This is a genomic window from Burkholderia sp. 4NA327C6, from assembly GCF_005502655.1.
GTDB classification, from domain to species: domain Bacteria; phylum Pseudomonadota; class Gammaproteobacteria; order Burkholderiales; family Burkholderiaceae; genus Burkholderia; species Burkholderia contaminans.
The window spans coordinates 1-55,051 of the sequence record NZ_SCNZ01000017.1 but is presented as its reverse complement, the minus strand read 5'-3'; the positions used below and the strand labels follow the sequence as shown (position 1 = coordinate 55,051).

General features: G+C 66.5%; 55 protein-coding genes and 1 tRNA gene (1 of these 56 cut by a window edge). 28 read left to right on the top strand and 28 right to left on the bottom strand.

What is annotated here, in order from left to right:
- From apbC to FFS49_RS18800, 5 genes are all read left to right on the top strand, one after another.
- A protein-coding gene (gene apbC / locus FFS49_RS18820; RefSeq protein ID WP_071334833.1) for an iron-sulfur cluster carrier protein ApbC crosses the window boundary here: on the top strand, window positions 1-92 show its 3' portion. It extends 1,000 nt beyond the left edge of the window; the window shows 92 of its 1,092 coding nt (coding positions 1,001-1,092); its start codon lies beyond the left edge, outside the window; it ends in the stop codon at window positions 90-92.
- Between the two features lie 133 nt (window positions 93-225).
- Window positions 226-762 (top strand): superoxide dismutase [Cu-Zn], encoded by a 537-nt coding sequence (gene sodC / locus FFS49_RS18815; protein WP_039368592.1) that lies wholly within the window; start codon window positions 226-228, stop codon window positions 760-762.
- Between the two features lie 112 nt (window positions 763-874).
- The gene (gene dcd / locus FFS49_RS18810; RefSeq protein ID WP_006398615.1) at window positions 875-1,444 is read left to right on the top strand and encodes a dCTP deaminase; all 570 of its coding nucleotides are present in this window, start codon (window positions 875-877) and stop codon (window positions 1,442-1,444) included.
- A gap of 81 nt (window positions 1,445-1,525) precedes the next feature.
- Window positions 1,526-3,805: an arginine/lysine/ornithine decarboxylase gene (locus FFS49_RS18805; RefSeq protein WP_039368586.1), complete on the top strand. Its 2,280-nt coding sequence runs from the start codon at window positions 1,526-1,528 to the stop codon at window positions 3,803-3,805.
- Complete coding sequence (locus FFS49_RS18800) at window positions 3,805-4,644, top strand: lysozyme inhibitor LprI family protein (protein ID WP_105816191.1); 840 nt, start codon at window positions 3,805-3,807, stop codon at window positions 4,642-4,644. The genes FFS49_RS18805 and FFS49_RS18800 overlap by 1 nt, the downstream gene beginning before the upstream one ends.
- Window positions 4,645-4,731: 87 nt before the next feature.
- On the opposite strand, the gene FFS49_RS18795 is transcribed toward FFS49_RS18800, so the two are convergent.
- The 3 genes from FFS49_RS18795 to FFS49_RS18785 all read right to left on the bottom strand — a co-directional run bounded on the left by FFS49_RS18795 (window position 4,732) and on the right by FFS49_RS18785 (window position 7,868).
- On the bottom strand, window positions 4,732-5,415 hold the full coding sequence (locus FFS49_RS18795; protein WP_105816190.1) for an HAD family phosphatase: 684 nt from the start codon (window positions 5,413-5,415) through the stop codon (window positions 4,732-4,734).
- Window positions 5,416-5,509: 94 nt separating this feature from the next.
- Window positions 5,510-6,919 carry an argininosuccinate lyase gene (gene argH / locus FFS49_RS18790; RefSeq protein WP_046544646.1) on the bottom strand — a complete coding sequence of 470 codons (1,410 nt, stop codon included), beginning with the start codon at window positions 6,917-6,919 and terminating at the stop codon, window positions 5,510-5,512.
- Between the two features lie 139 nt (window positions 6,920-7,058).
- Window positions 7,059-7,868 carry a helix-turn-helix transcriptional regulator gene (locus FFS49_RS18785; protein WP_039368575.1) on the bottom strand — a complete coding sequence of 270 codons (810 nt, stop codon included), beginning with the start codon at window positions 7,866-7,868 and terminating at the stop codon, window positions 7,059-7,061.
- A 213-nt stretch (window positions 7,869-8,081) separates the two neighbouring features.
- On the opposite strand from FFS49_RS18785, the gene FFS49_RS18780 reads away from it, so the two are divergent.
- Window positions 8,082-8,834: a class I SAM-dependent methyltransferase gene (locus tag FFS49_RS18780; protein ID WP_105816189.1), complete on the top strand. Its 753-nt coding sequence runs from the start codon at window positions 8,082-8,084 to the stop codon at window positions 8,832-8,834.
- Window positions 8,835-8,952: 118 nt separating this feature from the next.
- Here FFS49_RS18780 and ppc read toward each other — a convergent pair whose 3' ends face one another.
- Window positions 8,953-11,979 (bottom strand): phosphoenolpyruvate carboxylase, encoded by a 3,027-nt coding sequence (gene ppc / locus FFS49_RS18775; protein ID WP_105816188.1) that lies wholly within the window; start codon window positions 11,977-11,979, stop codon window positions 8,953-8,955.
- A 207-nt stretch (window positions 11,980-12,186) separates the two neighbouring features.
- Between ppc and hemC the strand changes: the two genes are divergently transcribed.
- The 3 genes from hemC to FFS49_RS18755 are packed head-to-tail and all read left to right on the top strand — an operon-like array spanning window position 12,187 to window position 16,351.
- Window positions 12,187-13,191, top strand: a complete 1,005-nt coding sequence (gene hemC / locus FFS49_RS18765) for a hydroxymethylbilane synthase (protein ID WP_039368569.1) — start codon at window positions 12,187-12,189, stop codon at window positions 13,189-13,191.
- Window positions 13,191-15,161, top strand: a complete 1,971-nt coding sequence (hemDX, locus tag FFS49_RS18760) for a fused uroporphyrinogen-III synthase HemD/membrane protein HemX (protein ID WP_105816187.1) — start codon at window positions 13,191-13,193, stop codon at window positions 15,159-15,161. The genes hemC and hemDX overlap by 1 nt, the downstream gene beginning before the upstream one ends.
- Before the next feature lie 2 nt (window positions 15,162-15,163).
- Entirely contained in the window at window positions 15,164-16,351 is a 1,188-nt protein-coding gene (locus tag FFS49_RS18755) for a heme biosynthesis protein HemY (protein ID WP_039368564.1), read from the top strand.
- 110 nt (window positions 16,352-16,461) lie between these two features.
- On the opposite strand, the gene FFS49_RS18750 is transcribed toward FFS49_RS18755, so the two are convergent.
- From FFS49_RS18750 to FFS49_RS18740, 3 genes are all read right to left on the bottom strand, one after another.
- Window positions 16,462-17,766: an MFS transporter gene (locus tag FFS49_RS18750; protein WP_039368562.1), complete on the bottom strand. Its 1,305-nt coding sequence runs from the start codon at window positions 17,764-17,766 to the stop codon at window positions 16,462-16,464.
- Between the two features lie 177 nt (window positions 17,767-17,943).
- A complete protein-coding gene (locus tag FFS49_RS18745) occupies window positions 17,944-18,702 on the bottom strand; it encodes an SDR family oxidoreductase (protein ID WP_039368558.1) in 759 nt (252 codons plus the stop codon).
- A gap of 106 nt (window positions 18,703-18,808) precedes the next feature.
- Window positions 18,809-20,248: an aldehyde dehydrogenase family protein gene (locus FFS49_RS18740; protein ID WP_105816186.1), complete on the bottom strand. Its 1,440-nt coding sequence runs from the start codon at window positions 20,246-20,248 to the stop codon at window positions 18,809-18,811.
- 421 nt (window positions 20,249-20,669) lie between these two features.
- Here FFS49_RS18740 and ppa point away from each other — a divergent pair, with 421 nt between their 5' ends.
- Entirely contained in the window at window positions 20,670-21,197 is a 528-nt protein-coding gene (ppa, locus tag FFS49_RS18735) for an inorganic diphosphatase (protein WP_011352863.1), read from the top strand.
- A gap of 55 nt (window positions 21,198-21,252) precedes the next feature.
- On the opposite strand, the gene FFS49_RS18730 is transcribed toward ppa, so the two are convergent.
- The 3 genes from FFS49_RS18730 to FFS49_RS18720 all read right to left on the bottom strand — a co-directional run bounded on the left by FFS49_RS18730 (window position 21,253) and on the right by FFS49_RS18720 (window position 24,646).
- Window positions 21,253-22,080, bottom strand: a complete 828-nt coding sequence (locus FFS49_RS18730; RefSeq protein ID WP_105816185.1) for a GIY-YIG nuclease family protein — start codon at window positions 22,078-22,080, stop codon at window positions 21,253-21,255.
- A gap of 55 nt (window positions 22,081-22,135) precedes the next feature.
- Window positions 22,136-23,164 (bottom strand): AraC family transcriptional regulator, encoded by a 1,029-nt coding sequence (locus FFS49_RS18725; RefSeq protein ID WP_105816184.1) that lies wholly within the window; start codon window positions 23,162-23,164, stop codon window positions 22,136-22,138.
- Window positions 23,165-23,467: 303 nt separating this feature from the next.
- Complete coding sequence (locus tag FFS49_RS18720; protein ID WP_039368545.1) at window positions 23,468-24,646, bottom strand: GNAT family N-acetyltransferase; 1,179 nt, start codon at window positions 24,644-24,646, stop codon at window positions 23,468-23,470.
- A gap of 110 nt (window positions 24,647-24,756) precedes the next feature.
- Here FFS49_RS18720 and FFS49_RS18715 point away from each other — a divergent pair, with 110 nt between their 5' ends.
- Complete coding sequence (locus FFS49_RS18715) at window positions 24,757-26,463, top strand: NAD+ synthase (RefSeq protein ID WP_105816183.1); 1,707 nt, start codon at window positions 24,757-24,759, stop codon at window positions 26,461-26,463.
- Between the two features lie 83 nt (window positions 26,464-26,546).
- Entirely contained in the window at window positions 26,547-26,885 is a 339-nt protein-coding gene (locus FFS49_RS18710; RefSeq protein WP_006398637.1) for a P-II family nitrogen regulator, read from the top strand.
- Between the two features lie 143 nt (window positions 26,886-27,028).
- Here the strand turns inward: FFS49_RS18710 and FFS49_RS18705 are convergent, their stop codons facing one another.
- Window positions 27,029-28,108: a porin gene (locus FFS49_RS18705; RefSeq protein ID WP_071334967.1), complete on the bottom strand. Its 1,080-nt coding sequence runs from the start codon at window positions 28,106-28,108 to the stop codon at window positions 27,029-27,031.
- A gap of 563 nt (window positions 28,109-28,671) precedes the next feature.
- Window positions 28,672-29,598: a LysR family transcriptional regulator gene (locus tag FFS49_RS18700; protein ID WP_105816213.1), complete on the bottom strand. Its 927-nt coding sequence runs from the start codon at window positions 29,596-29,598 to the stop codon at window positions 28,672-28,674.
- Between the two features lie 134 nt (window positions 29,599-29,732).
- On the opposite strand from FFS49_RS18700, the gene FFS49_RS18695 reads away from it, so the two are divergent.
- On the top strand, window positions 29,733-30,230 hold the full coding sequence (locus tag FFS49_RS18695; protein ID WP_039368541.1) for a GNAT family N-acetyltransferase: 498 nt from the start codon (window positions 29,733-29,735) through the stop codon (window positions 30,228-30,230).
- 54 nt (window positions 30,231-30,284) lie between these two features.
- Here the strand turns inward: FFS49_RS18695 and FFS49_RS18690 are convergent, their stop codons facing one another.
- From FFS49_RS18690 to FFS49_RS18675, 4 genes are all read right to left on the bottom strand, one after another.
- Entirely contained in the window at window positions 30,285-31,064 is a 780-nt protein-coding gene (locus tag FFS49_RS18690; RefSeq protein WP_039368539.1) for an ABC transporter ATP-binding protein, read from the bottom strand.
- Window positions 31,065-31,082: 18 nt separating this feature from the next.
- The gene (locus tag FFS49_RS18685) at window positions 31,083-31,796 is read right to left on the bottom strand and encodes an ABC transporter permease (protein ID WP_039368534.1); all 714 of its coding nucleotides are present in this window, start codon (window positions 31,794-31,796) and stop codon (window positions 31,083-31,085) included.
- Window positions 31,793-32,482: a histidine ABC transporter permease HisQ gene (gene hisQ, locus FFS49_RS18680; protein ID WP_021158491.1), complete on the bottom strand. Its 690-nt coding sequence runs from the start codon at window positions 32,480-32,482 to the stop codon at window positions 31,793-31,795. Before hisQ ends, FFS49_RS18685 begins: the two co-directional genes overlap by 4 nt.
- Window positions 32,483-32,713: 231 nt before the next feature.
- The gene (locus FFS49_RS18675) at window positions 32,714-33,496 is read right to left on the bottom strand and encodes an ABC transporter substrate-binding protein (protein ID WP_039368529.1); all 783 of its coding nucleotides are present in this window, start codon (window positions 33,494-33,496) and stop codon (window positions 32,714-32,716) included.
- A 370-nt stretch (window positions 33,497-33,866) separates the two neighbouring features.
- Between FFS49_RS18675 and FFS49_RS18670 the strand changes: the two genes are divergently transcribed.
- The gene (locus tag FFS49_RS18670) at window positions 33,867-34,562 is read left to right on the top strand and encodes a pirin family protein (RefSeq protein WP_105816182.1); all 696 of its coding nucleotides are present in this window, start codon (window positions 33,867-33,869) and stop codon (window positions 34,560-34,562) included.
- A 71-nt stretch (window positions 34,563-34,633) separates the two neighbouring features.
- On the opposite strand, the gene FFS49_RS18665 is transcribed toward FFS49_RS18670, so the two are convergent.
- Window positions 34,634-35,185 carry a periplasmic heavy metal sensor gene (locus FFS49_RS18665; protein ID WP_105816181.1) on the bottom strand — a complete coding sequence of 184 codons (552 nt, stop codon included), beginning with the start codon at window positions 35,183-35,185 and terminating at the stop codon, window positions 34,634-34,636.
- Window positions 35,186-35,408: 223 nt separating this feature from the next.
- On the opposite strand from FFS49_RS18665, the gene FFS49_RS18660 reads away from it, so the two are divergent.
- The gene (locus tag FFS49_RS18660) at window positions 35,409-36,134 is read left to right on the top strand and encodes a response regulator (protein ID WP_009693256.1); all 726 of its coding nucleotides are present in this window, start codon (window positions 35,409-35,411) and stop codon (window positions 36,132-36,134) included.
- Window positions 36,118-37,434, top strand: coding sequence for an ATP-binding protein (locus FFS49_RS18655; RefSeq protein ID WP_071334820.1), 1,317 nt, complete (start codon window positions 36,118-36,120; stop codon window positions 37,432-37,434). Before FFS49_RS18660 ends, FFS49_RS18655 begins: the two co-directional genes overlap by 17 nt.
- 42 nt (window positions 37,435-37,476) lie before the next feature.
- Here the strand turns inward: FFS49_RS18655 and FFS49_RS18650 are convergent, their stop codons facing one another.
- Window positions 37,477-37,743 (bottom strand): hypothetical protein, encoded by a 267-nt coding sequence (locus FFS49_RS18650; RefSeq protein WP_011545926.1) that lies wholly within the window; start codon window positions 37,741-37,743, stop codon window positions 37,477-37,479.
- A 509-nt stretch (window positions 37,744-38,252) separates the two neighbouring features.
- On the opposite strand from FFS49_RS18650, the gene FFS49_RS18645 reads away from it, so the two are divergent.
- Together FFS49_RS18645 and FFS49_RS18640 are read left to right on the top strand one after the other, a co-directional pair.
- The gene (locus FFS49_RS18645; protein ID WP_071334819.1) at window positions 38,253-40,010 is read left to right on the top strand and encodes an ABC transporter permease subunit; all 1,758 of its coding nucleotides are present in this window, start codon (window positions 38,253-38,255) and stop codon (window positions 40,008-40,010) included.
- 22 nt (window positions 40,011-40,032) lie between these two features.
- Window positions 40,033-41,370, top strand: a complete 1,338-nt coding sequence (locus FFS49_RS18640; protein ID WP_137909843.1) for a nitrate/sulfonate/bicarbonate ABC transporter ATP-binding protein — start codon at window positions 40,033-40,035, stop codon at window positions 41,368-41,370.
- Between the two features lie 69 nt (window positions 41,371-41,439).
- Here FFS49_RS18640 and FFS49_RS18635 read toward each other — a convergent pair whose 3' ends face one another.
- Together FFS49_RS18635 and FFS49_RS18630 are read right to left on the bottom strand one after the other, a co-directional pair.
- Window positions 41,440-41,934, bottom strand: coding sequence for a hypothetical protein (locus FFS49_RS18635; RefSeq protein ID WP_089495406.1), 495 nt, complete (start codon window positions 41,932-41,934; stop codon window positions 41,440-41,442).
- Window positions 41,931-42,482, bottom strand: a complete 552-nt coding sequence (locus tag FFS49_RS18630) for a hypothetical protein (RefSeq protein ID WP_046196936.1) — start codon at window positions 42,480-42,482, stop codon at window positions 41,931-41,933. Before FFS49_RS18630 ends, FFS49_RS18635 begins: the two co-directional genes overlap by 4 nt.
- A gap of 288 nt (window positions 42,483-42,770) precedes the next feature.
- Between FFS49_RS18630 and FFS49_RS18625 the strand changes: the two genes are divergently transcribed.
- The 3 genes from FFS49_RS18625 (at window position 42,771) to FFS49_RS18615 (ending at window position 45,114) form a co-directional block, all read left to right on the top strand.
- Window positions 42,771-42,980: a hypothetical protein gene (locus FFS49_RS18625; RefSeq protein ID WP_071334817.1), complete on the top strand. Its 210-nt coding sequence runs from the start codon at window positions 42,771-42,773 to the stop codon at window positions 42,978-42,980.
- Window positions 42,981-43,118: 138 nt separating this feature from the next.
- Window positions 43,119-44,540: an alpha,alpha-trehalose-phosphate synthase (UDP-forming) gene (gene otsA / locus FFS49_RS18620; protein WP_039368502.1), complete on the top strand. Its 1,422-nt coding sequence runs from the start codon at window positions 43,119-43,121 to the stop codon at window positions 44,538-44,540.
- Window positions 44,533-45,114, top strand: a complete 582-nt coding sequence (locus tag FFS49_RS18615; protein ID WP_046546262.1) for an AAA family ATPase — start codon at window positions 44,533-44,535, stop codon at window positions 45,112-45,114. Before otsA ends, FFS49_RS18615 begins: the two co-directional genes overlap by 8 nt.
- 31 nt (window positions 45,115-45,145) lie before the next feature.
- On the opposite strand, the gene FFS49_RS18610 is transcribed toward FFS49_RS18615, so the two are convergent.
- Both FFS49_RS18610 and FFS49_RS18605 read right to left on the bottom strand, forming a co-directional pair.
- Complete coding sequence (locus FFS49_RS18610; protein ID WP_071334815.1) at window positions 45,146-46,513, bottom strand: MFS transporter; 1,368 nt, start codon at window positions 46,511-46,513, stop codon at window positions 45,146-45,148.
- Window positions 46,514-46,672: 159 nt separating this feature from the next.
- Window positions 46,673-47,053, bottom strand: a complete 381-nt coding sequence (locus tag FFS49_RS18605) for a DUF5594 family protein (protein WP_039368496.1) — start codon at window positions 47,051-47,053, stop codon at window positions 46,673-46,675.
- A gap of 117 nt (window positions 47,054-47,170) precedes the next feature.
- On the opposite strand from FFS49_RS18605, the gene FFS49_RS18600 reads away from it, so the two are divergent.
- Window positions 47,171-47,572 carry a hypothetical protein gene (locus tag FFS49_RS18600; RefSeq protein ID WP_071334814.1) on the top strand — a complete coding sequence of 134 codons (402 nt, stop codon included), beginning with the start codon at window positions 47,171-47,173 and terminating at the stop codon, window positions 47,570-47,572.
- Window positions 47,573-47,752: 180 nt separating this feature from the next.
- Here FFS49_RS18600 and FFS49_RS18595 read toward each other — a convergent pair whose 3' ends face one another.
- Window positions 47,753-48,067: a hypothetical protein gene (locus FFS49_RS18595; protein ID WP_105815026.1), complete on the bottom strand. Its 315-nt coding sequence runs from the start codon at window positions 48,065-48,067 to the stop codon at window positions 47,753-47,755.
- Between the two features lie 144 nt (window positions 48,068-48,211).
- Between FFS49_RS18595 and eco the strand changes: the two genes are divergently transcribed.
- The gene (eco, locus tag FFS49_RS18590) at window positions 48,212-48,712 is read left to right on the top strand and encodes a serine protease inhibitor ecotin (RefSeq protein ID WP_071334813.1); all 501 of its coding nucleotides are present in this window, start codon (window positions 48,212-48,214) and stop codon (window positions 48,710-48,712) included.
- 36 nt (window positions 48,713-48,748) lie between these two features.
- On the opposite strand, the gene FFS49_RS18585 is transcribed toward eco, so the two are convergent.
- Window positions 48,749-49,372 (bottom strand): TetR/AcrR family transcriptional regulator, encoded by a 624-nt coding sequence (locus tag FFS49_RS18585; RefSeq protein ID WP_105815025.1) that lies wholly within the window; start codon window positions 49,370-49,372, stop codon window positions 48,749-48,751.
- Between the two features lie 115 nt (window positions 49,373-49,487).
- Here FFS49_RS18585 and FFS49_RS18580 point away from each other — a divergent pair, with 115 nt between their 5' ends.
- Window positions 49,488-50,228: an SDR family NAD(P)-dependent oxidoreductase gene (locus FFS49_RS18580; RefSeq protein ID WP_105815024.1), complete on the top strand. Its 741-nt coding sequence runs from the start codon at window positions 49,488-49,490 to the stop codon at window positions 50,226-50,228.
- A gap of 54 nt (window positions 50,229-50,282) precedes the next feature.
- On the opposite strand, the gene FFS49_RS18575 is transcribed toward FFS49_RS18580, so the two are convergent.
- Both FFS49_RS18575 and FFS49_RS18570 read right to left on the bottom strand, forming a co-directional pair.
- A complete protein-coding gene (locus tag FFS49_RS18575; RefSeq protein WP_039370328.1) occupies window positions 50,283-50,615 on the bottom strand; it encodes a hypothetical protein in 333 nt (110 codons plus the stop codon).
- A gap of 212 nt (window positions 50,616-50,827) precedes the next feature.
- Window positions 50,828-50,904: transfer RNA gene (locus FFS49_RS18570), tRNA-Met, on the bottom strand.
- A 229-nt stretch (window positions 50,905-51,133) separates the two neighbouring features.
- Here FFS49_RS18570 and FFS49_RS18565 point away from each other — a divergent pair.
- Window positions 51,134-51,469, top strand: coding sequence for a hypothetical protein (locus FFS49_RS18565; RefSeq protein WP_224755799.1), 336 nt, complete (start codon window positions 51,134-51,136; stop codon window positions 51,467-51,469).
- 357 nt (window positions 51,470-51,826) lie between these two features.
- On the opposite strand, the gene FFS49_RS18560 is transcribed toward FFS49_RS18565, so the two are convergent.
- Window positions 51,827-52,063, bottom strand: a complete 237-nt coding sequence (locus FFS49_RS18560) for a hypothetical protein (RefSeq protein WP_069248565.1) — start codon at window positions 52,061-52,063, stop codon at window positions 51,827-51,829.
- 9 nt (window positions 52,064-52,072) lie between these two features.
- Window positions 52,073-52,414, bottom strand: coding sequence for a hypothetical protein (locus FFS49_RS42390; RefSeq protein ID WP_198113215.1), 342 nt, complete (start codon window positions 52,412-52,414; stop codon window positions 52,073-52,075).
- Window positions 52,415-53,612: 1,198 nt separating this feature from the next.
- Between FFS49_RS42390 and FFS49_RS18550 the strand changes: the two genes are divergently transcribed.
- From FFS49_RS18550 to FFS49_RS18540, 3 genes are all read left to right on the top strand, one after another.
- Window positions 53,613-53,954, top strand: coding sequence for a hypothetical protein (locus FFS49_RS18550; RefSeq protein ID WP_137909842.1), 342 nt, complete (start codon window positions 53,613-53,615; stop codon window positions 53,952-53,954).
- Window positions 53,955-54,016: 62 nt separating this feature from the next.
- Window positions 54,017-54,724, top strand: coding sequence for a hypothetical protein (locus FFS49_RS18545; RefSeq protein WP_175918236.1), 708 nt, complete (start codon window positions 54,017-54,019; stop codon window positions 54,722-54,724).
- Window positions 54,725-54,815: 91 nt separating this feature from the next.
- Window positions 54,816-55,051 (top strand): helix-turn-helix domain-containing protein (locus tag FFS49_RS18540; protein WP_171026786.1); only part of this gene is annotated, 236 nt, incomplete at its 3' end.

The window sequence follows — 55,051 nt, the reverse complement described above, 5'->3', positions numbered from 1 at the left end:
GCGAGATTGCACGCGGCGTCGCGCTGGCGATTGCCGAGCGATCGCGCGACATGACGTCGAAGTTCCCGTCGATCGTTGTTCAAAATACGTAAAACCCTTGCGGGGCGGGGCCTCACGCTGTTTACGGCGCCGCGAGGCGCGGTATCATGGCGACTTTTCCCGGGTCCCTTTACCCGCCCGGCGCGGCCGTCGTGTCAAACGGCCGTCAGCCGGCATGAGGATCGAATGAAACAACGACATCACGGCGTGTACGCCGGCCGCGTGCGGTGCGCGCTGCTGGCCGCCGCCGCGCTGGGCCTGCTGGCCGGCTGTACCTCCTTTTCCTCGTCGCACGAAAAACGGGCCGACGCGCAGCTGCAGCCGACGGTCGGTTCGCAGGCGCGCGGCGCGGTGACGTTCGTCGAGCGTCCGGACGGCGTGCAGGTTACCTACAACCTGGCCGGGCTGCCGCCGAACAGCGATCACGCGTTGCAGGTACACGAACGCGGCGACTGCAACTCGGGCGACGGCTCGAGCGCCGGCCAGGTGTTCGCGCCGGCGGCCGACCGGCTGCGGGCGGGCGCCCGCGTCGCCGGCGATCTCGGCAATATCCACGCGGACGCGAATGGCGTCGCGGCCGGCTTCATCGTCGCCCCCGATCTGGCCCTCGATGGCGTGCGCTCGGCGATGAACCGCGCGGCGCTCGTGCATCGCGAGCCGAGCGATCCCGCGTTTCCGCAGCATGGCGCGGGGCCTGCGCTTGCCTGCGGCGTGATCCGTTGACGGCCGCCGCATGCGGCGCCCGATGATCGCGTAAAATGGCGGCCTTTCCTGGCCGCTCCCTCGTGCGAGCGGCCCCTCCTGACTGTCACGCAGCGTTTCCTGGCGCCCTGATATGAGCATCAAGTCCGACAAATGGATTCGGCGCATGGCCGAAGAGCACAAGATGATCGAGCCGTTCGTGCCCGATCAGGTCCGCGCGTCCGAGGACGGCCGCCGGATCGTCAGCTACGGCACGTCGAGCTACGGCTACGACATCCGCTGCGCGGACGAATTCAAGATCTTCACGAACATCAACTCGACGATCGTCGACCCGAAGAACTTCGACGAAGGTTCGTTTGTCGATTTCAAGGGCGACGTGTGCATCATCCCGCCGAACTCGTTCGCGCTGGCCCGCACCGTCGAATATTTCCGCATCCCGCGCACAGTGCTGACCGTCTGCCTCGGCAAGTCGACCTACGCGCGCTGCGGGATCATCGTCAACGTGACGCCGTTCGAACCCGAGTGGGAAGGCTACGTCACGCTGGAATTCTCGAATACCACGCCGCTGCCCGCGAAGATCTACGCGAACGAAGGTGTCGCGCAGGTGCTGTTCTTCGAAAGCGACGAAGTGTGCGACGTGTCGTACGCCGATCGCGGCGGCAAGTATCAGGGTCAGCGCGGTGTCACGCTGCCGAAAACCTGATCTGGTTGCATAACGTCTCACCAGTTTCCGGGTGACCGCTGCGCGTGACGCGCCGCGGTCGTTCTTTTTGGAGAATCGCCCATGAAGTTTCGTTTCCCCGTCGTCATCATCGACGAAGATTTCCGCTCCGAGAACATCTCGGGCTCCGGCATCCGGGCGTTGGCCGAAGCGATCGAGAAGGAGGGCGTCGAAGTCCTCGGCCTCACGAGCTACGGCGATCTGACGTCGTTCGCGCAGCAGTCGAGTCGCGCGTCGTGCTTCATCCTGTCGATCGACGACGACGAACTCATGCTCGGCGAGACCGGCCAGGACGGCGATCTGCCCGAACTCGCGACCGCGATCATCGAGCTGCGCGCGTTCGTCACCGAAGTGCGCCGCCGCAACGCGGACATCCCGATCTTCCTGTACGGCGAGACGCGCACGTCGCGCCACCTGCCGAACGACATCCTGCGCGAGCTGCACGGCTTCATCCACATGTTCGAGGACACGCCGGAGTTCGTCGCGCGCCACATCATCCGCGAGGCGAAGGTCTATCTCGACTCGCTCGCGCCGCCGTTCTTCAAGGAACTCGTGAAGTACGCGGACGAAGGCTCGTACTCGTGGCACTGCCCGGGGCACTCGGGCGGCGTCGCGTTCCTGAAGAACCCGCTCGGCCAGATGTTCCACCAGTTCTTCGGCGAGAACATGCTGCGCGCGGACGTCTGCAACGCGGTGGACGAACTCGGCCAGCTGCTCGACCACACGGGCCCGGTCGCGGCGTCCGAGCGCAACGCGGCGCGCATCTTCAGCGCGGATCACCTGTTCTTCGTGACCAACGGCACGTCGACGTCGAACAAGATCGTCTGGCACGCGACGGTCGCACCGGGCGACATCGTGCTGGTCGACCGCAACTGCCACAAGTCGATCCTGCACGCGATCACGATGACGGGCGCGATTCCCGTGTTCCTCACGCCGACGCGCAACCATTTCGGCATCATCGGGCCGATCCCGCGCGACGAATTCAAGCCGGAGAACATCCGCAAGAAGATCGAGGCGAACCCGTTCGCACGTGAAGCGATGCGCGAGAACCCGGACATGAAGCCGCGCATCCTGACGATCACGCAGAGCACGTACGACGGCGTCGTGTACAACGTCGAGATGATCAAGGACCTGCTCGGCGACCTGCTCGACACGCTGCACTTCGACGAAGCATGGCTGCCGCATGCGACGTTCCACGACTTCTACCGCGACATGCACGCGATCGGCGACGGCCGTCCGCGCACCGGCGCGCTCGTGTTCGCGACGCACTCGACGCACAAGCTGCTCGCGGGCATCTCGCAGGCATCGCAGATCGTCGTGCAGGATTCGGAGAACCGCACGTTCGACAAGCATCGCTTCAACGAGGCGTACCTGATGCACACGTCGACGAGCCCGCAGTACGCGATCATCGCGTCGTGCGACGTCGCGGCCGCGATGATGGAGCCGCCGGGCGGCACCGCGCTCGTCGAGGAATCGATCGCCGAGGCGATCGACTTCCGCCGCGCGATGCGCAAGGTCGACGCCGAATACGGCGACGACTGGTTCTTCAGCGTGTGGGGCCCGGACAACCTGTCGGAAGAGGGCATCGGCTCGCGCGAGGACTGGATGCTGAAGCCGAACGACCACTGGCACGGCTTCGGCCCGCTGGCGGAAGGCTTCAACATGCTCGACCCGATCAAGGCGACGATCATCACGCCGGGGCTCGACGTCGACGGCGAGTTCGGCGAAACCGGCATTCCGGCCGCGATCGTCACGAAGTACCTCGCCGAGCACGGGATCATCGTCGAGAAGACCGGCCTGTACTCGTTCTTCATCATGTTCACGATCGGCATCACGAAGGGCCGCTGGAACTCGATGGTGACCGAGCTGCAGCAGTTCAAGGACGACTACGACAACAACCAGCCGCTGTGGCGCGTGCTGCCGGAATTCGTCGCGCAGCATCCGCGCTACGAGCGTGTCGGCCTGCGCGACCTGTGCACGCAGATCCACGACGTGTACCGCGCGAACGACATCGCCCGCCTGACGACCGAGATGTACCTGTCGGACATGGAGCCGGCGATGAAGCCGTCGGACGCGTTCGCGAAGCTCGCGCACCGCAAGATCGACCGCGTGCCGCTCGACGAGCTCGAAGGCCGCGTGACGAGCATCCTGCTCACGCCGTACCCGCCGGGCATTCCGCTGCTGATCCCGGGCGAGCGCTTCAACAAGACGATCGTGAACTACCTGCGGTTCGCGCGCGACTTCAACGAACGCTTCCCGGGCTTCCACACCGATATCCACGGCCTCGTCGCGGAAGAGGTGAACGGCCGCGTCGAGTACTTCGTCGACTGCGTGCGCGACTGATGGCGACGCACGGACGAATCCAGGCGATGCGTGCGGCGCTGGCCGCGCTCGTCGTCTGGGCGGCAGGATTGACGGGGCTCGCGGGCGCGGGTGTCGCCCATGCGGAAGTCGCGGCGGCCGACCCGATCGACGTCGCGATGCGGCAATGCCTCGCGCGGCGCGACCGGTCGTCGCCGGCCGGGCAGATCCAGTGCATGGGCGAAGCGCAGCAGCAGTGGCAGGCAGTGATGGACGGCGCGTACCAGCGCCTGTTGAAGGACGCACCGGCCGATGCGAAGCGCGGCTGGCAGGACAGCCAGCGCCATTGGCTCACGTGGCGCAAGGATGAAGTGCATCTGCTGACGGCCGTGTACGACACCACGCGCGGCACGTCATACGCGATGTCGAGTGCCGACCTGCAGCTGCAGCCCGTGCGCGATCGCGCGCTGGCGCTGCGCGCTGCGGCCGATCGCTATGCGCCGGCGCCCGCGGCCGTGCCGGTCGCGGCTACGAGCGGCGCGCAGGCCAGCGCGGGGGATGCCCCGAGCGCGGCCCAGGGTGCGGCCAAGCCGAACGGCAAGCCGGCGAACGCGCCGCGCGATCCCGCCGTGCGCCGCGTGCGGCCGTGCGAACAGGACGCCGCGTGCGAACACGCGCTGTTCGACCTGAACCGCTATTACCAGAAGCTGCGCCGCAAGATGCCCGCGCATTCGGCCGCGACGCTCGTCCGCGCACAGCGCGCGTGGGTCGGGTTCCGCGATGCGACGGCGCCGCTCGTCGGCGAGGACGGCCGTGTCGACCTGATCGGCGCGCGCATCGCGACGATGAAGCGGCTGTCGGAGACGGCCGGCAACAAGTAAGCGCAATGACGATGCCGACGGTTCGGCGATACGGCAAAAAGCAAAACGGGCACCCAAGGTGCCCGTTCTTCATTTGGCGGCCGCGATTCAGGCGGGCCGTTGCTTGTCGAGCCCGCCGAACCACGACGGCACGAGCGCGACCGCATCGTCGAGCGACGCGAGCACGTGCAGGCTCAGCGCGACGATTTCGGGTGTCGGCGCCTTCAGGTCGGGCACGGTGACGACCGATGCGCCCGCGCCGGCGGCCGATTGCGCGCCGAAGTCGCTGTCCTCGAACGCGACGCAGGCGTGGGCCGGCACGCCGAGGCGTTCGGCCGCGAGCCGGTAGACGGCCGGATCGGGCTTGCCGCGCGAGACTTCGTCGCCGCCTGCGATCGCGCGGAAGAACGGCAGCACGCCGACCGCGTCGAGCCGCGCGCGGATGACCTCGCACGCGGACGACGACGCGACCGCGCACGGAATGCCGGCCTGCGCGAGCGCATCGAGCAACGCGAACGCGCCGGGCTTCAGCGGAAACTTCGGATGCGGTTCGGGCGCCGAGAGCTGCTCGCGCACGCGGATGCGCACCGCGTCGAACGTATCGGGGTTGCCGATCAGCCGTGCCAGGATGACCTGGCCTTCGGCGAACGAGCGGCCGACGATCTGCAGGTAGTCGGTGGTGGTCAGCGTGACGCCGTGCGCATTCGACACGTCGATCCACGTGTTCATGATGGTCCGCTCGGAATCGACGAGCAGGCCGTCCATGTCGAAGAGCGCGGCGGAAAAGGTCATCGGCGGCATTCGGGAAGCAGGGAAGGCGATGGGCGGCGCGACGGCCGCCCCAATGAAAAACGGACGCCGAAGGCGTCCGTCCGGAACAGCGGGCTTACTGGCCGAGCGCGGCGCGCGCAGCCTTGACCGCCGCACGCACCTGGTCGGGCGCGGTGCCGCCCGGGTGGTTGCGGCTCGCGACCGAGCCCTCGAGCGTCAGGTAGCCGAACACGTCTTCGCCGATCAGGTGCGCGACGTTCGGCAGTTCCTGCTTCATCTCGTCGAGCGTCAGGTCGGCCAGGTCGATGCCGCGGTCGTCGCAGATCTTCACCGCGTGCGCGACGGCTTCGTGCGCATCGCGGAACGGCAGGCCGCGCTTCACCAGGTAGTCGGCGAGGTCGGTGGCGGTCGAGAAGCCCTGCAGCGCGGCCGCACGCATCGCGTCCGGCTTCACGGTGATGCCGGCAACCATCTCGGCGAAGATCCGCAGCGTGTCGGCAACGGTATCGACCGTGTCGAACAGCGGTTCCTTGTCTTCCTGGTTGTCCTTGTTGTACGCGAGCGGCTGGCCCTTCATCAGCGTCAGCAGCGCCATCAGGTGGCCGTTCACGCGGCCCGTCTTGCCGCGCGCGAGCTCGGGCACGTCCGGGTTCTTCTTCTGCGGCATGATCGAGCTGCCGGTGCAGAAGCGGTCGGCGATGTCGATGAAGCCGACGCGCGGGCTCATCCACAGCACGAGTTCTTCGGAGAAGCGCGACACGTGCGTCATCACGAGCGCGGAGGCGGCCGTGAATTCGATCGCGAAGTCGCGATCCGACACCGCGTCGAGCGAGTTCGCGCAGATGCCGTCGAAGCCGAGCGTCTTCGCCACGGCGTGACGATCGATCGGGTAGCTCGTGCCGGCGAGTGCGGCCGCGCCGAGCGGCAGGCGGTTCACGCGGGTGCGGCAGTCGCGCATGCGCTCCGCGTCGCGCGAGAACATCTCGACGTACGCGAGCAGGTGGTGGCCGAACGTGACGGGCTGCGCGACCTGCAGGTGCGTGAAGCCCGGCATGATCGTGTCGGCATTCTGTTCCGCGAGATCGAGCAGCGCGCCGCGCAGGTCGTTCAGCAGGCCGCCGATGCGGTCGATCTCGCCGCGCAGCCACAGGCGGATGTCGGTCGCGACCTGGTCGTTGCGCGAGCGGCCCGTGTGCAGGCGCTTGCCGGCATCGCCGATCAGCGCGGTCAGGCGCGCCTCGATGTTCAGGTGGACGTCTTCCAGGTCGAGCTGCCATTCGAATTCGCCGCGCTCGATTTCACCCTTGATCTGCGCCATCCCGCGTTCGATCGCGGCCAGGTCGTCGGCGCTGATGATCTTCTGCGCGGCGAGCATGTTCGCGTGCGCGAGCGAGCCGGCGATGTCGACGAGCGCGAGGCGCTTGTCGAAAAATACCGACGACGTGTAGCGCTTGACCAGCTCGGACATCGGTTCCGAGAAGCGGGCCGACCAGGCCTCGCCCTTTTTGTGCAGTTGGGACGTCATGGCGATTCTTCGAAGGGGATGTTTGGGCGGCGTGGGCCGCCGAGGGAATCCCGCGATTCTAACATTCGCGGGCCTGCCCGCCGCGGCGCGCGGCCGTTCGCGGCGGCCTGCCGGACGTAGCCTGCGCAGGCCGGCCCGATCAGTCGCGCACCAGCACGACCAGCTTCAGGTCCTCGCGGTGCGCGGGCTTCAGCGTGATCTGCTGGTACACGAGGCGGCCGTCGGCCGGATGGTCGAATTCGCGCAGGCCGCCTTCGCGTTCGAACACGTCCTGCGATGCCCAGTACTGCGCGAACGCGTCGCTGCCGGCGGTCAGCGCGTCGATCAGCGCACGCGTGGGCGCATCGGTCAGGTGACGGATCGAATCGGCGCGGAATTCGGCCGCGAGCCGCCGCGCGCGGGTTTCCCAGTCGACGATCAGCGTGCGTGCCGCCGGCGACATGAACGTGAAGCGCAGCAGGTTGCGGTCGTGCTCGCCGTCGAGCCAGCCGGAAAAGAGCGCGGCGGCCGGCGCGTTCCATGCGAGCGCGTTCCATTGCCGGTCGAGCACGTACGCGGGCGTCGCGATCGCCGCGACGGTCGCGGCGAGCGTCGGCGGCAGGTCGCCGCCCGCGACGTCGGGCTCGGCCGGGTCGCGTTGCGCGGCCAGCTCGAACAGGTAGGCACGCTCGGCCTTCGACAGTTGCAGCGCGACGGCGATCCGCGCGAGCGCGTCGGCGGATGCCGAAACCGGGCGGCCCTGTTCGATCCACGTGTACCAGGTCGGGCTGACGCCGCACAGCTGCGCGACTTCCTCGCGCCGCAGCCCCGGCGTGCGGCGGCGCGGGCCGGGCGGCAGGCCGACGGCCTGCGGCGACAGCCGCTCGCGGTGGGCGCGGATGAATTCGCCGAGCGCACGGGCGGGCGTGGCGTCGAGCGGCGGGACGGGAGCGGAGGACGGATGGTTCATGCGGAGACGGCGAAATGGAAACGGGGGCGCGGCAACAATCAGACGGGTGTGTCGAATACCAGAATAACTGCTTAACTTGTACTGGTACAAACGCAGGCCTATTGTAGCGGCTCGCGCGCTGCCAGGGTAGCGGGCGTCCCACAAACGCGTGCATGGGGCCGGAGCAGATGCCGAGGCGTCTGTCGCACCGGCAACGGTACAAAGGAGCGAACGATGAAACACCACGACCAGGTCGCCGACGCATTCGGCACGACGGCCGCCGCCTATCTGACGAGCACGGTCCACGCGACGGGCGCGGATCTGCAGACGCTCGCGGACGCGGTGCGCGCAACGCCCGATGCCGCGGTGCTCGATCTCGGCTGCGGCGCCGGCCATGCAAGCTTCGCCGTCGCGCCGCACGTGCGCGACGTGGTCGCCTACGATCTCGCCGCGCAGATGCTCGCGACCGTCGACGCCGCCGCGCGCGAACGCGGGCTCGCGAACATCCGCACGCAGCAGGGGCCGGCCGAGCGACTGCCGTTCGAGACGGCGACGTTCGACTGGGTCGTGAGCCGGATGAGCGCGCACCACTGGCACGACATGCGCGCGGCGCTCGCCGAGGTGCGCCGCGTGCTGAAACCGGGCGGCCGCGTGTTGATGATCGACATCGCCGGCAACGACCATCCGCTTCTCGATACGTACCTGCAGGCCGCGGAAGTGCTGCGCGACGCATCGCACGTGCGCGACTACCGGGCGGACGAATGGCTCGCGATGTTCCGCGAAGCCGGCTTCGACGCGCACGTGCACAGCCGCTGGCGGCTGCCGATCGATTTCGAGACGTGGGTCGCGCGCATCCGCACGCCGGCCGACAGCGTCACCGGCATCCGCGCGCTGTGGGCGCATGCGCCGGACGAGGTGCGCGGCTACTACGCGGTGCAGCCGGACGGTTCGTTCGAACATGACGCGTTGCTGATCGACGCGCACTGAGCGCGAGGTGCACCGGCACGGTTTCGCCCGCGCATGAAAAAAGCCGCGATACGCCCCATCGCGTATCGCGGCTTCTACGATGGCAGTCGGCGCGGAATCACACCGCGCCGCACGCGGATCAGCCCGTGTTGCGCAGGCCGGCCGCGATCCCGTTGATCGTCAGGTGAATCCCGCGGCGCAGCCGCGCGTTCGTGTCGCCCGCGCGGTGGCGCTTGATCAGCTCGACCTGCAGGTGGTTCAGCGGATCGAGATACGGGAAGCGGTTCTTGATCGAGCGCGCGAGCAGCGGGTTGGTCGCGAGGCGGCCTTCGTGCCCGGTGATTTCCGCCAGCGCCTGCGACGTGCGCTCCCATTCCGCGACGATCCGCTCGAACACGTGCTTGCGCAGCTTGCGGTCGGAAACCAGCTGCGCGTAGCGCGACGCCACCGCGAGGTCGGTCTTCGCGAGCACCATGTCCATGTTCGACAGCAGGTTCGAGAAGAACGGCCAGGTCTTGTTCATCTTCTTCAGCAGCGCGACGCGCTTCGTGCGTTCGGCGTCGTCCTGCGCGCCGTCGAGATACGCACTCACTGCGCTGCCGAAGCCGTACCAGCCCGTCAGCAGCAGCCGGCACTGACCCCACGAGAAGCCCCACGGAATCGCGCGCAGGTCCTCGATCTTGCGCTGCTTCGGATCCTGCAGCTTGCGCGAGGCCGGGCGGCTGCCGATGTTCAGCTCGGCGATCTCGGTGATCGGCGTCGACGAGAAGAAGTAGTCGGTAAAGCCCGGGGTTTCATAGACGAGCGCGCGGTACGCGGCCATCGCCGAATCGGACAGCGTCTGCATTGCGGCCTCGAACGCGGGCAGTTGCGCGGGCGCGTTGTTCTGCGGCAGAAGCGTTGCTTCGAGCGTCGCGGCGACGACTGTCTCGAGGTTCCGGCGGCCGATCTCCGGGTTCGCGAACTTGCTCGCGATCACCTCGCCCTGTTCGGTCAGGCGGATCTGGCCGTTCACGGTGCCCGGCGGCTGCGACAGAATTGCCTGGTAGGTCGGGCCGCCGCCGCGGCCGACCGTGCCGCCGCGGCCGTGGAACAGGCGCAGCGTGATCTTGCGGTCGCGGAACAGGTCGACGAGCGCGAGTTCCGCGCGATACAGCTCCCAGTTCGACGTGAGGAAGCCGCCGTCCTTGTTGCTGTCCGAATAGCCGAGCATCACTTCCTGCTCGGCGCCCTGGTGCGCGATCAGCGCGTCGATGCCCGGCAGTGCGAAGTATTCGCGCATGATGCGCGCGGCGTCGCGCAGGTCGGGAATCGTCTCGAACAGCGGGATTACCATCAGGCTGTTCTTCGCATCGCCGCCCGGGACGCCGAGTGCACCTTCGAGCAGGCCCGTCTCTTTCTGAAGCAGCAGCACCTCGACGAGGTCGCTGACGGTTTCCGTATGCGAAATGATGTAGTTGCGTACCGCACGTGCGCCGAATTGCGCGCGGACTTCGCGCGCCTTCTCGAACACGCCGAGCTCGCTCTGTGCGAGCGCCGAGTATTCGAAGTACGGCAGGCGCAGCGGACGCGGGTCGGCCAGGGCGGCGAGCAGCACGCGCAGCTTGTCTTCCTCGGCGAGCGCCGCGTAGTCGGCCTCGACGCCTGCGCGGGCGAACAGTTCGGCAACCACGGCTTCGTGGATGTCGGAGCTCTGGCGCAGGTCGATGCTCGCGAGATGGAAGCCGAACACTTCGGCCGCGCGCACCAGAGGCGCGAGGCGCGGTGCGGCGAGCGACGTGCCGTGGTGTTCGTCGAGCGACGCGGTCAGCACTTTCAGGTCGGCGACGAATGCTTCGGAATCCGCGTACGGGACCGCGCGCACGGGCGGCGCGCCGCGGCCCGCGCTGCGCACCGGCACCGTGCCTTCGCCGAGACGCACGCGCGCGCTTGCGGCGAGGCGCGTGTAGATGCCGATCAGCGCGCGGCGGTACGGCTCGTCGACGCGGTGCGGCGACTGGTCGGGCGAAGCTGCCGCGAGCGCCTTCACGGCGTCGTTTGCACCAACGAGCAGGTTCGACACCGACAGCTCGGCGCCGAGCTTGTGCACCTGTTCCAGATAGTGCTCGAGTATCACCGCGGCCTGGCGGTTGATCGCTTCGTCGAGCGTCGCCGCCGTCACGTTCGGGTTGCCGTCGCGGTCGCCGCCGATCCAGCTGCCCATCTGGAAGAACGCGGGTACGCGCGCGGACAGGCCGTGCTCGGCGAGCGCGGCCTCGATGTCGCCGTACAGCGCGGGCAGTTCGTCGAGGAACGTCGCGCGGTAGTACGACAGCGCGTTCTCGATCTCGTCGCCGACCGTCAGGCGCGAGTCGCGCAGCATGCGGGTCTGCCACAGCGCGGTCACGCGCGCGCGCAGCATCGATTCGTTGTACTGCCGCTCACGGCTCGTCAGCTCCTGGTCGCGCTCGGCGAGCAGGCGCGCGATGTCGTGCTGCGCGTCGAGAATGCTCTTGCGCTGCACTTCGGTCGGGTGCGCGGTCAGCACCGGCACGATCAGCGCGTCGTCGAAGAAGCGCTGCAGCAGGCGCTTCGACGCGTTGCCGGTCGTCTTCAGCTGTTCGAGCGCGTACGCGACCGTGCCGGGCTGCGACGCCGAGCCGGCCAGCGCGTGGATGCGGCGGCGGCGGTTGTGGTGGCGGTCTTCCGCGATGTTCGCGAGGTGCGAGAAATAGCTGAACGCGCGCACGACGCTCACCGTCTGCTCCGGCGTCAGCTTGCGCAGCTTCTTCTCGAGTGTCTGCGCGGCTTCGTTGTCGTCCTCGCGGCGGAACTTGACCGCGGTCTGGCGAATCGTCTCGACGACGTCGAACACGGTGTCGCCTTCCTGCTCGCGCACCACGTCGCCGAGCAGGCGGCCGAGGAAGCGGATGTCGTCGAACAGCGGGCCATCCTTGTCGTCGCGCGTGCGCGTGCCGGACTTCGGCGCGGCGGCCGTGCGGGTCGCGGTGCGGGCAGCCGGGCCGGCGGCTTTCGTCGTGCGTTTTGTCTGACGTATCGGGTCTTTCGGTTTCGTTGCCGTTTTCGCACGGCCGTTCGCGGCGGTGGCGACGGTGTCCGTCGAGGCGTCGGAGGAGGACAGGGCAGCATTGCGGCGCGCCGTACGCGCCGATCCGGAAGACTTCACGATGGGTTTCCTTGGGAAAGCTCGAGTCAAAAGGAACTGCGGAAACTGCGAAACTGCGGTCAAGCAACCAGCTACGTGCGGCACATCCGCGCATCGGCGCCGCGACCCGCTCGGCGGCAGGCCGGGCGCAGGCTCCGGGCCCGGGCGGGCAGGGGCGTGCGTGCTACCATTGTTCGATCCTCAATCCCGTCCTTCGATGTTCCAGCAATGAATTCCGAGACCCCTGCGGCCGGGCCGCAACAGGCACAGTCGCCCGCGACGTTGACGATTGCTTCGCGCGAGAGCCGCCTGGCGATGTGGCAAGCCGAACATGTGCGTGATGCGCTGCGCAAATTATATCCAGCTTGTGACGTGAAAATCCTCGGGATGACGACGCGCGGCGACCAGATTCTCGACCGTACGCTGTCGAAGGTCGGCGGCAAGGGCCTGTTCGTGAAGGAGCTGGAGGCCGCGCTGGCCGACGGCCGTGCCGATCTCGCCGTGCATTCGCTGAAGGACGTGCCGATGGCGCTGCCCGACGGCTTCTCGCTCGCCGCGATCATGGAGCGCGAAGATCCGCGCGATGCATTCGTGTCGAACGACTACGCGTCGCTCGACGCGCTGCCGGCCGGTGCCGTGGTCGGCACGTCGAGCCTGCGCCGCGAGGCGATGCTGCGCTCGCGCTACCCGCACCTCGACGTGCTGCCGCTGCGCGGCAATCTCGATACGCGCCTGGCGAAGCTCGATCGCGGCGACTACGCGGCGATCATCCTCGCGGCCGCCGGCCTGAAGCGCCTCGGCCTCGAAACGCGGATCCGCGCGCTGCTCGACGTCGAGGCGAGCCCGCCCGCCGCGGGCCAGGGCGCGCTCGGCATCGAGATCGCATCGCACCGCAACGACGTCGCCGCATGGCTCGCGCCGCTGCACGACCCGCAGACCGCGCTCGCGGTCGAGGCCGAGCGGATGGTGTCGCGCGCGCTCGGCGGCAGCTGCGAGGTGCCGCTCGCCGCGCACGCGGTGTGGCGCGCAGGCGAGCTGTACCTGACCGGCCGCGTGTCGACGACCGACGGCAAGCGCGTGCTGACGGCCGAGGAGTGCGGGGCCGTCGTGACCGTCGCCGATGCGCTCGCGCTCGGCCGCGCGGTGTCCGACGCGCTCGAGGCGCAAGGCGCACTCGACATTGTCCAGGCGCTGCTCGCGGGCTCGCCGGCCGCCGGCAAGGGCGACGCCTGATGGCGGGCGGCGCACGCACGTTCACCGCTGTCCTGACGCGCCCGGACGGCCAGTCCGGCGCGCTTGCGTCGCAACTGGCCGAGGCCGGCTGCGACGTACTTGACTTCCCGTTGATCGACATCGCACCGGTCGACGATCCGGCGCCGCTCGACGCGGCATTCGCGGCGCTCGCCGACTACGCGCTGGTGATTTTCGTGTCGCCGAACGCGATCGACCGCGCGCTCGCGCAGTACGGCGCGATCTGGCCGAACGCGCTGCCGGTCGGCGTGGTCGGGCCCGGCAGCGTCGCGGCGCTCGAGCGTCACGGCATCGCGGCGCCCGCGCATCGCGTGATCGCGCCGCAGGCGCCGGCCGACGGTGGCGTACCTCATTACGATTCGGAAAGCCTGTTCGCCTGCATCGACGCCGAGTTCGGCGGCGCGCAGGCGCTGGCGGGCAAGCGCGTGCTGATCGTGCGCGGCGACGGCGGGCGCGAATGGCTCGCCGAGCGATTGCGCGCGGCCGGCGCGGATGTCACGCTCGTCGCCGCGTACCGGCGCGTCGTGCCCGAGCCGCGCGTCGGCGCGTGGGAGCGCGTGCATGCGCTGCTCCACGGCGAACCGCATGCGTGGCTCGTCACGAGTTCGGAAGGCGTGCGCAACCTGCACGAACTCGCGCGGGCGCATCTGAACGATGCCGAGATCGACGCACTGAAGCACGCGCCGCTCGTGACACCGCATCCGCGGATCGAGCAGACCGCGCGTTCATTGGGTTTTGATAGGATTACGCTGACCGGCGCGGGCGATGAGCGCATCGTCCGCGCGTTTCGAACGATGGCCGACGAGGCCGTCCAACCGGCGACAGCCGCACCGGTGACTAAACGCATGACAGATACCAACGATTCCAATAGCGTCGCTTCCCAGCCGGCCGCTGCATCCGCACCGCCGTCCCGCCCCGCCTACATGGGCGCCGAACCGCCCGCGCGCCGCGGCGGCAGCGCGGTGCTGTGGTTCGTCGTCGTCGTGCTCGGCTGCGCGGCGGGCGTCGGCGGCTACGCGCTGAACCGCAAGATCGACCGGCTCGACGGCTCGTTCGTCGCGCGCCAGAAGGCGCTCGACGCGCAAGCGGCTGAAACGCGCACGAAGACCGAGCAGGCGCTCGCCAGCACGCACCAGGTCGACACGCAGCTCGCGCAGCTCGACGGCAAGCTCGCCGACGCGCAGAGCGCACAGCAGGCGCTGCAGCAGCAATACCAGGACCTGTCGCGCAACCGCGATGCGTGGATGCTCGAGGAAGTCGACCAGATGCTGTCGAGCGCGAGCCAGCAGCTTCAACTGACCGGCAACACGCAGCTCGCGCTGATCGCGCTGCAGAACGCCGACGCGCGCCTCGCGACGTCGCAGAGCGCGCAGGCGGTCACGGTACGCAAGGCGCTCGCGCTGGACATCGAGAAGCTGAAGGCCGCACCGGCGGCCGATCTCACGGGCCTCGCGATCAAGCTCGACGATGCGATCGCGAAGATCGACGCGCTGCCGCTGTCCGGCGAGGCGATCGTCCCGCACGAGGCGCCGAAGGCCGCACCGGCCGACGCCGCATCGTCGGCCGTGGCCGGCGAGCCGCGCTGGAAGGTGTGGTGGCATGACTTCTCGGCCGGCCTCGGCCAGCAGTTGAAGGGGCTCGTGCAGGTCCGCCGCATCGACAACGCGGACGCGATGCTCGCGTCGCCCGACCAAGGCTACTTCGTGCGCGAGAACGTGAAGCTGCGCTTGCTGACTGCCCGCCTGTCGCTGCTCGCGCGCAACGACAGCGCAATGAAGGCCGACCTGCATGCTGCGCAGGCGTCGCTCGGAAAGTATTTCGACCAGGCCTCGAAGGACACGCAGACCGTCGAGGATCTGCTCAAGCAGGTTGACGGCGCATCGCTGACGGTTGCGGTGCCGAACCTGAACACGAGCCTGAACGCCGTTCAGCAGTTCAAGAGCCGGGGGTAACGATGACGCTTCGAGGAATCGTCTGGCTCGCGGTCCTGTTCGCGATCGCCGCAGCGCTCGCCACTGTCGGCCGTTTCGACGCGGGGCAGGTACTGCTCGTCTATCCGCCGTACCGGATCGACGTGTCGCTGAATCTGTTCGTGATCGCCATCGTCGTGCTGTTCATCGTCGTGTATGCGCTGCTGCGCATCGTGCGCAACATCTGGCGCATGCCGCAGCGGGTCGCCGCGTATCGGGCGCGCTCGCGCAACGAGAAGGCGCAGGCGTCGCTGCGCGACGCGATCGCGAACCTGTACGCGGGCCGTTTCTCGCGCGCGGAGAAGGCCGCGCGTGAAGCGCTGTCGGTCGATGCGAATCTGGGCGCGGCGAGTCTCGTCGCCGCCACGGCCGCGCACCGGATGCACGAGTACACGCGCCGCGACGACTGGCTGTCGAAGGTCGACGCGCCGGAATGGCAGGACGCACGGCTGCTCGCGGCGGCCGACATGCGCGCGGATGCGCGTGATGCCGACGGCGCGCTTGCCGCGCTGGCCGACCTGCAGGCGGGCGGCAAGCGCATCCATGCGCAGCAGGTCGCGCTGCGTGCGCAGCAGCAGCTGAAGAACTGGGCCGAGGTGCTGAAGCTTGCGAAGGCGCTCGAGAAGCGCGAGGCGCTGCATCCGGCCGCGGCCGTGCGGCTGCGCCAGCAGGCCGCGGAAAACCTGCTGCGCGAACGCCGGCACGACCCGGATGCGCTGCTCGAGGTGTGGCAGTCGCTGTCGCCGGTCGAGCGCCAGTCGCCGCGTCTGGCCGATCTCGCCGCCGAACTGCTCGTGCCGCTCGAGCGCCGCAACGAAGCGCGCCGCATCGTCGAGGACGCGCTCGCGCACAACTGGGATGCCCGCCTGCTGCGCCGTTACCCGGATACGGCCGGCGCCGATGCGCTGCCGCTGATCCAGAAGGCCGAAGGCTGGAAGAAGGATCACCCGGAAGATGCCGACCTGCTGTTCGCGCTCGGTCGCCTCTGCCAGCAGCAGCAACTGTGGGGCAAGGCGCAGTCGTTCCTCGAATCGGCACTGAAGCTGGCCGACAACGAGGCGCTGAAGGTGCGTGCGCATCGCGCGCTCGCGCGGCTGTTCGAGCATCTCGGCGAAACCGACAAGGCCGCGAAGCATTACCGCGAAAGCGCGCTCGCGATCACAGTGGTCTGACGCGCTGCGGCGATTGCTTGCCGTGCGTAAAAATGCCCCGAACGCCGTCAGGCATTCGGGGCATTTTTCGTTCCATGTGCGGCGCGGCCGCGCGCGGTCACGGCGGTGCGTTACTTGTCGACCAGCCGCTTCGGCACCGACAGCGCCAGCAGCCCGCCGAGCACGAGAAACCCGGCGAGCATGTACATGCCCGAGTCGTTGGCGCCCGTTGCCTGCTTGAGCCAGCCCATCATGTACGGGCTGAGGAAGCCGGCGAGGTTGCCGATCGAGTTGATCATCGCGATGCCGGCCGCGGCCGCCGTGCCGCCGAGGAATGCGGTCGGCAGGCTCCAGAACAGCGGCAGCGTCGTCAGGATGCCGATCGTCGCGAGCGTGAGGCCAAGCATCGCGAGCGCGGTCTGGTGCGCCCAGATCACCGACAGCACGAGCCCGAGCGCGCCGATCGCGGCCGGAATCGCGACGTGCCAGCGGCGTTCGCGGTGCCGGTCCGCGCTGCGTGCGATCAGGATCATCGCGACCACGGCGGCCGCATACGGAATCGCCGACAGCAGGCCGATCATGAACGTGTCGGTCACACCGGTGGCCTTGATGATGGTCGGCAGCCAGAAGCCGACGCCGTAGAGCCCCATCACGAACGAGAAGTAGATCAGCGCCATCAGCCATACGCGCGGGCTCGACATCACGGCGCCGAGCGGCGGGTCTTCCTTGGTGGCTTCCTCAGCATCGACATTGCGCGTGAGGAGCGCCTTTTCGTCGTCGGTCAGCCAGTTCGCCTTCTCGATCCGCTCGTCCAGCTTGAGGAACACGACCACGCCGACCAGCACCGACGGGATGCCCTCGAGCAGGAACAGCCATTGCCAGCCGTGCCATCCGCTGATGCCGTCGAACGCCTTCAGGATGAAGCCCGAAAGCGGTCCGCCGATCACGCCGGACAGCGCGACGGCCGTCATGAAGAACGTCGTCATCCGGCCGCGCCGGTGTGCGGGATACCAGTAGGTGAGGTAGAGGATCACGCCGGGGAAGAAGCCCGCTTCGGCGACGCCGAGCAGGAAGCGCATCACGTAGAACATCGCGGGCGTCGTGACGAACATCGTCAGGATCGAGATCACGCCCCACGTCGCCATGATCCGCGCGATCCACACGCGTGCGCCGACCCTGTGCAGGATGATGTTGCTCGGCACTTCGAAGAGGAAATAGCCGAAGAAGAAGATCCCGGCGCCGAGCCCGTAGACGGTGTCGCTGAGGTTCAGGTCGCTCGCCATCTGCAGCTTCGCGAACCCGACGTTCACGCGGTCGAGATACGCGACCACGTAGCACAGCAGCAGGAGCGGCACGAGCCGCCACGACACCTTGCGGTAGGTTGCTTCCTCGAATGCGCCGGACGAGCCCGGCAGCGACTGCGTCGATGTTGCCATGTTGTCTCCTGTCGATCAAAGTTAGCGCTTTAGCGCTTACTTGGGTCCCATGCGCCGCTGTCCTTGTAGTTGGCCGGGGAAGGCGCGGCGGCACCCGATCCGGTTTCGTGCGAAGCAATGCGTGGATGTCGTGCCGGCCGGTGGAAACCGGCTCGGCACGCGAACAGCGCGATGCGGCTAGATGCAGCGTCCGCCGTCGACCTCGAGGCAAACGCCCGTGATGAACTCAGCTTCGTCGGAGGCAAGGTAAAGCGCGGCGTTCGCGATGTCCTGCGGCGTCGAGAAGCGGCCGAGCGGGATCGTCGCGAGGAACCGGCTGCGGTTCTCGGGAGTATCCTCGCAGCCCATGAATTCGGTCATCAGCGCCGTTTCGCCGAGCACCGGGTTGATGCAGTTCACGCGGATGCGATCGGCGCCGAGTTCGGCCGCGAGCGACTTGCTCGCGGTGATCATCGCGCCCTTCGTGCTGTTGTACCAGACGAGGCCGGGCCGCGGCCGCACGCCGGCCGTCGACGCGACGTTCACGAACACGCCGCCGCCCTGTTCGCGGAAGTACGGCACGAAGGTCTGCACGCACCAGAACAGGCTTTTCATGTTGACCGCATACACGCGGTCGAATTCGGCTTCCGTTACGTCGAGCACCGGCTTGTTGCGGTGCGTGGTGCCTGCGTTGTTCACGACGATCTGCACTGCGTGGAAATCGTCGAGCGAGGCCTGCAGCAGCGCGTGCCAGTCGTCCTGCTTCGACACGTCGCCGGCCACCGCGATGGCCTTGCCGCCCGCGAGCGCGATCTCGCTCGCGACGCGCTCGGCTGCCGCCCCGTTCAGGTCGTTGACGACGACGTTCGCGCCTTCGCGCGCATACGTCTTTGCGATGCCTTCGCCGAACCCCGAGCCGCCGCCCGTGACGATGGCCGTCTTGCCGCTCAACCGCATGGTGTGTCTCCTGTGCTGGATATGAGTGTCGTCGTGCTTCGGCACGCGGCCGGGTGCTGCCGGCCGCGTGACAGGTGCTGCGTGCCAAGTGCCGCGTGCGGCGCGGTCAGCCGTGCCGGATCGCGATCGTTTTCAGTGCGGTGAAGCCGTACAGTGCCTCGAAGCCTTTCTCGCGGCCATGCCCCGAGTGGCCGACACCGCCGAACGGCAGCTCGACGCCGCCGCCCGCGCCATAGTTGTTGATGAACACCTGGCCCGCCCGCAGGCGCCGTGCGAGCCGCATCTGGCGTGCGCCGTCGCGCGTCCAGATACCCGCGACGAGGCCGTACGGTGTGCCGTTCGCCAGCGCGACGGCTTCGTCCTCGTCGACGAAACGCATCGCGGCGAGCACGGGGCCGAACACTTCCTCCTGCGCGAGCCGGTGCGACGGCGGCACGTCGCGCAACAGTGCGGGCGCCTGGTAGAAGCCGCTTTCGGGCGCGTCGGCGACGACCTGCCCGTGCGCGGCCATCGGAATGCCGTCGTGCTGTGCGTCGGACAGGAAATCCCACACGCGCTGCTGCTGCTTCGCGTTGATCAGCGGGCCGCAGTCGAGGTCGGCGCGGCTCGGGCCGACGCGCAGCTCGTTGAATGCGGTGGCGAGGCGCTCGACGAGCGGCTCGTACACCGCGCGCTCGATCAGCACGCGGCTGCCGGCCGAGCAGGTCTGCCCGCCGTTCTGCACGATCGCGGACACGAGCACGGGCAGCGCCGCTTCGAGATCGGCGTCGGCGAACACGATCTGCGGCGACTTGCCGCCGAGTTCGAGCGTGACGGGTACGTGGTTCTCGGCCGCCATCTGCGTAACCAGCTTGCCGGTGGCCGGCGACCCCGTGAACGAGATGTGGTCGATGCCGGGATGGCGTGCGAGCGCGGCGCCGGCTTCATGGCCGTAGCCGGTGACGATGTTGAGCGCACCGGCCGGCAACCCGGCCTCGACGGCCAGCTCGGCGACGCGCAGCAACGACAGACACGCATCCTCGGCCGGCTTGACGACACAGGCGTTGCCGGCCGCGAGCGCGGCGCCGACGCTGCGCCCGAAGATCTGCATCGGGTAGTTCCACGGCACGATGTGGCCCGTGACGCCGTGCGGCTCGCGCACCGTCAGCACCGTGTAGCCGGCTTGATAGGGGAGGGTTTCGCCGTGCAGCTTGTCGGCGGCGCCTGCGTAGAACTCGAAGTAGCGCGCGAGCGCGGCTGCGTCGGCGCGTGCCTGTTTCAGCGGCTTGCCGGTATCGCGCGCTTCGATCGCGGCGAGCTCCTCGATCGAGGCGGCGACATGCGCCGACAGGCGCATCAGCACGCGGCCGCGTTCGGCGGCACTGGCGGCGCCCCACGGGCCCGCGAATGCGTCGCGGGCCGCGGCGACTGCGCGCTCGATGTCGGGCGCCGTGCCGCGGGCGATCGACGCGAACGGCTGGCCGTCGGAGGGATCGACGACCGCGATGGTTTCCAGTTGCGCGGGTAACGTCCATTCGCCCGCGATGAAGTGCTTCGCCTCTTCCATGCCAGCTCCTGTCGACCCGAGTTGGCGCTTCAGCGCTTACTCGGGTCCCATGCTTCGCGGTCGACCCGAGTTGGCGCTTCAGCGCTCACCCGAGCCCCATGCTTCGCGGTCGACCCGGGTTGGCGCCTTAGCGCCCACCCGAGCCCCATGCTTCGCGGTCGCCCCGAATTGGCGCTTCAGCGCCCCCCCAGGCCCCATGCTTCGCGGTCGGCCGGCGACACCGCTTCAACCGCCGACCCCGATTCCACGTAACGCGGCCGGTGGTTCGATGGCCGGGCATCCGGAACGATTATCGGCCGATCGTCATCCGGACGCCACCGGTCGATTGGCTATAATGGCGCATTCCCTTGCGGGACGCCTGCGGCGATGCATCTGCCGCGGCGCCCTGTCCCGAATTCCCATCGACCTACAGAGAGTGCTCATGAGCTTCAATCATGTTCCGGCCGGCAAGGACCTGCCGCAAGATTTCAACGTGATCATCGAGATTCCCGCGCAAAGCGATCCGGTGAAGTACGAGGCGGACAAGGAACTGGGCCTTCTCGTCGTCGACCGCTTCATCGGCACGGGCATGCGCTATCCGGTGAACTACGGCTACATTCCGCAGACGCTGTCGGGCGACGGCGATCCGGTCGACGTGCTCGTGATCACGCCGTTCCCGCTGCTGGCAGGCTCGATCGTGCGCTCGCGCGTGCTCGGCATGCTGCAGATGACCGACGAATCGGGTGTCGACGCGAAGCTGGTCGCCGTGCCGCACGACAAGGTCTGCCCGATGACGGCAAACCTGAAGTCGATCGACGACGTGCCCGAGTACCTGAAGGACCAGATCAAGCACTTCTTCGAGCAATACAAGGCGCTCGAGAAGGGCAAGTGGGTGAAGGTCGAAGGCTGGGCCGGCATCGAAGCCGCGCACAAGGAAATCACCGACGGCGCAGCGAACTACAAGAAGTAAGCGGCGTACCGGCCGACGGCCGGTTCGTGCGAAACGCAAACCGCGCGTGTCTCCCTCAGGAGGCCGCGCGGTTTTGTTTTGTGCGTTGGGAGCGCTTGCGTACGGCGGCGGGTACGGCCGCGGGCGACGTGGCGGTGGTCGGCGCGTCCTTCGTGCGCTTCGCGCGGCGAGGGGCGGCGGGAGCCGCGGGCGCTTCGGCGGCTTGGGTGGCAGGCGGGCGGCGGCGAGCCGATGCGGGCGTCGTGTTTTCGCGTCCGTTCGTAACGGGTTTGCCGCTGGCTGCCTGAGCGTTTCTTTTCGACGATGCGGGCGCGGCTGGTTTGTCCTTTTTTACCGGTGTGTCGCGCGATGAAGGCTTTCTTGCGACCGCATCGCTGTCGGGCTTCTTGCGTTTTGCGACCGGGGCAGCTTCTGTCGCCTTGGGAGGCTTGGCGGCTTTTGCGGGCTTGTCGACCTTTTCGGTTTTCCCGGTTTTCCCTGCCTTTCCGGCCTTCTTCGGGCTTTTGCCCGTCTCGACCGTCTTCTCCGCGCTATCGACGTTCTTCGCCTTCTTCCGCCCGCGCGCACCGGCCTTCAACACGGCCACATCAACGCTCGTATCGACGGCCGCCACGGCCGGCAGCACCGACTCCAGCGTCCGCAACCCGGCCGCCAGTTCCCGCTTCTGCACCGCCGTGAGCCGCTTCACCCAGTACTCGGCGCGCGACGCGCTCGACCGGTCGGGCAGCGGAAACGACGCGAGCACCGCACGCGGCTTGCGCGAGCGCGTATAGCGCGCGCCCTTGCCGGATGCGTGCTCGTCGAAGCGCGCGGCAACGTCGGTCGTGATGCCCGTATAGACGCTGTCGTCGGCGCATTCGATCAGATACAGAAACCAGGACATGGCAGGGCGGCAGGATGCGAAGCCGCCAGTGTCTCAGAAAAAACGCCCGTCAACGCTAGCGATCGCCGTGCCCGTCGCGGAAGCGGCTCGGCGCCGCGCCGAGTTCGCGCGTGAATAAGCGTGTGAACGCGCTCGTCGAACGGAAGCCGACCCGCGCGCCGATCTCGCCGATCGGCAGTTGCGTATTCAGCAGCAGGTCGCGTGCTTCACCGAGCCGCGCCTGCGCGACGAGCGCGTGAAACCCGACCGCTTCGCGATGCAGCCGCCGGCGCAGCGTCCAGCGCGACATCGCGAAGCGCGCGCAGACGTGCTCCATCAGCGTGTCGGACGGCACGTCGGCGTCGTCGGACGTGCGCAGCCAGTCGCGCACGCATTGCTCGACCGACGAGCCGAACGTCGAGCGGGCGCGCACGCGCTCGCGCGCGGCGTCGGCCGCATGACGCTGGATGTCCGCGAGCGGCGCGTTGTAGCGCTCGAACGGCGTGTCGAAGCGCGCCGAGCGCAGCACGACACGGTTGCATGCGGCATCGAACGACACCGTCGCGCCGAGGAGGTCGCGCAACGCGGCCGTCGGCGCGAACGCGAGGCCCGCGAACGCGGCTTCGTCGATCCGCACGTGCGGATCGTACAGGCGCGCAAGCGCGACGAGGATCGCGAAATTCGCGAACGCGCTGCTGGCGGGCCGGCCGTCACCCTCGTTCACGTACTCGAGTGCGATCGCGCCGCCCGTTTCATGCGCGAAAAGCCAGTCGACGTTGCCGATCAGTTCGCGGTAGCGCAGGTAGCCGTGCAGCGCGTCGCGCAGCGTCGCGGCGTTGCAGATGATGCCCGCGAGCTCCGGGAACGGTGCGAGCCACGGCACGACCTGCGGCGGCGGCCGACGCCATGACAATGGCCAGTCGCTCATCAGCCGCATGGCGGCGACGTGCCGATCGCCGGGGATGCGCCGTGCATCGTCGGCGAGATCGGCCGCGCCGATGCCGAGCATCGCATACAGCGGCGCGACGTCGAAGCCGTTGCGGCGCATGTCGTCGAGCGCCTGTCGGTAGAGCCGGACGGATACCGATTTCTGTCGTAACTCCATGTCTCTCTCCATGACCTTCGGGTTGCCCCCGCTGCGAGAGGTCAGGTATGGCTCCTGCCGGTCAAGCATGGTGACCGGTCGATTTTTTAAACTGGGACGCTGGAGTGTGGTGACAAGTACAACAGATCGATTCAGGCGGATCAATGAAAACTTCGCTGCTCCGGCGTTCGACGATTGCGTCCGCGTGGGCGGTCGAGGCGTTGCCGACGACGATGACGCTCGCCGCGCACCGAGCCGAAGGGGGGATGTGGCATGCAGCGAAGCCGGCCGTGACTTCGTCGCATGCGGGGGCCCTTGATGGCGTTACTCGTGGCCGCGCCGGAACGGATCGTGTTCGCGCAGTTCGTCGACGTACGCGTGGATATGCTCGGTCTCTCGTTCGAGAAAGCGCGCGACTGCGTCCGAGAACGCCGGGTGCGCGAGCCAGTGAGCGGAGTGCGTGACGGTCGGCAGGAAACCGCGCGCGAGCTTGTGTTCGCCTTGTGCGCCGCCTTCGAACGTATCGAGCCCGGCCTCGATGCAGAATTCGAGCAACTGGTAGTAGGCCGTTTCGAAATGCAGGCAGGGCACGTGTTCGAGCGCGCCCCAATAGCGGCCATACAGCGTGCCGCCGCCGTTTTCGCCGCGCCGGTAGACGGCGAGCGCACTCGCGATCGGCTGGCCGTCGGCTTCCGCGATCACGAGCAGCAGGTTCTCGGGCATCGTCGCGCCGATCGTGCGGAAGAAGTCGAGGTTCAGGTACGGGCTCGAATAGTGTTCGCGATAGGTCTGCCGGTAGCAGCGCGAGAAGAAACGCCAGTCGGCGTCGGTGATCCGGTCGCCGGTGAGCCGCCGGAACGTCACGCCCGCGTCGTGCACCTTGCGCCGCTCGGCACGGATGTTCTTGCGCTTCTTCTGTTCGAGCGTGCCGAGGAAGTCATCGAAGTGGCGGTAGCCGTCGTTGATCCAGTGGAACTGCACGCCTTCGCGCAGCATCATCCCCATCGATTCGAGGAGCGCCGCTTCGTCGGCGGTCGGGAACAGCACGTGCAACGACGACACGTCGCTCTGCTCGGCGAACGCGAGCAGCGTGGCCGCGAGCCGGCGGCGCGCATCGTCGTCGGCCGCGAGCAGGCGGGTGCCCTGCACGGGCGTGAACGGCACCGCGCACAGCAGCTTCGGGTAGTAGGGCAGGTCGTTGCGCTGGTACGCGTCGGCCCAGGCCCAGTCGAACACGTATTCGCCGTACGAATGCTGTTTCGCGTAGACGGGCGCGGCGGCCGCGAGGCGGCCGGTGCGCGCGTCGGTCAGCGTGACGAAGTGCGGCGACCAGCCGGTATCGTCGACCGCGCAGCGCGCGACGTGCAGCGCGTCGAGGAATTCGTGGCGCAGAAAGGGTGTCGGCTGCGCGTCGCGGGCGAGCAGCGCGTTCCATTCGTCGGCCGGCACTTCCGCTGGGGACGACAGGATGCCCGTGCGATAATCGATGCGTTCGTGTTTCAAGCGTGAATCCGTACCGTTCTGTGTCGCCGGATGCGCGGGCCTGCGCGGCCCGCACCGGGACGATTTCGTCAGCCGTTCAGGGCGCGCCGCCGGGCTGCGCCGATCCCGCCATGAAGACCCGACTCGCTCTCGCCCAGATCAACGTCACCGTCGGCGACTTCGCCGGCAACGTCGCGCGGATCGTCGCGGCCGCACGCGCCGCGCACAACGATGGTGCGCAGCTGATGGTCGCGCCGGAACTCGCGCTGTCCGGCTATCCGCCGGAAGACCTGCTGCTGCGGCCCGCGTTCTACGCGGCGGCCGCCTCGGCACTCGATGCACTCGCCGACGCACTGAAGGCGTTCGACGGGCTCGCGGTGCTGGTCGGCCATCCGCTGCGTGGCGCGCACGAAGGCGCGCACGCGCCAGCCGTCGATGGTAATGCAAACCGCCCGATCGAGCGCGGCGTGCCGCCCACCGATACCTATAACGCGGTTTCGCTGATCGTCGGCGGCGAGATCGTCGGCACCTACCGCAAGCAGGATCTGCCCAACACCGAGGTGTTCGACGAGAAGCGCTATTTCGCGACGGACGCCGAGCCGCTCGTGTTCGAGCTGAACGGCGTGAAATACGGCGTGATCATTTGCGAGGACGCGTGGCATGCATCGGCCGCGCAGATCGCGAAGGCGGCCGGGGCGCAGGTGCTGCTGATCCCGAACGGTTCGCCGTACCACATGAACAAGGAAGCGGTGCGCATCGACATCCTGCGCGCGCGGATTCGCGAAACAGGGTTGCCGATGGTGTACGTGAACCTCGTCGGCGGCCAGGACGAGCTCGTGTTCGACGGCGGCTCGTTCGTGCTCGACGCGCAGGGCGCGCTCGTCGCGAAGATGCCGCAGTTCGTCGAAGGGCACGCGATCGTCGAATTCGACGGCGCACGGCCGCTGCCGGGCGCGATCGAGCCCGAGCTGCCGACGGACGCGCAGGTATATCGCGCGCTCGTGCTCGGCGTGCGGGACTACATCGGCAAGAACGGGTTTCCGGGCGTGCTGATCGGGCTGTCGGGCGGCGTCGATTCGGCGCTGGTGCTGGCCGTCGCCTGCGATGCACTCGGGCCGGAGCGCGTGCGCGCGGTGATGATGCCGTCGCGCTTCACGGCCGACATCTCGACCACCGATGCGGCGGAAATGGCGCGGCGCGTCGGCGTGCGCTACGACGAGATCGCGATCGCACCGATGTTCGATGCGTTCCGCGCATCGCTCGCGGGCGAGTTCGCGGGGCGCGCGGAAGACGCGACGGAGGAAAACATCCAGGCGCGCATCCGCGGCACGTTGCTGATGGCGCTGTCGAACAAGTTCGGCTCGATCGTGCTGACGACCGGCAACAAGAGCGAGATGGCGGTCGGCTACTGCACGCTGTACGGCGACATGGCCGGCGGGTTCGCGGTGATCAAGGACATCGCGAAGACGCTCGTGTACCGGCTCTGCCGCTATCGCAACGCAACGGCCGACTACCCGCTGCGCGACGTGATCCCCGAGCGGATCCTCACGCGCGCGCCGTCGGCCGAGCTGCGCGAGAACCAGACCGACCAGGACAGCCTGCCGCCGTACGACGTGCTCGACGCGATCATGCGGATGTACATGGAAGAGGACCGGCCGCTCGCCGAGATCGTCGCGGCCGGTTATGCGCAGGCCGACGTCGAACGCGTGACGCGGCTCATCAAGATCAACGAATACAAGCGCCGCCAGGCGCCGATCGGCATTCGCGTCACGCATCGCGCATTCGGGCGCGACTGGCGCTACCCGATCACGTCACGGTTTACCGAACGCCTCGATTGAGCCGTGCTGGGCCGCATGCGGCTCGCAGGCTTACAATCGGGGTCGCGATTTTTCATCGAAACGAGCATTGGGGGACAACCACCATGAAACGCATTACTGCCATCATCAAGCCGTTCAAGCTGGACGAAGTCCGCGAAGCGCTCGCCGAGGTGGGTCTCACGGGCCTGACCGTGACGGAAGTGAAGGGCTTCGGTCGCCAGAAGGGTCATACCGAGCTGTATCGCGGCGCCGAATACGTCGTCGACTTCCTGCCGAAGATGAAGATCGAGGTGGTCGTCGCGGAAGCGCAGGTCGACCAGGTGATCGATGCGGTGATCGGCGCGGCGCGCACCGGCAAGATCGGCGACGGCAAGATCTTCGTGTCGGACGTCGAGCGCGTGATCCGCATCCGCACCGGCGAAGAGAACGAAGCGGCCGTCTGAGCGCCGTATTCGTGAGCGGGTCGCACAAAGCCGGCCCGCCAATAAAAAACGGTGCGATACCCGGTTGGGTACCGCACCGATACGCGCCTCTCGCAGCAGCGTGGAAAACGTCGTTGAATCGATTCTTTGAGAACGGCGCCTGATCAGAACAGGTGCTGGATACCGGCGTAGACGCCGGTCTGGCTGCCGCCCGGATGCGGGTTGCCGGTCGACACGGCGGTGCCTGCACCGTTCGCGTTCAGACCGAAGTTGGCCGACGAGCTGTTGCGCACCGTCGCGGCCTGCAGGTCGAACAGCGTGCGCTTCGAGATGTTGTACGAACCGCCGATCGTGTAGATGTTCGCGTTGCCGCCGCCGTGGTTCGCGTTCACGTGATACACGGCCGCGATCAGCGCCGCTGCCGGCGTTGCCTGCCACGTCACGCCGCCCCACACCTGCTGGGTGCCCGTCACGCCGGCGTTCACTGCCGGGCCGCCGCTGCCGTCGGCGCGCGATGCCTGGTAGGCTGCCTGCACCTTGAACTGGCCGAGGAACACGTTCACGCCCGCGAAGTATTCACGCGAGTAGTTGAACACGTCCGAGAAGCGGCCGTTGCTGTCGCGCGTTTCGTCGTAGATGCCGCGCAACTGGAACAGCGAGTTCGTGTAGGTGACCTGACCGCCCATTGCACGGCCCGGTTGGCCGGCCGTCGTGTTGCCGTTGAAGCTGGTCGAGTTCGAGAACGAGAACTGGCCGTAGAAGTCGAGGCCGTAGAGCGACGGCGACTGGTACGAAACGTTGTTGCTGGTCTTGTTCCAGTTGCGGCCGCGCACCAGCGAGGCCGTCGACCAGGCCGACTGGCCGAACGGGTCGAAGTCCCACACGCCGTTGGCGATCGCGAGCTCGCGACCCAACAGCAGCGTACCGTAGCGGTCGTTCGAGATACCGACGGTCGCGAAACGATCCCAGATCGAGCCGCTGAAGCCGCCCGTCATCGTATTGAACGCGCCTTCGAGGTGGAACAGGACCTTGTTGCCGCCACCGATGTCCTCGGTGCCCTTCAAGCCCCAGAGGCTCGTGCCCCAGTCGCCGCTTTCCGCGCGCACTTGGTGGCCGTTTTGCAGGCCGTTCAGGTACTCGATGCCGGCATCCAGGCGGCCATACAGCGTGACGCTGCTCTGCGCGTGCGCCGTCACCACCCCAGCAGCCATCAGCGCGGCCGCGACCAAAGCTTTCTTCATCATCTCCTCCATACCCTGTCAAAAAGTCAACCCAGACTGCACGAGATGCCCGGAGCGCGAGCGCCGGGCAAAAGCGGGATAACCAGGGAGACCTCGTGCAGGGCCGGTAAGCGCAGCACGCGGGCAAGCGGACGGAAGACCGTTGAGCGTTCCCGCGCAGCCGGGTCGGCCTGCGGGGTCTCCTTGTAGTGTCGTGAAGCTAAACTACATTTCACGAACTTCGTTTTGCTACTTTGGTTACTAATTTAGCAAAAATACAATTTTGTGGCGATGGAAATCGTTGTTTGACTAACACGTGTCGCCAAATTGCCATGCAACACGGTGGGCAACAGGGGTGCCAAGGGTTTGCAATTAACGGAAAACCCTTGTCCCGCAAGGGAGACACGCGTTTTGCAAACGGGGGTCAAGGATTGCCACTATTGACGCTGCGGGGGGCGCAGGCGTAGGCATCAATGACGAGAAACTGGTAAGTATTTCGTAATGAACAGGCGACCGCCGGAGATGGCCGTACGCTGCCTGGAACGCTTGTCCGGCAAGGCCCGGCGCGATGTGCCAACGTGTGTCGGTCAGGCGGCGGCGGGCCTCGCGTCGAGCAACTGCGCACGAATCCAGCGATGCGCATCGGTGCGCGCATGCTTCGCATGCGAGTAGACCTTCACGGTGTAGCGCGGGATCTCGAACGGCGCCGGAAAGATGCGGATCGGCGCCGCGTGCCGCAACGCCTGCGCGGCGCGGTTCGGCACCGTCATCAGCAGCGAGGATTCCGCGATCACGAACGGCGCGGCCAGCACGGTCGGCAACTGCACGGCGACCTGCCGTGCGAGGCCGAGCCGCTCGAGCACGTGGTCGACGACGCCGCGCGACTCGTTCCACGGCGTGACGACCACGTGGCGTGCCGCCAGGTACTGGTCGAGCGTCAGCCGCCGGCGAATCTCCGGGTGCGTGGCGCTCGCGATCACGACGTAGTCGTCGGAGAACCAGTCGAAGTCCTCGATGCCCGGCGCGTCGGCCGCCGATTCCTCGTGGTAGCCGAGCGCGAAATCGATGCGGCCGGCCGCGAGTTCGTCGACGGAAATCTTGCGGTCGGAATGCACGACGCGGATCCGCAACCGCGGCGCGACATGCTGGATGCGGGCGAGAAACGCCGGGAGCACGGCGAATGCCGTGTAGTCGGTCGCCGCGAACACGAACGTGCGGTCGCTTTGTGCGGGATCGAAGCGGCGTGCGCGGGCGAGCCCCTTCGACATCGTGTCGAGCGCGTCGCCGGCCCAGGTGGCGATGTCGTCGGCGCGCACGGTCGGCTGCATCTCGTTGCCGAGGCGCACGAACAGCGCGTCGCCGATCGCGTCGCGCAGCCGCGCGAGCGCGTGGCTCAATGCGGACGGGCTCAACGCGAGCTCGTGCGCGGCCGTGGCGACGGACCGGTGACGGTACAGCGCATCGAACACGAGCAGCAGGTTCAGGTCGAGGCGGCGCAGATCAGGATGCATCATGTTCAGGTCTGGATGAAGAAACTGCACTTCCTGCAGGAGCCGCATGAACGTAGCATGATGCTCTGACGGGTGCCAGCGCGGCTGCGCGGCGCCGTTTCCCGTTTCAAGTCCGGGCCGGAGGAGGGCCCCCACCCGTGCAAATCGATATCCGTTCCGCCACCGTCGCCGACGTGCCGCAAATCCTGCGTTTCATTACCGAGCTGGCCATCTACGAGAAGGCGGAACACGAAGTGGTCGCAACGCCCGCGTCGCTGGAGCGCAGCCTGTTCGGCGAGGGATCGCCGGCGCGCGCGCTGATGTGCGAGGTCGACGGCGAGCCGGCCGGCTTCGCCGTGTATTTCTTCTCGTATTCGACGTGGCTTGCCCGGCAGGGGCTGTATCTCGAGGATCTGTACGTGTCGCCGCGCTTTCGCGGCGCGGGTGCCGGGCTGCGGCTCCTGAAGGCGCTCGCGCGGATCGCGGTCGAGTCGGGCTGCGGGCGTTTCGAGTGGAGCGTGCTCGACTGGAACGAGCCGGCGATCCGCTTCTACGAGAGCGTCGGCGCGGCGCCGCAGAGCGAATGGGTGCGCTACCGGCTCGCGGGCGACGAACTGCGTGCGTTTGCCGACGGCGCGCCGGTGAGCGCCGCGTAAACGCAAAACGGGCGCCGCGCGGCGAACCGCGGGCGCCCGCTCGTACGGCGTGCGTTACTTGAGGCTGCCCGACAGGAACCCGCGCAGGCGTTCGCTCTTCGGGTTGGCGAACACCTCGGACGGCACGCCTTCTTCCTCGACGCGGCCCTGGTGCAGGAACATCACGTGGTTCGACACGTTGCGCGCAAAGCCCATCTCGTGCGTGACGACGATCATCGTGCGGCCTTCCTCGGCGAGCTTCTGCATCACCTTCAGCACTTCGCCCACCAGCTCCGGGTCGAGCGCCGACGTCGGCTCGTCGAACAGCATCACGTCCGGATGCATCGCGAGCGCGCGTGCAATCGCAACGCGCTGCTGCTGGCCGCCCGACAGGTGCGACGGATACTGCTTCTCGACGCGCGGCGCGAGGCCGACTTTCTCGAGATACTCGCGCGCGCGCTCCTCGGCTTCCTTCTTCGGGATGCCGAGCACGTTCACCGGCGCTTCCATCACGTTCTCGATCACGTTCATGTGCGACCAGAGGTTGAAGTGCTGGAACACCATCGACAGCTTGGTGCGCACGCGCTGCAGCTGCTTCGAATCGGCCGCGCGCAGCGCGCCCGTCTTGTCGAGCGCGGTGCGCACTTCCTCGCCGTCGACGAAGATGCGGCCCGCGTTCGGCTGCTCGAGGAAGTTGATGCAGCGGAGCATCGTGCTCTTGCCGGAGCCGGACGAGCCGATCACGCTGATCACGTCGCCCGAGTTCGCCTTCAGCGACACGCCCTTGAGCACCTCGTTGTCGCCGTACCGCTTGTGCAGATCGTCGACGAAAAGCTTCTGAGTCTGGGAGTTCATCAATAGTCCTGCGAAAACTTACTTGCCTTGCGGGCGCAGATACGCGAGCCAACGGCGCTCGGCCTGGCGGAACAGCCAGACGAGCGTGAACGAGATCGCGAGGTAGAGCAGGGCGGCGATGCCGAACGCATGGAACGACATGTAGGTCGCCGAGTTCACGTCGCGGGCGATCTTCAGGATGTCCGGCACGGTCGCCGTGAACGCGACGGTGGTCGCGTGCAGCATCAGGATCACTTCGTTGCTGTACAGCGGCAGCGCGCGGCGCAGCGCCGACGGCAGGATCACGCGGCGATACATCGTGAACGTCGACATCCCGTACGCGCGCGCGGCTTCGATCTCGCCGTACGACGTCGCCTTGATCGCACCCGCGAAGATCTCGGTGGTGTACGCGCAGGTGTTCAGCGTGAACGCGAGCAGCGTGCAGTGCATCCCGTCGCGGAAGAACGCGTCGAGCATCGGCGTGCCGCGCACCGCCTGCAGGCTGTAGAGGCCCGTGTAGCAGAGCAGCAGCTGCACGTAGAGCGGCGTGCCGCGGAACACGTACGTGTAGAGCCACACGGCGCCCGACAGCCACTTCTTCTTCGACACGCGCGCGACCGCGAGCGGTATCGACAGGCAGAAGCCGAGGCCGATCGACACGACCAGCAGCCACAACGTGATCGCGACACCGGTTATGCGATAGCCGTCGGTGTAGAGATAGTTGCGCCAGTATTCTTGGATGAGTTCGATCATAGGTCAGCCTTGCGGACGCCGGTCGAGTAGCGCTTTTCGAGCCACATCAGCACGAAGTTCGAGATCGTCGTGATCGCGAGGTAGACGGCACCTGCGATCAGCGTGAAGAAGAAGAACCGCAGCGTGCCCTTGCCGGCGTCCTGCGACGCCTTCACGACGTCGGCCAGGCCGATGATCGACACGAGCGCGGTCGACTTCACGAGCACCTGCCAGTTGTTGCCGATGCCCGGCAGCGCGAAGCGCATCATCTGCGGGAACATGATCCGCGTGAACACCTGCCAGTTCGTCATCCCGTACGCGCTGCCGGCCTCGAGCTGGCCGCGCGGCACCGACAGGAACGCGCCGCGGAACGTCTCGGTGAAGTACGCGCCGTAGATGAAGCCGAGCACGAGCACGCCGGCGAGGAACGGGTCGATGTCGATCTGGTCCCAGCCGAGTGCGTCGGTCGCCATGTTCAGCCAGATCTGCAGGCTGTAGAACAGCAGCAGCATCAGCACGAGGTCGGGCACGCCGCGGATCAGCGTCGTGTAGACGGTGCCGACACCATTCGTGAAGCGGTTGCGCGACAGCTTCGCGCCCGCGCCGAGCAGGCCCAGCAGGAACGACAGCGCAAGCGAAAGCACCGCCAGTTTGACGGTTTGCCAGGTGCCAGCGAGGATCAGCGGGCCGTAACCTTGTAGAAACATTGAGTGGTCCCTGGTGTGGTCCCTTAGGGCGCACGCGGTGCGCCGCGAAAGACGCGTTCCGCCCAAGCTGCGCGGAACGCCCCGTGCGTATCATGACCGTCCGCCCCGGCATCGGTGCCGGGCCCGCCCGTCGCGCGAACGGCGGGCAGGAGGCGGGCGGCGCGTGATTGACTGCCTGTACTGACCGGATGCGGGGCCGCCCCCGCATCCGTCGTTTCTTCTATTCGTCGCTCAGCGGGCCGAAGCCGAATAGACGCTGAACGCGAAATACTTGTGCGACAGCCGGTCGTACGTGCCGTCCTTGTGCATGTCGGCCAGCGCCTGGTTGATCTTGAGCTTCAGGTCCGTGTCTTCCTTGCGCAGGCCGATCGCGGTGCCGTCGCCGATCGTCTTCGGATCCTTCACTTCCGGCCCGGCAAACGCGAAGCCCTTGCCGCGCGGCGTGCGCAGGAAGCCGTAGTCGGCCTGCAGTTCGTCCTGCAGCGTCGCGTCGAGACGGCCCGAGCCGAGATCGGCATAGACCTGGTCCTGGTTCTGGTAAGGAATGATCGTCACGCCCTGCGGCTCCCAGTACGCCTTCGCATAGGTCTCCTGCGTCGAGCCCTGCTCGACGCCCACGCGCTTGCCCTTCAGCGACGCGACGGTAGGCAGCAGCGGCGAGCCGGTCTTCGCGATCATCCGCGCCGGTGCGTCATATACCTTGTCGGAGAAGTCGATCTGTTCGCGGCGCTTGTCCGTGACGGTCAGCGACGACACGATGACGTCGTACTTCTTCGCCTTCAGCGCCGGGATGATCCCGTCGAGATCCTGCGCCACCCACACGCATTTCACGTTGATTCGCTTGCAGATTTCCTTGGTGAGATCGACGTCGAAACCGACGATCTCGCCGCTCGGCGCGGTCGACTCGAACGGCGGGTAGCTGGCGTCGACGCCGATCCGCACGGTCTTCCACTCCTTCGCGAAGGCGCTGCCCGCCACGAGGGCGAGGGCGGCGCACAGGGCGGCCTTCTTCATTTCCATCCTTCTGTTGCTGACTTTCCGGGGAGCGCTCGCGGCCGGTCGGACCGGGCGCCGCGGCGTATTCTAGACGGCCAAAAATCGCCGATCGGCGCGTTGGCAATGACGGCCGCCGGAACGGCGAACGCCAAAAGGCCGGTATTTTACCCGAACGCGATACCCGGAAACCGGCAATCCTGGCCGACCGATCGATTCTTCGACGCATTGATCCGGCTGTTGCGATAATCGCCGTATTCACAATGGGTATTGCATCAATTGCATTCGCGGGTGCAACGATGCGGTGCGCAGGTGGCGGATTGTGGCGCGATTGGCACACTCATACAGTGACGGCATGCCAGAACCACGCATCTCATGGAGTGTCCGTCCCATGTTCCAGATCCGCCGCGCCGCCGATCGCGACCAGCGCAGCCAAGGGTGGCACGAATTCCTTCACAGCTTTCCTTGGGCGTCCGGCCGGAGCGGGCCGTCGGCGTTCGGCGCGTTGCGCGAACTGAACGAGGAATGCATCGCGCCGACCCGCGGCTACGGGATGCGGCCGTACCGCGACGCGGAAATCGTCACCTACGTGATCCACGGCGCGCTCGCGCATCGCGACAGCCTCGGCAACGGGGCGATCGTGCGCGCGGGCGGCGTGCAGTGCATGAGCGCCGGCACCGGCGTCATGCTGAGCGAAACCAACGCATCGTGTGACGAGCCGTTGCGCCTGCTGCGGATCTGGCTCGCGCCGGCCGGGGCGGGTGGCCGGCCCGGCTACGGGCAGACGCGCTTTGCCGACGGCGAGAGACGCGGGCGGCTGAGGCTGGTGGCGGCGCCGAACGGTGGCGACGGTGCGCTGCCGCTCGGTGCGGACGCCCGCATCTTCTCGGGGCTGATCGACGGCGACGAGGAGGCGGCGTTCGACGTGCCGGCCGGCCGCCGCGCGTACGTGCACGTGGTGCGCGGCGACCTCGAGGTGAACGGCAGCGCGCTGGCCGCGGGCGATGGCGTGCGGATCGGCGGCGTGAACGCGGTGGCGTTCGCGCGCGGCCGGGCGGCCGAGGTGCTGCTGTTCGACGTCGCCTGAAACGAAAAAAAGGGGACGCGGGCTGGTGCCCGCGTCCCCTTCGATGCCGCTCCGCGGAGCGGCCCGCCGGCTTACTGCGCCGGCGCCGACGTGGCCTTGGCCGCGCGATGCTGCTCCCAGCGCTCCTTCATCTTCTCGTGGCGCTGTTCCATCTTCGCGAACTGCTGCTTGAGCGCCGTGCTGACCGTCGTCTTCTGCTGGTCGTTCAGCCCGTTGTAGAACGTGAGCCACGCGGCCGACGTCTGCTCGCGCAGTTGCGCGTTCTGCGCCTCGGCCTGCTGGCGTGCAGAGTGCAGTGCGCTCAGGTCGAGGATCGGCTGGTTCTGCTGCGCCTTGAACTGGTCGCGCATCTGCTCGTGGCTCTTGCGCATCGCGTCACGGTTCTGCTTCATCGTGTTGACGGCCGCCTGCCATTGCTGCTCCTGCGACGCATTGAGCTTCAGCTGGTCGTGCAGTTTCATGATCGCGCCGAACGGGCCGCCTTCATGTCCGCCGTGCATCTGGTGCATGCCGGGGCCGCCCGGAGGCGGCATGTCGTCGGGCTGCGCGGCATGCGCGGTGCCGAATGCGAGAGCGAGCACGGTGGCGGCCGCGATGGCCACGCGGGAAGTCTTCTTATACATTTCAGAAACTCCTTGTATCCAAAGGGTCCGGCGATGCGGTACCGGGAAAACGGGTGCCGCATCCGGTAAGACGCAGGTTAGCGATGCGGGCCGCGGCCGGTGTTACGTGGGGCGGTGGCCGGGTTACCGCGCATTACAGTTCCCTTGCGCGGTAACCCGCAGTAACCCTTTCGTCCCTTTGTTTCGTTCTTCGACTCCGCCCTCGCGCGGTAAACTTCGAGCCATGACTACCCAGATCCTCATCGTCGACGACGACCAAGAACTCCGAGACCTGCTGCGCGACTACCTCGTGCGCCAGGGGATGGAAGTGTCCGTGCTGCACGACGCGGCGACGCTCGAGAAGCGCCTCGAGCGCGAGCGGCCCGACCTGATCGTGCTGGACCTGATGATGCCGGGCGTCGACGGCCTGACCGCGCTGCGCCAGTTGCGCGCGGCCGGCGACGACATCCCCGTGATCATGCTGACCGCGCGTGCGGACGACGTCGACCGCATCGTCGGGCTCGAGCTCGGCGCGGACGACTACCTCGGCAAGCCGTTCAACCCGCGCGAGCTGCTCGCGCGCGTGCAGGCCGTGCTGCGCCGCCGCCGCGCGACGCCGTCGGCCGCGGCGCCCGAACAGCGCGAGCCGTTCGCGTTCGGCCGCTTCGTGCTCGATTTCCAGGCGCGCACGCTGTCGGTCGACGGCAAGCCGGCCACGCTGTCAAGCAGTGAATTCGCGCTGCTGAAGATCTTCGTGAACCATGCGCTGCGCACGCTCACGCGCGAGCGGCTGCTCGAGCTGCTGCACGGGCCCGAGTACGACGGCACCGACCGCGGCATCGACGTCCAGGTGTGGCGCCTGCGCCGCATCCTCGAAACGGATCCGTCGACGCCGCGCTTCATCCAGACGGTTCGCGGGCGCGGCTACGTGTTCGTGCCCGACGGCGAGGCCCATGCGCAAACCCATTGATTCACTGTTCGGGCGGCTGGCGCTACTCGTCATCGGTGTCCTGCTCCTGTCGCACTTCGCGTGGTTTTTCGCGATGCGGCTCGAGCGCAGCCAGATGCAGACGCGTTACGCGGTCGAAGAGGCCGCGTTTCTGGTCGACGCCGTGCGCCAGCACGTCGAGCGCACGCCCGACCAGCCGTTGCCGTCGCGCGTGCGGCTCGTGGCGCCGGACAGCGCCGACGTGCCGAACGGCGATCCGTCGAGCCTGCCGGCGCCGCTCAAGCGGTTCCGCGACGACGTGAGCGAGCGGATGCCGCCAGGCACGCGTGTCGAGATCGGCGCGCCCGGCCATCCGCCGGTGCTGTGGGTAAAGGAGCCGACCGACCGCAACTGGATCGTGGTGCCGGTGCAGCCGCTGCGGCCGCCGCGCTCGCTCGACCGGATGCTGTTGTGGCTCGGCACGATCTTCTCGGCCGGCGTGATCGCGGCGCTGTTCGCGGCCTGGCAGCTGCAGCAGCCGCTGCGTTCGCTGGCACGCGCGGTCGCGCGCTTCGGCCGCGGCCAGCCGGTGCCGCCGCTGCGTGAGCGCGGCCCGCGCGAGCTGCGCCAGCTCACGCATGGCTTCAACCAGATGGTGGAACAGGTGTCGCAGGCCGAGAGCGACCGGGCGGTGATGCTGGCGGGCGTGGCGCACGACCTGCGCACGCCGCTTGCGCGGATGCGGCTGCGGGCGGAAATGATGGACGACGCCCGGTTGCGCGATGGCGTCGTGCGCGACGTCGATTCGATGTCGCACATCGTCGATCAATTCCTGGTGTTTGCGCACGGCGGGTCCGATCGCAGCGAGCCGGTGCCCGTCGATCAGGCGTGCGAGCGGATCGCGCGCAGCTATCGCGCGGTCGCGCCGAACGCGCCGACGGTGCAGACTCGGCTCGACGCCGATCCGGGCTTCCGGCTGCCGACGGCGACGCTCGACCGGATCCTGTCGAACCTGCTGGACAACGCGCATGCGTACGGTGCGCCGCCCGTGCTCGTCGAGACGGCGCGCACGCCGGCCGGCTATGTGCTGTCGGTCAGCGACAGCGGCGGCGGGATCGCGCCGCGCGACCTCGCGGCGGCCACGCGGCCGTTCGTGCGGCTCGACCCGGCGCGCGGCGGCAACGGCCACAGCGGGCTCGGGCTCGCGATCGTCGAGCGGCTCGTACTCAGGCTGGGCGGGGCGTGCGACATCGGCAACCGTCCCGAAGGCGGCCTGCGCGTCGCGATGACGTTCCCGTTCGAGGTCGTGCCGAAGGACGAACCCCACGCACAGGCCGCATGAGCGGCTGCGGCGCCAACCCGGCCGGGCTGGCGCCGCGCGGCATCATTCGCCGAACAGCGTGCCGAGCGTCTCGGCCGCGTTGCTGTCGATGGTGTTGTAGGTCACGGTGGTGGCCTCGAAGATGTAGACGGTCGTATACCGGCCGAGGCGCTCCAGGATTTCCTCCTGCAGCGATTCCGGCACGACGTTCATGTTCAGGTACCACGCCGTCGACGACAGCCGCGTCTGGAACGACCCGTACTCCTGCATCAGTTCGTAGAACGCGTCGGCATCCTGATCGCGACAGACGATCACCAAGTTTCCTGCCATTCCCTTTCCTCCCGCTCGTCGATCGATCCCCAGGGCTTGCTGACAGAGGGCACACGCATGCGTGGCCATCGAAACGGCCGCCACAGACCCCAAGGGCCAGCCCTGATCATACCCGCATAGTCGTATCCGGCTGGTGACGTCCGACATGGTTTGCGCGCACGTGCGGCTGGCGGGTTCCCGGGCGGGCCGGATCACGGCATAATTCGGGCCTGCATGCCGGCCGAAAGATTGCGGCCGGGCTGCTCGACCCGCGCACCCGCCAGCCGCCCGCGCGCCAGGCACGATCCGTGCGCCGCCTGCGCCGCTCCCGGACGGTTGTACCTGAAATACAGGTTGGTGTAGTGTCGTGCCGTCGCGGGCCGGCTCGTCCGGCGCGCGGCAGCGCATGCACGCACGGCGCACCGCGCTCGCGCGCGATCGTCAGTCAATCGAATTACCGCACCCGTGCGCTTTGCCATGAATCAACATCGACTGCCGGCTTCGTCCGGCCTTACCGGGGAGGGCGCCTGATGGACGTCGGATTCTTCAATCCGAACCGGACCGCCAACGCGTCCGCGTGGCGCGTCCTGCCGAACCGGTGGGATTTCATCGCGTTTCCGCTGATCATCTGCCTGATCGCGATGGCGGTCGTCGGCTTCCACGAAACGATGGCGCCGATCGGCACCCTGCAGACGCAGAAGATCTCGCTCGATCCGGCGAACCTGCCCGAATACGCGCTGCGTACCACGCTGCGGATGCTCGCCGCGATGGTCGCGTCGCTCGCGTTCACGCTGATCTACGGCACGCTCGCCGCGAAAAGCCGGCGTGCCGGCATGGTGCTGATCCCGATCCTCGACATCCTGCAGTCGGTGCCGGTGCTCGGCTTCATCTCGTTTACGGTCACGTTCTTCCTCGCGCTGTTCCCGAGCCGCGTGCTCGGCGCCGAGCTCGCGGCGATCTTCGCGATCTTCACGAGCCAGGCGTGGAACATGACGTTCAGTTTCTACCAGTCGCTGCGCACGGTGCCGCGCGATCTGGACGAAGTGTCGCGGGGCTTTCATCTGACCTCCTGGCAGCGCTTCTGGAAGCTCGAAGTGCCGTTCTCGATGCCGGGGCTGATCTGGAACATGATGATGTCGATGTCGGGCGGCTGGTTCTTCGTCGTCGCGTCGGAGGCCATCACCGTCGGCAACCAGACCATCACGTTGCCGGGCGTCGGCGCGTATCTCGCGCAGGCGATCGCGGACAAGAACCTCGGCGCGGTCGGCTGGGTGATCCTCACGATGTCGGTCGTGATCCTCGCGTACGATCAGTTCCTGTTCCGCCCGCTCGTCGCGTGGGCCGACAAGTTCCGGATGGAGAACACCAGCTCGGGCAACGCGCCGGAGTCGTGGCTGCTCGACCTCGTGCGTCGCACGCGCCTGATTCATCAGCTGCTCGTGCCGGCGGGCTGGTTCTTCGCGAAAGCCGCGCGGATTCCGCTGCGCCTGCCGCTGTCGGGCGCGATGCGTTTTTCGCTGCCGCGTGTCGAGAAGAAGGCGTCACGTACGGTCGACATCGCGTGGGCGATTCTCGTGTTGATCGGCACGGCCTATGTCGTGTGGCGCGTGGTCAGCTTCGTGTCGACCGGCGTGACGCTGGCCGAGGTCGGCCACGTGCTCGTGCTCGGGCTCATCACGCTGCTGCGCGTGGCCGTGCTGATCGCGATTGCGTCCCTGATCTGGGTGCCGGTCGGCGTGTGGATCGGGCTGCGCCCGAGGCTGGCGGAGAAGCTGCAGCCGCTCGCGCAGTTCCTCGCGGCGTTCCCGGCGAACCTGCTGTTCCCGGCGTTCGTGATCGTGATCGCGCGCTTCCACCTGAACGCCGACATCTGGCTGTCGCCGCTGATCGTGCTCGGCACGCAGTGGTATATCCTGTTCAACGTGATTGCCGGCGCGACGTCCTACCCGAACGACTATCGCGAAGCGGCGACGAACTTCCGTATCCGTGGCTGGCAGTGGTGGCGGCAGGCGATCCTGCCCGGCATCTTCCCGTACTACGTGACCGGCGCGATCACCGCCTCGGGCGGCGCGTGGAACGCGAGCATCGTGTCGGAAGCCGTGCAGTGGGGCAATACCAAGATCGAGGCGCACGGCCTCGGTGCCTATATCGCGCAGACCACCGCCGCCGGCGATTTTCCGAAGATCATCCTGGGCATCGCCGTGATGTCCCTGTTCGTCACCCTGTTCAACCGCCTGCTGTGGCGGCCGCTGTATGCCTTCGCCGAAGCGAAGCTGCGGCTCGACTGAGACCGATTGAGAGCGAAACGCGATGCACAATCCGAATGCTGTAAACGCCCCCGTCCAGACGAACCAACCGCCGCGCCTTGGTGAGGAAATCCTGCGCGTCGATCATGTCTGTCGCGGCTTCAACAAGACGCAGGGCGAACTGCTCGTGCTCGACGATGCGAACCTGTCGCTGCGCGAGGGCGAGATCGTCGGCCTGCTCGGCCGTTCCGGCTCGGGCAAGTCGACGCTGTTGCGCATCATCGCCGGGCTGATCGAGCCGACCGGCGGGGAAGTGACCTATCTCGGCAAGCCGCTGACCGGCCCCGCCGAAGGCGTCGCGATGGTGTTCCAGACCTTCGCGCTGTTCCCGTGGCTCACCGTGCTGCAGAACGTGGAAGCGGGCCTCGAGGCGCTTGGCGTCGGCGCGCGCGAGCGCCGCGAGCGCGCGCTGGCCGCGATCGACCTGATCGGCCTCGACGGTTTCGAGAACGCGTACCCGCGCGAGCTGTCGGGCGGCATGCGCCAGCGCGTCGGCTTCGCGCGTGCGCTCGTCGTCGACCCGACGATCCTGCTGATGGACGAGCCGTTCTCCGCACTCGACGTGCTGACGGCCGAGACGCTGCGTACCGACCTGCTCGACCTGTGGACGCAAGGCCGGATGCCGATCAAGTCGGTGCTGATCGTCACGCACAACATCGAGGAAGCGGTGTTCATGTGCGACCGGATCCTCGTGCTGTCGTCGAACCCGGGCCGCGTGATCGCCGAGATCAAGGTGCCGTTCAAGCATCCGCGCAACCGGCTCGACCCGGCGTTCCGCAAGCTCGTCGACGACATCTACGCGAAGATGACGGCGCGTCAGACCAACGAGGCGACGAAGAAGGGGCTGGAGCTTGGCAGCTGGCTGCCGCAGGTGTCGACCAACCTGATGGCCGGCCTGATCGAGACGCTTGCGATGGCGCCGTACCACGGCCGCGCGGACATGCCGGAAATCGCACGTACGCTGCATCTGGAAGTCGACGATCTGTTCCCGATCGCCGAAGTGCTGCAGTACCTCGGCTTCGCGGACGTGCGGGAAGGGGACGTGTTCCTGACGCCGCCGGGGCGCGTGTTTGCGGAATTCGGCACGCAGGAGCGCAAGCTGATGTTCGCGGATCACCTGCTGAAGCACGTGCCGCTCGCGGCGCGGATCAAGAAGGTGCTGAACGAGCGCCCGGGCCATCGTGCGCCGCGCGTGCGCTTCGAGCAGGAGCTGGAGGATTTCCTGTCGGACGGCGCCGCCGAGGAGACGCTCGACGCGGTGATCGACTGGGGCCGTTATGGCGAGATCTTCTCGTACAACGACCAGACCGAGATTTTCAGCCTCGAGGACGTCGAGTCCTGATCGACGTGCCGGGCTGTACAGCCCGGCTTGTGCGTATGCGCCGCGCGTCATGCGCGGCGTATCGCACGGTTACTGCAGATTCCCCCACCGGTCGACCGCCGGTTCCGCCGACGCCCACTTCCAGTGCGTGCCTTGCTGGCACGCATTCGCGAAATACCAGTCGGCCTTGTCGCCGTCCTTCACCGAGAACGCGAATTCCTTGCAGATCGCGAGCGCCGACGCGTACGCGCGCGTGACGCGGACTTCGCCTTCGCCGTTTTCGAGCGGCAGCGTGTTCTTCACCTTCCACGGCTTCACTTCGCCGACGGCCAGGCTGCCGGCCGTCTTCGCGATCGCGTCCTGCTGGTTCTGATGGAGCTGCTTCATCGTGCGGTTGACGGCTTCGTCGGTCGCGGCCTGCACGGCAATCCCGACACCCACGCCGACCGCCGGGTTCGCGGTGACGAGGCCCGTCGCCGCGCCGGCGAGCGCGCCGCTCGCCGCGCCGACCGACCCGCAGCCCGACAGCGTGGCCGTTGCCGCACACAGCGCGCCGATGGCCGCGATACGGAGCGCGACGCTCATTGCAATGCGCCCCAGCGTTCGGTCGCCGGCTCGGCCGACGCCCATTTCCACACGGGGCCGTCGCGGCAGATCGTGGCGACGTAGAACGCCGATTGCGCCGGCTTGTCGGGCTTCGCGGCCGTATCGACCGCGAACACGATTTCCTTGCAGTCGAGCGGGCCGATGCTGATCATCCGGCTGACCGTCACGCGGCCCTGCTCATCGTCCTCGATCGGGAACGAGTGGTGCGTCGACCACGGCGCGACGCCGCCCACGTCGAGCGGGCCCGCCGCCTTCGCGATCTGTTCCTGGGTGTAACGGTGCGCGACGCGCTGCGAGTACTGGACGCCCGCCCGCGCGCCGGCGACGGCGCCGAGACCGATGCCCGTCGCAACCGCAGCGTTGTTGGTGACCTTGGAGGCGATCGCGGCGCCCGCGATACCGGCGCCGGCTGTCGCGCCCTCGCTGTACAGCGAGTTGCAGCCGGACAGCAGTGCGGCCGTGGCGATCACGGCCAGCACGACGCGCGCCGGCGTGGCCCGGCGCGGCGATTCGAAACGAATGTTCATCCCTGAGTGCAAGTCCTGTCTGGGTGAGCGGCGTCGCATGCACGCCGTCATGCCGCGTCATTGTTTCGCAATTGTCATAGGAAAATTGCAAAGCTTTGACAAATCGCCGTGCGGCAGGCCGCGTGCGCGCGGGCGGCGTCATTGTCGGATGGATGAGCGCCGAGGGGTCGAAACGTTACAAATTGAAGGTAATTGTTACCTTCGGATGCGATCAGGCGACCTAGACTGTTTTGCTATGGAATGTTTCTACGACGGCCTCGAGCCGCGCCGCATATGAGACACCCAGCCATGCGCCGTTCGAAACAGTTGTCACACCGGCCGCCTGACGCGGCGGCCGACCATCCGGAAAACCGGCCGCGTCCGCAGGCCGACGCGCCATCGGCACCGCCTGCGGGCGCGCCGGACGAGACGCCGTCGGACGGCGATCACAACCAGGGTGGCGCTCGCCCGGAAGGGCTCGACTATCAACGCGACCTCGGTCAGGAGCAGGACGCCTGATGCGGTCGTCGCCGCATTCCATCGCCGTATTTCATTGCAATTCTCGGAACTGAGTCGCCGCGCGGCCGCCTTCGGGCCGCCGCGCCTGCTTGGGCGCGCGTCGCGCGCCAGCCAATCGAATCGAGGAGGGGAAATCGCATGAGCAGATTGATCGTGGTATCGAATCGTGTCGCCGCCGGCGAGGATACGCGCCCGAGCGCGGGCGGCCTGGCCGTCGGCGTGATGGACGCACTGAAGGAAACGGGCGGCGTCTGGTTCGGCTGGAACGGCGAGATCGTCGACGCACCCGACACCGAGCCCGCAATCCAGCGGGACGGCAACGTCACCTACGCGACGGTCGGGCTGACCCGGCGCGACTACGACCAGTACTATCGCGGCTTCTCGAATGCGACGCTGTGGCCGGTGTTCCATTACCGCGGCGATCTCGCGCGCTTCGACCGCCAGGAGTACGCGGGCTATCTGCGCGTGAACGCGATGCTCGCGAAACAGCTCGCCGCATTGCTGCGCCCCGACGACCTGATCTGGGTGCACGACTATCACCTGTTGCCGTTCGCGCATTACCTGCGCGAACTCGGCGTGAAGAACCCGATCGGTTTCTTCCTGCACATTCCGTTTCCGTCACCCGACATGCTGCGTCTCGTGCCGCCGCACGAGGAGCTCGTGAAGTTCATGTGCGCTTACGACGTCGCGGGCTTCCAGACCGAGGCCGACAAACAGGCGTTTACCGACTACATCGAGCGGCGCGGGATCGGCGCGGCGAGCGACGACGGGATGCTGCACGCGCATGGCCGCGTCGTGAAGGTCGCCGCCTATCCGATCGGCGTGCATCCCGACGCGATCGCGCAGGCGGCCGTCCAGTACGGCACGCGCAAGCCGGTGAAGATGCTGCGCGAGGCGCTCGACGGCCGCAAGCTGGTGATGAGCGTCGACCGCCTCGATTATTCGAAGGGGCTCGTCGAGCGCTTCCAGTCGTTCGAGCGGATGCTCGCGAACGCGCCGGGCTGGCAGGGGCGCGTGTCGCTCCTGCAGATCGCACCGCCGACGCGGTCCGACGTGAAGACCTATCAGGACATTCGCGAAACGCTCGAAGGCGAGGCCGGCCGCATCAACGGCCGCTTCTCGCAGCTCGACTGGACGCCGATCCAGTACCTGAACCGCAAGTACGAGCGTAACCTGCTGATGGCGTTCTTCCGGATGTCGCAGGTGGGCTACGTGACGCCGCTGCGCGACGGGATGAATCTCGTCGCGAAGGAGTACGTCGCGTCGCAGGATCCGGCCGATCCGGGCGTGCTCGTGCTGTCGGAGTTCGCGGGCGCGGCAGCCGAGCTGACCGGCGCGCTCCTCGTCAATCCGTACGACCTGTCGCAGATGGCCGAGGCGCTCGAGCGCGCGCTGTCGATGCCGCTCGCCGAGCGGCAGGCGCGCCACGAGGAAAACCTCGCACGGCTGCGCGCGAACGACCTGTCGGTCTGGCGCGATACGTTCGTCGCCGATTTGCGCAGTGTCGCGGCGGCCGCGTCGGTCACGCGGCGCGCGGGCCGTCGGGTTGCGCATGCGTGAGTTTGGACCGGCGCCCGGCGTGGAGGACGACGCTACCCGCCGCTTCTTCGTCGTGACCGGTGGCCCGGGGTCGGGCAAGAGCACGTTGCTCGACGCGCTCGAGCGCGCCGGTTTCGCGCGCTCGCAGGAAGCTGGGCGCGGGGTGATCCGCGACCAGATGGCGATCGACGGCCAGGCGTTGCCGTGGCGGGACCCGGCGGCGTTCGCCGAACTGATGCTGAGCTGGGAGATGCGTTCATACGATCTCGCACGCCGCGCGCGCGGGCCCGTGTTCTTCGATCGAGGCGTGCCGGACGTGATCGGCTATCTGCGGCTGACAGGGCTCGCAGTGCCCGCGCATGCGGAAGCTTCGGCTCGCCGTTTCCGCTACCACCGGCGCGTGTTCATCGCGCCGCCGTGGCCGGATATCTATGCGCAGGACACCGAGCGCCGGCAGGATTTCGCCGAAGCCGTGCGCACCTACGACGCGATGGTCGAGTGCTACACGTCATACGGCTATCGGCTGATCGAACTGCCGCGCGAGAGTGTGAAGACGCGCGTGCGGTTCGTACTGGACGCGCTCGACGCGGCATGATGCCCGGCCGCGCATGCGGTGCGCGGCGGCGTCAGGTCGCCGTGTCCGGCTGTGGCGACGTGATGCGCAGCATGCTGACGACCGCGGCCACCGCCGCGAATGCCGCCGCGACATAGAGTGCAATCGTCGGCCCGCGATCGGGCACGAGCCCGAAAATCAATGCGACGAGCGCGGCGCCGAGCGTCTGCCCGGTCAGCCGCGCGGTGCTCAGCATGCCGCCCGCGCCGCCGCTGCGTTCGCGCGGCGCCGACGACAGCATCGCGCGGTTGTTCGGCGACTGGAACAACCCGAAGCCCGCCCCGCACAGCGCCATCCGCCACACGATGTCGACGGTGCCTGGATGCGCGCCGATCGTCGCGAGCGACAGCAGCCCGGCCGCGAACAGCGCGAGCCCGATCCCGCCGAGGATGCCGGCCGAATAGCGATCCGACAGCACGCCCGCGAGCGGCGCGGCGAACACGATCACGAGTGGCCACGGCGTCATGTACAGGCCCGTCTCGACCTGCGAGAAGCCGAGCGAGTTCTGCAGCCAGAACGGCAGCGCGACGAATGCGAGCATCTGCGACGTGAACGACGCCGTCGACGTATAGACCGACAGCGCGAACATCGGGATGCGCATCAGGTCGACCGGCAAGAGCGGCGCCGGCTGCGACAGCTGGCGCTTCACGAAGAAGTAGCCGACGACGAACGCGACGGCCAGCTCGGCCACGACGTACGCATGGGCCTCGCCGTGGCCGAGCCCGTCCACGGCCGTGATCAGCAGCCCGAACACGCACGCGTTCATCAGCGCGCTCGCGAAATCGTACGGCGCATCGTGTAGCGGGTTGGCCGGCAGCGCACGCAGGCTGCCGAATACCGCGGCGATGCCGATCGGTACGTTGACCGCGAACAGCCACGGCCACGAGGCGAACGACAGGATCGCGGACGCGACCGTCGGCCCGATCGCCGACGACAGCGCCACCACCATCGCATTGATCGACAGCCCGCGCCCGAGCATCGACGACGGGTAGATCATCCGCACGAGCGCCGCGTTGACGCTCATGATGCCGGCCGCGCCGAAGCCCTGGATCACGCGCATCACGGCCAGCATCGGCAGCGAGCCGGCGAGCGCGCAGCCGAGCGACGCCGCGGTGAACAGCGCGAGCCCGGCAATGTAGATGCGGCGATAGCCGATGCGCTCGCCGAGCGACGCGAGCGGCAGCAGCGTGATCGTGACCGCGAGCTGGTACGCGTTGACGATCCAGATCGACGCGGCGTCGGATGCGTGCAGGTCGCGCGCGATCGTCGGCAGCGCGACGTTCGCGATGGCGCCGTCGAGCACGGCGAGCGTGATGCCCAGTGCGACGCAGACGATCGCCCAGTAGCGTTGCGGAAGCGGCAGGCCGGTATCGGCGTTCATGGCGGGAGCAGAGGCGTGATTGTCCGCGCGCCCGGTTGCCGGTTGCGTGCGCAACCATGCGCAAGGGTGGAGGCGGCGATGAGCGGCCCGGCCGGCGCAACTGCACCGGAGCGGGGCCGATCGAGTGTATCACCGGGCCGCATCGCGCGACGCCGGCACTCAGCCTTCGAAGTCGAGGCCGCCGAGCCGCACGAGCGGGTCGGCCTGCGTGCGCGACAGGAGATCGATGTCGCGCGCGCTCTGCCATGCACCCAGCTTTTTCGGCAGCGCGGCGAGGTAGTGCTCGAAGCGCTGCGGGCCGTCCGGCTCCATCAGCCGCTCGATTTCGTCGGTGTCCCAGGTGAGCTCGAGGTTCAGCGGATGGTCGAAGCCGCTGACGTGCTCGTGCGGCGCGCTGCGGATCTGCACGCGCGTCGGGTGCCCGTGGCCGCCATACGGGACGACGTCGGTCAGCACGTGTTCGGCGAAGAAGGCGGCGATGGCCTGTGCGATGCGCGGGGCGAATTCGGTATCGAAACGGCGGGCGGTTTCGGGCTGCATGACGGCGTCTCCTGTATGCCGAAAATCGTAGCACGGCGACCGCGTATTTCGATGGGCGTGATGCCGGTAATCGCGCGTTACCACTTGCTGCATCTATTACGGCCGCAAGCCGCCACAATGCATCGCATCCAGTACCACTTCGCGTGGGAGTCCATCATGAAAAAAATTGCCGCAGTGTGTGTCCTTGCCGGTTCGCTTGCCGTGGCAGGCCCGGCGTCCGCGCATGGCCGTGACAGTGGCGCCGTCATCGGCGCCTTGATCGGCGGCGCGGTGCTCGGCGCGATCGTGTCGTCCGCGATGAATCCGCCCGTCGCGTACCAGGCGCCCGCGTACCAGGCGCCGGCCTATCAGCCGCCGACGTATTACCAGGCGCCGGCATACCAGCAGCCTGCGTATCCGACCTATCAGCAGGCGCAGTACCAGGACGACGGCCCGAACTATTGCTACGACCGCTACCAGCGTGCGTATGTGTGCGGCGCTCCCGTGTCGGGTGGCTACGCTCAGCCTGCCGGCTGGTGAGCAGGCTGACCAGCGAAGCGTGAGCGGGCGGCGATGGCGCCGTTCGCTTCACCGCACCGAACGACAAAAGGCCCTCGCTTCGTGCGAGGGCCTTCGTCTTTTGTGCGGTCGTCCGTTTTTTTGCACGACGCGTCGGCCGTCGACGGGCACTACGCGGATACAAACGGTTGCAAATGCGCGTCAGTGACGATGGCCGCCGCCTTCGCCACCATCGTTCCAGTCGCCACCGCGGTGTCCGCCGCCGCGCCCCCAGCCGTTGCCGCGGTTGCCGCGGTCGCCGTCCCAGCGATGGTAGTCGCGCCGGCCGCGATCCCAGTCGCGCCCGCCGCCACCGCCCCAGATATTGACCGTGCCGTACACGGGCGATGGCGCGTACGCGTAGCCTGGATCGGAATAGTAGGGCTGCCCGTAACCGTAGCCGTATCCGGCGTCCGGGGCGACGACGCAGCCGGCCAGCAAGGTCGCGACGCCGGCGGCAGCAATGAGCTTCAGCATGATGTTCTCCTTGGTTCCCGTATAAGTACCGCGCAAGGGGATTGCCAGCTGTTTGCAATTGTGTCGTCAAATTACGGCGCCGTAAGGTCATGCGACGGAAGTGTTAGCATCCGGAGCTCATTTTGTTTTTCCAGGAGTACATCGATGAAATTCGCGATCCGGGCCGCACTGGCCGCCTTCTGCGTGACGACAGCCGCCGCCTGCGTGGCGGGGCCCGCTTCCGCGCCCGCCGTGACGGCCGAGTCGATCAAGATGTTTCCGCAGGCAGCGGCCGGCCAGCAGCGCGTCGTGATCGCGCTGCCCGCGCTCGAGAACGAAGGCGATGCGCGCGTCGAACTGATGATCGGCAAGACGCTGCAGACCGACTGCAACCAGCAATGGTTCGGCGGCGAGCTGACTGCCGAGGACGTGAAGGGCTGGGGCTATACGTACTACCAGCTCACCGACGTGAAGGGTCCGGCATCGACGCTGATGGCATGCCCGGGCCAGGCGCCGCAACAACGGTTCGTGCAGGTGCGCGGCGACGGCCAGCTGCTGCGCTACAACAGCCGCCTGCCGCTCGTCGTCTATGTGCCGGAAGGCTTCGAGGTGCGCTATCGCGTGTGGCATGCGTCGAAGGACGTGCAACACGCGGCGAAGCAGTAACGTTGCGGCGCGGCCGCGCGTGGCGGCGTCCTGCCGCTACGCGCCGCTCGCGCCATTCATGCCGACGAGCGCTGGCCACGCGGCCAGCGCGGCTTGCGCGACGGTCTCCAGATCGCGACGGCTCGCACCGTCGCGTGCCTGGATCGACATCCCCTGCTGGACCGTGACGTAGTACCGCGCGATTGCGTCGAGGTTCGCTTGCGCGGCGATCTCGCCGGTCGCGACCCCTTGCCTGAGGCGCTCGCGCAGGTTCTCCACCGTGCGCTCGCGCATCGCGATCAGCGTTTGCCGGACCGTATCGGAACGCTCGGCCGGATGCAGTGCGGACAGCACGATCAGGCAGCCGGCCGGCTTCGACCGCCGCGTGAACACACGGGCGGTATCCATCAGGTAGCTCCGTACGGCGTCGTGCGCGCTGCCGGCCTGTTCTACGCCCCCCCAGATTTCCCGTCCTTCCGTTGCGCTGTAATGCTCGAGCGCCAGCCGGAACAACGCTTCCTTGCTGCCGAACGCCGCATACAGGCTCGGCGACGCGATGCCCATCGCGGCCGTCAGGTCGGCCATCGACGCGCCTTCGTAGCCGAGGCGCCAGAACACCTCCATTGCGCGATCCAGCGCCGCTTCCTTGTCGAAGCTTCTCGGTCGGCCCCGTTCAGCCATTGCGTCCGTCCCTTCGTCGATTTCTGTATCGATCGATAAATTAAATCAATTGACTGTGTCGCGCAACTTGCCACATTCTGTGTCGGTCGTTACATAAATAAGGAAAGGAACCGACATGAACCGACTTCAGGGCAAGCGTGCACTCATCACGGGCGGCAGCCGCGGCATCGGTGCGGCGATCGCGAAACGGCTGGCGGCCGATGGCGCGGACGTCGCGATTACCTATGAGAAATCGGCGGAGCGGGCGCAGGCCGTCGTCGCCGGCATCGAGGCTCTGGGCCGTCGCGCCGTTGCGATCCAGGCCGACAGCGCCGATCCGGTGGCCGTACGCGACGCGGTCGATCGTGCGGCGGAGGCGTTCGGCGGCCTCGACATTCTCGTCAACAACGCGGGGATTTTCCGGGCCGGCGCGCTGGACGACCTCACGCTCGACGATATCGACGCGACGCTGAACGTGAACGTGCGTGCGGTGATCGTCGCGTCGCAGGCGGCGGCGCGGCATCTCGGAGAGGGCGGGCGCATCGTGTCGACCGGGAGTTGCCTTGCCACGCGCGTGCCCGATGCGGGGATGAGCCTCTATGCGGCGAGCAAGGCCGCGCTGATCGGCTGGACGCAGGGGCTCGCGCGCGATCTCGGTTCGCGCGGCATCACGGTCAATATCGTGCATCCGGGGTCGACGGATACCGACATGAACCCGGCCGACGGCGAACACGCCGGTGCGCAGCGTTCGCGGATGGCGATCCCGCAGTACGGCAAGGCCGACGACGTCGCGGCGCTCGTCGCGTTCGTCGTCGGGCCGGAAGGGCGGTCGATCAATGGCACCGGGTTGACGATCGATGGTGGTGCGAACGCGTGAGTGCGTGAATGCCGACGCCCGGCGTGATTTTTCGACCGGGCGGTGTTGCGTTCGTTATCGGCAGCCGAGCCGGTGATGTTCGGTTTCGAGATCGGCGCGCTTGTCGTAAGCGCGCAGTTCGTTGCGTGGCTTGCCGTCCGGGCCCATCCCGCGCACGATCTTCTGGCCGCGGTCGGGGGCGTGCTTGACGGCGTCGATCCCGGCGGTCAGTTCACGGCAGTGTGAATCGGGCGAGGGGGGGGCCGCGTGCGGCGCTGCTGCGTTCGTGATGTTGGCGATGCCAGGGCTGACGTAGCGCTGCTTCGCGGGGGCGGTGAGGGTGTCGGCGGCGTTTGCCGAGCCGGTCATGGCTGAAAGCGCGGCGAGTGCCGCGATCGCTCGAATCATTGCGGGAGTCCGGATGCTGAAGAAGGTTCGGAATTCTACGCAATGGGTGGCGCGGGGCCGCGGCGATCGGGCGGGATGCGATCGTGTGTCGCAGGGGGCGTCGGAGGCTGAATGTTCGTCGCTCGGGATGTGATGCTGGCAGGCTTCGAGCACGCAGTAGTGCGTGCGCAAAGCAAGAAGCCCGCTTGCTTTCGCAGAGCGGGCTTCGGTATTGGTTGCGGGGGTAGGATTTGAACCTACGACCTTCGGGTTATGAGCCCGACGAGCTGCCAGACTGCTCCACCCCGCGGCGCGAAGTGTACTAGGGCTGATGTGGAGAGTCAATCGATTGGTGATTTGCGGCGAATGGAAGCCGTAGCTCACCGGCAGGCTCGGCACGCTTCGAGAAGGGTGAACTGCCCACGAAAGCCCAAACTTGGCCGATCGACAATGGTCGGTAGATCGTCAACAATCACGGATCGCTCACCACGCCGTGACGAGCCAGTGTTTGAATGAGAAAAATAACGGAGTAAGTTCGAATGAGTTTTCACACCCAGGTTTGGGTTCATCCGTTCGATGGCGAGCCGTTGAATGTTGCCAGTGTCCGCGAGGAACTCTTGAAGTTTCTTGACGAATATTCGCTAAGCCACGACGTATTGACCAACCTCACCGAAGCATGTGGTTCGGCTCTCCCAACTTCAACTCTGTTCTATCTGAACAGCATGGCGATCGTCATGCTGTTCGACAAATTGGCTTCATGCCTACCGAATGCGTCGTTCGCAGTAAAGGGCTCTGGCGAGGATCACCGCGATATATGGGTGCGAGAGTATGCCGACGGAGTGGCCACCTTCGAAGCCGGGCCGTTCGACGAGTAAGTTGGCGGCAGATCCAGGATCTTCGCGCCCCGCCCGTTGCCGGCGATGTGGCGGAAACGGCGAGTTGGCGCGGCCTGTTGATGCGATATCTGCACGTCTGTGAGAGGCATTGCTGGCATCTGCCGATAAGGACGCATATCTCGCGCGTATTGTCGATCCGCTTGTTGATCGCTATATGACTGCACTGGATACGATCAACAATCGCAAGTACAGCTCGGAGGCCATTCCAAAAAATGGGCGGTCGGCGCAGTGTTGGGGTATTGAGCTAGTGAAGAACTGAATTGCGATCGACTCAATATGCAAGACTGATTGCATGGCGCTTGCCGGGTGTGGCAGGCGCCATGCGGGCATTCCGTTTCAGTCCCGATTCGCCTCGATGATCTGTTCGAGTGCATTGGCATCGTCGGTTGGTTCTTCGGTGCCTCGAAAAACACAAACCTCGGTGTGCCCGTCTCGGAAAACGTCTACTTCGACCCTCATCCCAACTACAGTAACCGAGACCAACACCGTATCGGGTCGATTGCGGCTTAGGGTGTAATGAATTTTCGCGGAGTCAAGTCGGTCGAGCAGATCAAACAGTGTATTGGTGGTCATATCGGGCGCCTATTTCTTGAATCGATTATCGTTGAGCAGCTTGAGCGCCTTACGCGCCTCTTTGATACCGTCGCTCGCGTCGCCTTGAATCTCGTTGAGCGTCGAATTCAAATACTGCCCCGGAAACTCACGCAGCACCGAGCCCTTGCACTCGGCTTTGATGATGTCGCAGGCCATCATATCGCCTCGGTCGATCCCTGCAACTTGAACTGCGTCGCCCAACGTGTCCGCTGAATAATTGAACGGCGACGCATCACTGAGTGAGGTTGCGTCAGTGAAATCCGCGCCTCCTGAGAATTCAGCGGCGCCACCAGCGCCGCCAATTCCGACAACGCTTTGCAGGTAGCTCATCAGTTCGCCAGCCGATACGTCGCTAGGCGTGGCCCAAGACGGCAGCGGCTTATCCATCGGTAGCCCGGCCGACGCCGGCACACTGGCTAACCTATTAGCCTTTGGGAAAGGCGGAGTCGAGGGCGTGCCTCCAGCCGCTCCGCCACGGGCCGTTGGACGGTCAATTGATACGAACACTCTCCCGTCCTCTATAGCGGACCTGAGCGCGGCTACGGGATCGCCGGAGAGTGACCCCGCTAGTCCCAATTCTCGGAGATAGCCAACGGCCCCTGTCATCAGCCCCGAATACTTCGGCCAATGGAGCATCAATTCTGAGACGGCCGCCCGCTGCTCCGCAGATCGACTTACTCCACCGTTGTTAGACAACTTGGCTCGCTTCCCAGACCCCATATCGATAGTCACTGACGCCATACGGCTCGCTCCCCGATTCCGATCGGCATACATCATACGATACCGGGAGGGGCGGCCCTTTTGGCTTGTGGAACATGAGATGAGACGAAGTAATTCGCTATGGCGCCAAATTGACGCCAAATCCGGCGAAGAGGCTAGTCGCGTAAGGCCGGGATGGGGTATTGCTGGCCCGACAGAATCCATATCTCTAGGCTGAGTGGGCGCTTTGAGCGTTACCGATGCGTAGATACCAACATAAATACCAACCGGCAACAGCGCATAGGCCGAAGGAGCGATGTACACAATTTCGTCGGCCGCCGGAAGCAAAACATTCTGGAGAGTTGGAGATAAATACCTTACTTCGCCTGTCATCCTTGTCTGGCAAGGCTTTGGCTGTCTCCAAATCTATCTCCAGAATCTATGTTTTTTTGGAGATAATGTTGGAGAAGGGCGATGGACGGGGAGCGTAGGTTCGGCTCATCTTGCTAGCTATGCCACCATCTGGAACATTGCGCGCAAAGATCCCCGTGCGCCCCGGCCTTCCCGGCCGTGCTGCATATCTCGGATGCGCGGGCACACAACGATTGGAGGTTCCTGGATGCCAGTTTCAACCCATTGGAAGGCTGCTTCTCGGCACATCCGGACTTATGCCTCGATAGCATGGGCACTGCAGTGCATTTGGGTGCAAGTGTGTCTGAATTACTGATTGCGGTTGTGTGAGTATTGGGTCACTGATGGCGGGGATGGATCATCTGGTGATTTTTGATTTTTGTTAGACTTGGATTTTAATATAACAAGGGGTGAATTCATGAGCGGAGTTTCAGCATTTTCTAACGAAATTTCTCTGTATGATGACGAAGACGAAGGGCTACGGATCGAGTGTTCTGAAAAATTCGTTGAGCGCATTAAGCGGGGTCTTGCTTCAGGCGGACTACAATCATCCGCTATGCGCACCCAAATTGCAGGGACATCGAATATTCATGATTGGGTTGAGTTCGACGTCTTGAACGGGGACTTTGAAGCAATGAAGCTGGCGGTTATCGCATGTTTGCAACAAGCGGGCGTCACGATTAAAGAGGAGTCGTTCTCTTCGCCGGGCGAGAAGCATGTTCGTCTAGATCTCACAAATGTCAGTGTGTTCGACAAATAAATTGTAATCGGCGCTTCAAGTAGACGGGCGCTACACGCTAAATTGTAAAAATATAACGAGCCATGGCAACTCCACAACCTGATTCGATAGGGAAAAGCTGCTTTGCAATTATGCCTATCGCAGACGCCGACGGTTATCCGCAGGGGCATTTTAAGCATGTTTATGACGACATTGTGGCTCCTGCATGCGCGCTCGCAGGCTATAGGGCAGTGCGTGCCGATGAAGTAAAGGCGTCGAACCTTATTCATCTTGATATTCTCAAGAAACTCATAGAGGCGCCGGTAGCGATCTGTGATTTGAGTACTAGAAATCCGAATGTTCTTTTTGAGCTAGGTATTAGGCAGGCATTTGATAAGCCAGTCGTTTTGCTTCAGGAGAAGGGGACGCCAAGAATATTCGATATCGCTCCGCTTCGCTATCTTGAATACTCGAAGGAGATGAGGTATCACGAGGTGTTGAAGACACAGGAGGAGTTGAGTGAGGCGATTGTGGCGACTGTCGCAGCTGATTCTGAAGCGGGAAATGTTAACTCGATCGTGAAATTACTCGCTTTAGATAGCGCTGCACGTATCCCTGAACTTAAAGATGGGAAGGAGTTTTTTGCCATTGAATTGATGCAGGCGGAAGTGAGGGAGTTAAGGAAGATGGTCGAGATCTCGTTGCACGAGGGACGACGTCCAGTGCGAAGAGCATCTTTCGCCACTATTGAGTTCGAAAGGATGACCTCGGCGCTCGATAAAATAAACGTGTTGATGTCCGGGCAGAACTGACCCACTAGAGCTGGAAATTTTCATCGAATTTTGACCCACGTGATTGAATGCTCTGCTCAATCTTTGAGCAGGGGATACAAAGGTGATCACGGTGGGTATATTGGCCAAGATCAGGCGGATGTATTTCCGCGAGAAGGTCCCGTTGCGCGAGATTGCGCGGCGTACGGGCCTGTCCCGAAACACGGTGCGCCGCTGGCTGCGGCAGACTGATGCCGTCGAGCCGAAGTATCCGAAGCGCGTCAGCCCGAGCGTCATCGACGACTGGGCCGCACAGCTGACAGGTTGGCTGCGTGCCGACAGTCATCGCCCGAAGCGTGACCGGCGCAC

Coding starts and splice junctions, on each gene's coding strand:
- FFS49_RS18745 (WP_039368558.1), bottom strand. CDS start 18,702: ATGCGGTTGAGCGGCAAGACGGCCATCGTCACGGGCGGCGGCTCGGGG.
- FFS49_RS18805 (WP_039368586.1), top strand. CDS start 1,526: ATGAAGTTTCGTTTCCCCGTCGTCATCATCGACGAAGATTTCCGCTCC.
- FFS49_RS18645 (WP_071334819.1), top strand. CDS start 38,253: ATGGACGTCGGATTCTTCAATCCGAACCGGACCGCCAACGCGTCCGCG.
- FFS49_RS18690 (WP_039368539.1), bottom strand. CDS start 31,064: ATGAACTCCCAGACTCAGAAGCTTTTCGTCGACGATCTGCACAAGCGG.
- ppa (WP_011352863.1), top strand. CDS start 20,670: ATGAGCTTCAATCATGTTCCGGCCGGCAAGGACCTGCCGCAAGATTTC.
- FFS49_RS18575 (WP_039370328.1), bottom strand. CDS start 50,615: ATGATTCGAGCGATCGCGGCACTCGCCGCGCTTTCAGCCATGACCGGC.
- FFS49_RS18725 (WP_105816184.1), bottom strand. CDS start 23,164: ATGGAGTTACGACAGAAATCGGTATCCGTCCGGCTCTACCGACAGGCG.
- FFS49_RS18650 (WP_011545926.1), bottom strand. CDS start 37,743: ATGGCAGGAAACTTGGTGATCGTCTGTCGCGATCAGGATGCCGACGCG.
- FFS49_RS18700 (WP_105816213.1), bottom strand. CDS start 29,598: ATGATGCATCCTGATCTGCGCCGCCTCGACCTGAACCTGCTGCTCGTG.
- FFS49_RS18640 (WP_137909843.1), top strand. CDS start 40,033: ATGCACAATCCGAATGCTGTAAACGCCCCCGTCCAGACGAACCAACCG.
- FFS49_RS18755 (WP_039368564.1), top strand. CDS start 15,164: ATGACGCTTCGAGGAATCGTCTGGCTCGCGGTCCTGTTCGCGATCGCC.
- FFS49_RS18595 (WP_105815026.1), bottom strand. CDS start 48,067: ATGCTGAAGCTCATTGCTGCCGCCGGCGTCGCGACCTTGCTGGCCGGC.
- FFS49_RS18655 (WP_071334820.1), top strand. CDS start 36,118: ATGCGCAAACCCATTGATTCACTGTTCGGGCGGCTGGCGCTACTCGTC.
- FFS49_RS18580 (WP_105815024.1), top strand. CDS start 49,488: ATGAACCGACTTCAGGGCAAGCGTGCACTCATCACGGGCGGCAGCCGC.
- FFS49_RS18710 (WP_006398637.1), top strand. CDS start 26,547: ATGAAACGCATTACTGCCATCATCAAGCCGTTCAAGCTGGACGAAGTC.
- FFS49_RS18705 (WP_071334967.1), bottom strand. CDS start 28,108: ATGATGAAGAAAGCTTTGGTCGCGGCCGCGCTGATGGCTGCTGGGGTG.
- FFS49_RS18730 (WP_105816185.1), bottom strand. CDS start 22,080: ATGTCCTGGTTTCTGTATCTGATCGAATGCGCCGACGACAGCGTCTAT.
- FFS49_RS18675 (WP_039368529.1), bottom strand. CDS start 33,496: ATGAAGAAGGCCGCCCTGTGCGCCGCCCTCGCCCTCGTGGCGGGCAGC.
- FFS49_RS18635 (WP_089495406.1), bottom strand. CDS start 41,934: ATGAGCGTCGCGCTCCGTATCGCGGCCATCGGCGCGCTGTGTGCGGCA.
- FFS49_RS18785 (WP_039368575.1), bottom strand. CDS start 7,868: ATGAACCATCCGTCCTCCGCTCCCGTCCCGCCGCTCGACGCCACGCCC.
- FFS49_RS18800 (WP_105816191.1), top strand. CDS start 3,805: ATGGCGACGCACGGACGAATCCAGGCGATGCGTGCGGCGCTGGCCGCG.
- FFS49_RS42390 (WP_198113215.1), bottom strand. CDS start 52,414: ATGAGCTACCTGCAAAGCGTTGTCGGAATTGGCGGCGCTGGTGGCGCC.
- eco (WP_071334813.1), top strand. CDS start 48,212: ATGAAATTCGCGATCCGGGCCGCACTGGCCGCCTTCTGCGTGACGACA.
- hemC (WP_039368569.1), top strand. CDS start 12,187: ATGAATTCCGAGACCCCTGCGGCCGGGCCGCAACAGGCACAGTCGCCC.
- FFS49_RS18550 (WP_137909842.1), top strand. CDS start 53,613: ATGAGCGGAGTTTCAGCATTTTCTAACGAAATTTCTCTGTATGATGAC.
- FFS49_RS18750 (WP_039368562.1), bottom strand. CDS start 17,766: ATGGCAACATCGACGCAGTCGCTGCCGGGCTCGTCCGGCGCATTCGAG.
- FFS49_RS18625 (WP_071334817.1), top strand. CDS start 42,771: ATGCGCCGTTCGAAACAGTTGTCACACCGGCCGCCTGACGCGGCGGCC.
- FFS49_RS18560 (WP_069248565.1), bottom strand. CDS start 52,063: ATGACCACCAATACACTGTTTGATCTGCTCGACCGACTTGACTCCGCG.
- FFS49_RS18630 (WP_046196936.1), bottom strand. CDS start 42,482: ATGAACATTCGTTTCGAATCGCCGCGCCGGGCCACGCCGGCGCGCGTC.
- FFS49_RS18715 (WP_105816183.1), top strand. CDS start 24,757: ATGAAGACCCGACTCGCTCTCGCCCAGATCAACGTCACCGTCGGCGAC.
- FFS49_RS18585 (WP_105815025.1), bottom strand. CDS start 49,372: ATGGCTGAACGGGGCCGACCGAGAAGCTTCGACAAGGAAGCGGCGCTG.
- otsA (WP_039368502.1), top strand. CDS start 43,119: ATGAGCAGATTGATCGTGGTATCGAATCGTGTCGCCGCCGGCGAGGAT.
- FFS49_RS18685 (WP_039368534.1), bottom strand. CDS start 31,796: ATGATCGAACTCATCCAAGAATACTGGCGCAACTATCTCTACACCGAC.
- hisQ (WP_021158491.1), bottom strand. CDS start 32,482: ATGTTTCTACAAGGTTACGGCCCGCTGATCCTCGCTGGCACCTGGCAA.
- FFS49_RS18565 (WP_224755799.1), top strand. CDS start 51,134: ATGAGTTTTCACACCCAGGTTTGGGTTCATCCGTTCGATGGCGAGCCG.
- FFS49_RS18780 (WP_105816189.1), top strand. CDS start 8,082: ATGAAACACCACGACCAGGTCGCCGACGCATTCGGCACGACGGCCGCC.
- argH (WP_046544646.1), bottom strand. CDS start 6,919: ATGACGTCCCAACTGCACAAAAAGGGCGAGGCCTGGTCGGCCCGCTTC.
- FFS49_RS18615 (WP_046546262.1), top strand. CDS start 44,533: ATGCGTGAGTTTGGACCGGCGCCCGGCGTGGAGGACGACGCTACCCGC.
- FFS49_RS18795 (WP_105816190.1), bottom strand. CDS start 5,415: ATGACCTTTTCCGCCGCGCTCTTCGACATGGACGGCCTGCTCGTCGAT.
- FFS49_RS18660 (WP_009693256.1), top strand. CDS start 35,409: ATGACTACCCAGATCCTCATCGTCGACGACGACCAAGAACTCCGAGAC.
- FFS49_RS18740 (WP_105816186.1), bottom strand. CDS start 20,248: ATGGAAGAGGCGAAGCACTTCATCGCGGGCGAATGGACGTTACCCGCG.
- dcd (WP_006398615.1), top strand. CDS start 875: ATGAGCATCAAGTCCGACAAATGGATTCGGCGCATGGCCGAAGAGCAC.
- FFS49_RS18665 (WP_105816181.1), bottom strand. CDS start 35,185: ATGTATAAGAAGACTTCCCGCGTGGCCATCGCGGCCGCCACCGTGCTC.
- FFS49_RS18610 (WP_071334815.1), bottom strand. CDS start 46,513: ATGAACGCCGATACCGGCCTGCCGCTTCCGCAACGCTACTGGGCGATC.
- sodC (WP_039368592.1), top strand. CDS start 226: ATGAAACAACGACATCACGGCGTGTACGCCGGCCGCGTGCGGTGCGCG.
- hemDX (WP_105816187.1), top strand. CDS start 13,191: ATGGCGGGCGGCGCACGCACGTTCACCGCTGTCCTGACGCGCCCGGAC.
- FFS49_RS18545 (WP_175918236.1), top strand. CDS start 54,017: ATGGCAACTCCACAACCTGATTCGATAGGGAAAAGCTGCTTTGCAATT.
- FFS49_RS18670 (WP_105816182.1), top strand. CDS start 33,867: ATGTTCCAGATCCGCCGCGCCGCCGATCGCGACCAGCGCAGCCAAGGG.
- FFS49_RS18600 (WP_071334814.1), top strand. CDS start 47,171: ATGCATCGCATCCAGTACCACTTCGCGTGGGAGTCCATCATGAAAAAA.
- FFS49_RS18605 (WP_039368496.1), bottom strand. CDS start 47,053: ATGCAGCCCGAAACCGCCCGCCGTTTCGATACCGAATTCGCCCCGCGC.